Origin of the sequence: Candidatus Accumulibacter aalborgensis (assembly GCF_900089955.1) — a bacterium.
Taxonomy (GTDB): domain Bacteria; phylum Pseudomonadota; class Gammaproteobacteria; order Burkholderiales; family Rhodocyclaceae; genus Accumulibacter; species Accumulibacter aalborgensis.
Genome location: NZ_FLQX01000111.1, coordinates 113,993 through 156,105 on the forward strand (window position 1 = coordinate 113,993; position 42,113 = coordinate 156,105).

Sequence of the window (42,113 nt, forward strand, 5' to 3'; positions counted from 1 at the left end):
CACCCAGTGCGAGGCGCAGGGCTTCCGCAGGATCACCTGGTTCCCCGATCGCCCGGACATCATGGCGCGCTATCGAGTGACGCTGCATGCCGACAAGGCCAGCCTGCCGGTGCTGCTGGCGAACGGGAATCCGGTCGGCAGCGGTGACGAAGGGCCAGACCGTCACTGGGCATGCTGGGAGGACCCTTTTCCCAAGCCCTGCTACCTGTTTGCTCTGGTCGCCGCCCGCCTCGAAGTGTTGCGTGACGAGTTCAGCACCGGCAGGGGGCGCAGCGTCCAACTGGCCGTCTTCGTCGAACCCGGCAAGCTCGATCAGTGTGCGCACGCGATGGATGCTCTCAAGCGCGCCATGCGCTGGGATGAGGAGGTATTCGGCCTCGAGTGCGACCTCGATCACTACATGATCGTCGCCGTCGGTGACTTCAACATGGGAGCGATGGAGAACAAGGGGCTGAACATCTTCAATACCAAGTATGTTCTCGCCCGCGCCGACACGGCCACCGATGGCGATTACCAGAACATCGACCGGGTGGTCGCTCACGAGTACTTTCACAACTGGACCGGCAACCGCGTCACCTGCCGCGACTGGTTCCAGTTGTCGCTCAAGGAAGGGCTGACCGTCTTCCGTGATCAGGAATTCGGCGCCGACACGCACAGTCGCGCGGTGACCCGGATACGCGACGTTCGCGCGCTGCGCGCAGCGCAGTTCCCGGAAGACGCCGGCCCGATGGCGCACCCGGTGCGCCCCGACTCGTACATCGAGATCAACAACTTCTACACCAGCACGGTCTATGAAAAAGGCGCCGAGGTCGTGCGCATGATCCAGACGCTGATCGGCAGGAAAGCCTTCCGCTGCGGCATGGACCTCTACTTCGCGCGCCATGACGGCCAGGCGGTGACCTGCGACGACTTCGTCGCCGCGATGGCCGATGCCTCCGGGACCGACCTGACACAGTTCAAGCGCTGGTACGATCACGCCGGCACCCCGCGCCTCCTGGCCAGCGGCAGCTACGACCCAGTCGCACGACGCTACGTCCTGACCGTATCGCAATCGCGACCGACCGCCGTCGAAGACTCGCCCAGCCAACCCAGCCAACCATTCCATATTCCGATCGCCATCGGCCTGCTTGGACCTGATGGCGACGATCTGCCGCTCGTATTGACCGGGGAGAGCGAGCATGCCAGAACCGACCGAACGACGTGCGTGCTCTCACTGACGAAAAGCAAACAGCAGTTCGTCTTCGAAGGCCTGGCAGCCGCTCCCGTACCCTCTCTGTTGCGCAATTTCTCGGCGCCGGTGATTCTCGATTACGCCTGGAGCGACGACGACCTCAGCCACCTCCTGGCCCACGACAGCGACCCCTTCAATCGCTGGGAAGCCGGACAGCGCCTGGCCAGCCGCCTGATCCTGACGGCCGCCGCCGAGCTTTCCGCCGGGCGGCCGGCGAGCTGGCCGCAGAGCTTCGTCGACGCGACAGCGCAGGTCCTGGCGCGTGCCGACGAAGATCCTGCCTTCGCCGCCGAAGCCCTGACCCTTCCCGGCGAAGCGACGCTGGCCGAAGAGATGACCGTCGTCGACCCCGATGCCCTCCATGCAGCCCGCAATGGACTGCGCCTTCTTGTCGCCGAGCGACTGACCAACGCCCTGCGGCAACGCTACGAGGCACTGGCACCCAGAGTGCCCTACCAGCCAACTCCGGCCGCGGCCGGCCGGCGCGCTCTACGCAACCTGTGCCTCGGCACCCTCGGCGAACTGAAGACCAGCGAAGTACGCACCCTGGCGATGGCGCAGTTCGCCTCGGCCGACAACATGAGCGACCAGTTCGCCGCGCTGTCGATCCTCGCGCAGGACGATTGCCGCCAGCGCCCAGCGGCGCTCGCTGCCTTTTTCGAGCGCTGGCAAGGCGAAGCACTGGTCATGGACAAGTGGCTTGCGGTACAGGCAGCGAGCCGCCTGCCCGACACGCTGGCCGTCGTGCAAGGTCTGCTCGCGCACCCGGCGTTCGATCTGCGCAACCCGAACAAGGTTTACGCCCTGCTCAACACCTTCGGCAACAACCACGTTCGTTTTCACGCCGCCGACGGCAGCGGCTACCATTTTCTCGCCGAGCAGATCGGCCAGATCGACCGCATCAATCCGCAGGTCGCCGCGCGCCTGGCACGCCGCTTCGATCGCTGGCGGAAGTTCGATGCCGGCCGCCAGCAACACGCCCGCTCGGCGCTGGCAAAGCTGCACGCGAGCAAGGACGTGTCGTCGGATCTCCTGGAGATCGTCGGGCGAGCGCTCGCTTGAGTTTGGGCAGCCCATGCAGCCGTCAGGCAGGCGTGGGAAGCAACGGCAGATCTGCCGGAATCCTCAATTCCTCAACATAGGACTTGAGGGGCGCAAGTCAAATCTGTATAATCGTCGGCTTCAACACGGCAATGCGCCCGTAGCTCAGTTGGATAGAGTACTTGGCTACGAACCAAGGGGTCGGGCGTTCGAATCGCTCCGGGCGTGCCAATAGAATCAAGCACTTAGGTCAATCTTCGGATTGGCCTTTTTGCTTTCTAGCTCCATTGGTGACACATTTGGTGACACATCCGGCAAGGTGACCCTTGTACCCTGCCCCGTTAGCTGGGTTGACCAAGCGAGCATCAAGACGGTTACGCTGTAACCGATCAGGCCCACGAACAAGCCAACGACACAAGGAGGGGCTGCCCGCTAGCCTTCACGGTGCCCCCACAAGCCCCGATCTACGGCCAGCCCGTACTAGAACTACCACCACCCCACGAACCGCGCCACAGGCCCCCAGGCGACACTTGCCGCCAGCATGGTGCAGCGCACCCCCGCAAGTTCTACGCCAGAAACCAAGCGGTAAACCTGGACGTCAAGCGCTGCATGGCCTAGCTTGATTCTCGCTTGCTGTAGCCATTGGCATTGAGCAGCGCAGCATCTCTTATGTCATGGCCAAGACTGTTGAGCAACCCAGTGCCCCGCCGCTGGCCTCGATTGACGCACTAGCTTTTATTTTGGGCTTCGCCGAGACTTGGCCCCCAACACCCCTAAGAATCCCCATGGCATTTGCAAACTTTTGCATGTTATTTCCATCACTTGATGTGATATAAGCGCACAACAGATGTAGGAAACTAACCCAACCAAAGGAGACGAAGATGACACAAGCAAGAAGCTACGTACTCGGCCTGAAGCTGCCCACAACAGACTTCGAGATCATCGAGGCCATAGCCAAAGAGGAGAGACGCAGACCGTCGGACGTGATCAGGAACGTGATCGAGGACGTGGTCGAGGGCAAGATTCACATCGAACCAAAAGAGGAACCTGACAACAAGAGAACAAACGTCAGGGTGGACGGCTACACCATCAAAAAGGTAAACGCCTTCAAGAAAGCCACAGGGATGACACTGGACCAAATCCTGCACCTAGCCTTGATGAATCTCAGAAGCGAAGACAACCCCGCGCCACCTACAACGTGACCCGGTAGCCACTTTTGGGCAGCTTTTAGCAGTGCACGCCCTTCAAGATGCCGCTGGCAGTTTTGAACTTTTTGAAGAAATTAACGCAGTCAGCCATCGACCAAAGTAACAGAATCAGCGTCAACCAACTTGTTCAGCGCCGCCGCTGTAGCGAATGCCTGCGCCGCTTGTCGCTGAGCCTGCATTGCCAGCTTGAAGAACATTGCTGCCTTGTCTGCCTTTTCTTCACCATCGGCACGCGCCGCAAGTTTGACCGCAAGCAGGCTTGACCATTGCCCTTGGCCTACCAGACTTTCCCGAACGAATCCTAGATCGCCGACAGCCATACGAGCACAAGCGTAGCGCACGGCAAGCGCTACCCCCTCGCTACTCCTGGGCCAACCCCCCCTATTACCTGAATGCCGATCGTTGAACGTATACCCGTTTAACGCGGCTTTTAACGCTGGTTGCGTTAGATTGGTAGGGCGGGGCCGGAATCATTCCGCTTCACCCCGATGGTCGGACCAAGATGTCGAGGTTTCTGCCTCGCGCCAGCGGGATGCAGAAATCGTAGGGTGCAATAAGGCGCAGCGCATTGCACCACCTTCGTCCGCCCGGCAGTGATTTTCAAACAGAATCTAACGCTCGATCATTGACGCGGAAGCTGGTTGTGATAACGTGGCGGCAAAGTAAAGCCGCCTTTCACGCGGCTTTTTGCACGCCCGCCACGGTCCAACGCATCCGTTGCGGGGTGGATGGAGGGCCTCAGTCATGAAACACCGATTGGAACAAAATGGTGCGCAGAGGGAGACGACCGCCGCCCTGCCGGTGGCAACGGTCGCCGGCCGAATGGTGCGCGTCTTGACGCCAGACCAGCGCCGTGCAGACATCAAGGCCTTTGGTCGGGAGATTCGCGACTCGAAACAAAGCGCCGCCGACTTTCTCCGCCGGGCGGGGCTGATCGACGAGTGTGGGCAACTCACCGAACCGTACCGCCGGTAATGCCGGGCATCTGGTCGGAGTACGAGTTTCAGCCCAGTTTCGTGCTGGGCTTTCACGGCTGCGACAAGAGCACCGGGGAGCGCCTCCTTCGCGGCGAGGAGCCTCATCTCAAGTGGTCAGAAAAGAAGTATGACTGGCTCGGGCACGGCATCTACTTCTGGGAGGGAAACCCGGGCCGAGCGTTGCAATGGGCCAATCACCGAAAACAAGAAGGAAAGATCGACGATCCATTCGTCCTTGGGGCGATCATCGACCTGAAGCATTGCCTGGACCTTTTCGATGGCGATGGGCTGCAACAGGTCGCCGACGTCCACCGAGAGCTGATCGAGACGTTCAAGAAGGTCGGTACGCCCCCGCCCCGGAACGTGGGGCCGACGCCGGACAAGGCGGGTCGCTTCCTGGACTGCGCCGTGATCAACTACTTGCATACCTACCGGGAACTGCGTGGTGAACCTTCTTACGACACCATCCGTGCGCCATTCCTGGAAGGCCGTCCTCTGTACCTACGGGCGGGGTTTCGGAAACACAACCACATTCAGATATGCGTTCGCGAGACCGAATGCCTCAAGGGCTATTTTCGACCGATCGCCGGCGCCTGTGCCGGCGCGTAGGGTGCAATAAGCGCAGCACATTGCACCACCCTCGTCAGTCGCGCAGGTTGGGCTGACGAAGGAAGCCCAACGCAAGCCGGCGCCAGGAAACCGGCCGTTCCGAAATGTTGGGGTTCGTGCCTCACCCCAACCTACGAGCTGTTGTTGATTAATTGGGTATCTCAGGCTGGACTAACCGCGCCGCGCCGCTTCGATGGCGACGATGTCGATCTTCGTCATCTGCATCATCGCTTCGAAGGCGCGTTTGGCCGCTGCGCGGTCGGGATCGGCAATCGCGGCCGTCAGGGCGCGTGGCGTGATTTGCCACGACAGGCCCCACTTGTCCTTGCACCAGCCGCACGCGCTTTCCTGGCCGCCGTTGCTGATGATCGCGTTCCACAGGCGGTCGGTTTCGGCTTGGTCGTCGGTCGCAACCTGGAACGAGAAAGCCTCGTTGTGCTTGAAACCCGGACCGCCGTTCAGCCCGATGCACGGGATGCCCATAACGGTGAACTCGACTACCAGGACATCGCCCTGCTTGCCAGAGGGATAGTCGGCGGGCGCGCGATGGACCTTGCCAAGCGCACTGTCCGGGAACGTCTCGGCATAGAACCGCGCGGCATCCAAGGCAGTGCCGTCGTACCAGAGGCAAATCGTGTTCTTGCTGACCGTCGTAGTCATGGTTTTTCCTTTCGTTTGGTGTTTCGAGGTTGAGTGAAATCGTAGGGTGCAATAAGCGAAGCGCATTGCACCACCGTCCGGCGCAATGCCCGTTGGTTATTGCGCCCTACGCACTAAAGCGGCCAGCCCGCCGACGCCGACTTTCCCGCCCCAAGCGCCGCTTCCTGCTATCCCTCATTCCACCTTTCCGCCGCCAGCGGCAACTCATTCAGTTCCGCCCGAGCCTCCCGCCAACGCGGGTAGTGCCGCTCCAGAAGGGCCACGAAGCGCTCGCTATGCGTCGGCTCAAGGAGATGAAGCAGTTCATGCACGACGACGTACTCAAGCAGGTCCCGAGGTTTCTTGACCAACTCGGTATTCAGGCGAATGTTCCCGGTCCGGTGGCTGCATCCGCCCCACTTCGTCTTCATGCGCTGGAGGAAGTAGCCGGTGACCGTCACGCCCAGCTTTCCCTCCCACTGCCTGATGAGTTCGGGAACGGCCGCATGCAGCAGCTCGCGATGCCATTCGGACAGGATTTCTTCCCGCTTCACCAACGAGCTGCCAGGGCGGACGCTCAGCGTGATCCGGCGATGATCGAGCTTCACGGCAGGCTTCGCGTCCACTTCGACCACGGACAGCAGATAGCGCCGCCCCCAAAGATAATGGCTCTCCCGCTCGATATACTGGCGCGGAGTCTCGCGTGCCTGCGCCTGCAGTTTCGCCTGCTGGCTGCGAATCCACTCCAACCTGGTCACCGCATAGGCGCGCGCAACCTCCAGCCGAGTGCCCGCAGGCGCGACCAGCGTGACGTGCCCCGCCGGCGGATGCACCGACAGGTAGACGTGCTTGACCGCCTTGCGCGTTACGGCGATGACCACATCGCCGAGCTGAATCGTCTCGGTCACTGATACCCCGGCTGGTGCTTGATGATCTCGAAGATCGCCCGCGTCGCCTCGCGGTCACGGCCCATGAGCGGGAACAAGGCATTCAGGATCTGCGCCTCGCGCGCCTGGTCCCCATACCAGCCCGCAGGTGCGCGCTCGCGCATGGCCCGGTCGATCTTCAGCGCCAGAGCGGCCTGGTCTTCGGCGGCGCTTGGGTAGCGAAAACTCGTCGCCGGCAGCGAAGCCAGATTGTTGAACAGGACGACCGCCTCGGGCTTGCCATGCAGCACGGCCGGTACTCCGTCGTCCGGCTGCCTGGCGGCCAGCCGCTTCACCAAGGCTTCGGCCTGGCGCAGAAATTCCTCATAGGCCGCCGTGTCCGCCCGGCTCTGCTTGATCAGGTCGTCGAGCAGCTTCGACATCTGCTCATAAAACCTCGGGTCGGTGAGCTGGTCGCGGATGATCGTCTTGCGGACGTTGTTGATGATTCCTTCGGCGATGGCGTTCTTCGAGAGCTTGCCCTTCTCGTTGAGTTTCCTGGCGATGGCGTCGTGGATGCCGGTCTCGATGATCAGCTCGGTCAGCGACAATTCGCCCAGTTGACCCAGCTCCTGCGCCGGCTCGGCCTGGATGTAGGTATTGATCAGGTGGCGCATGTCCGCCTCGTAGGGCTTGATGTCCAACTCCTCGCCCGAGTGCCGCTTGATAGCGGCGCGAATGTCGACATGGAACTCCACTTCCTTCCGCAAGGCGTCCGCGTCGGCATCGGAGTAGCGCGCGTCGCTCAGCTCCTGGGCGATGGCGGCAAAGGCACGGGCGAAGAGGGCCACCGCCTTGTAGAACGACACGCGCAACGCCTCGGTTTCGTTCAACGCATTGGCGTCGGCGGCATCGCCACAGAAATAATGCAGGAATTGCTCGATCTCGCGCGGCAGCGCCACCGGCTCGCACAGGTAGCGCAGCGCCTCGCGGGCCGCGTCGAGCTGCGTCCTGCCCTCTTCCAGCCAGTTCTTCAGGTGCACATTGTTGTCGCCACCCTGGCCTTCGTCGATGTCCAGTTCGTCGGAGCTGTACACGGCGATGGCCTGCTGCACGTCGCCGAACAGCTCCTTGAAGTCCACGATGTAACCGTAGTCCTTGTCGTCGCCATCGAGCCGGTTGGTGCGGCAGATGGCCTGGAACAGGTTGTGGTCGCGCAGCTCATTGTCGAGGTAGATATAGGTGCAGCTCGGCGCGTCGAAGCCGGTGAGCAGCTTGCTCACCACGATCAGCAGTTTCAGGTTCGCCGGCTCCTTGATGAAGCGGCGCCTGGCCTCGTCCTCGTACTGCCTGGTGGTCTGTCCATTCTTCAGGACATGCCGGGTGTAGGTGTCGAACTTGTAGCGCTCGTCGCTGTGGGCCGGCTCGCGCGAAATCGCGTTGGCGTTTGGTTCAAAGGAAGTGATGATCCCGCAGCAGGGGCCGAAGCTCGTGTTCTGGAACAGCCGGAAGTAATGGCAGGCATCGTAGATCGAGGCCACCACCAGCAGCGCCGTACCCCGGTCGTTGTTGAGGCGCGGCTTCAGGCTGAAGTCCTCGATGATGTTGGCGATGATGCGCTGCTTGCGCTCGCTGGCGCTCATCAGCTCCTCCATCGTCGCCCAGCGGCGGCGCAGGATCGCCTTCTGGAAGTTGTTGAGGTTCTTCGTCTTCTGCTCGAACCAGCGGTCGATGGCGGCCTGCGAAGTAAGCCGCTCCGGCACGTCGCGGGCCTCGTATTTCAGGTCGAGCACCACCTTGTCGGCGACCGCCTGGTGGAACTTGTAGGTGTCGATATAGGTGCCGAAGACGTCGCGCGTCATCTGCCTGTCCGGGCGCAACAGCGGCGTGCCGGTGAAGCCGATGAAGATGGCGCCCGCCAGCCAGCGTTTCATCTGCCTGTTCATGTCGCCGCCCTGGGTGCGGTGGCACTCGTCCACGAAGACGTAGAAGCGCCCATGCACCGGCGGCGCCGGGCCTTTCAGGTCGGCCACGTCGAACTTGTGGATCAGCGCGCAGAGCAGGCGGGGTGCGGGCGCGGCGAGCTTGTGGACAAAGGCCGCTCGCGAGGTGATGCGCGGTGAGGGTGAGTCGGCACCGATCACCCCGGCGTTCTTCATCACCTCGACGATCTGCTTGTCCAGTTCGTCGCGGTCGGTGATGACCAGGATGCGGGCCTGCGGGTCGTACTCAAGCAGCCACTTGGCGATCAGGACCATCAGGATGCTCTTGCCACTGCCCTGAGTGTGCCAGATGACGCCGCCCTCGCGCCGGGCGATGCGCGCCTGCGCCGCCTTGACACCGAAGAACTGATGCGGCCGCGGCACCTTCTTGTGGCCGGCGTCGAAGATGATGAAGTTGCGGATCAGGTCGAGCAGCCGCGCTTTGTGGCAAAGCTGCGCCAAGGGCCGGTCGAGCAGCGCCCCGGCGGCGGCATTCGCGCTCGCTTCGACCGGAGCCTCGTCCTTCCATTCCACGAAAAACTGCTCGGGTGTGCCGGTCGTGCCGTAGCGCAGCCCCTGCGAGTCGCTGCCCGCCAGCACGAGCTGCACCGTACTGAAGAAACCCTTGTTGAAGATCTCTTCCTGATTGGTGATGAGCTGCCGCACGCCGTCGGCGACCTCCACCGAGCTGCGCTTCAGCTCGATCAGCGCGATGGCAATGCCATTGAGGTAAAGCACGATGTCCGGCCGTCGTTGATGTGACGCCAACTCGCCACCCTTGAGCGTCACCTCCTCGGCGAGAGCAAAGTCGTTCTGCTCGGGGTTGGCCCAGTCGATCAGGTGCACGCTCTCGTGCGCCTGCCCCGCCGCGACCTGCACCGGCACGCCGTAGCGCAGCAGTTGGTACGTGCGCAGGTTGGCCTGGTAGAGCGTGATGCCGGTCGCGTCGGCAGCGGTCTCCAGCCTATGCAAGGCGGCGGCGATGTGGGCGGCGGAATAGCCACGGGCTGTGAGGTTGTCGCGCAGCAGCGCTGTTTCGATGGGGCGGTTGTTCTCCCGCTTGTTCCACTCGCCGAGGTAGCGGTAGCCGAGGCAGTCGGGCCGCACCTGGTCGGTGAACAGGTCGATGACGCGGTTCTGCGTCTTGCGTTCGGAGCGGGATTGTTCAGGCATGGGCACGTCTCATGGGCGTATTTTTCCCTTCCGCAGAACGGTCAACAAGACGTTTCCCTTATCGGTCAGGCGATACTTTTGCAAACGGCTGTTCGGTTTTTCGGGAATCGTCATCTCGATGAGCCCAGCTTCCAGCGCCGGCAACAAATACAAGCGGCGGAAATTGTCATCCCCCTTGAGCAATAAAGCTTCCCTCAACTCGCGACGGCTCATCGGGCGTCGGCAGGCCAATAAAAGTTTTGCGACTTCACCCGCGACTTCACCCGCGACTTCACCTGTGACTTCACCTGTGACTTCACCTGTGACTTCACCTGGCGAGTTCAACAACGCACTCGCCGATTTTTCTCCCAAGGCCGCTGCCAGATGCACCCGATTGGCCTTGAAGGTCAGCATCAGTCCCGACATACCGGTGTCAAAAATCGGCGCGGGTGCATCGTGGTTCGCGCATTCCCGGCGCATTTTCTCGATGCCGCGTCCCCAGGACTCCACATACCCCGCTCGAAAAAACGCCGACGCCAGCAAGGGGTTGAACGGATGGGACGGATGCTTGCCCATCAACTTTTCCAGCGTCCAGCGTTCGGGCAACTGGCCCGTGTTCCAAAGCACAATTTGATGCGCATAGACGCTGATCTGAATGGGAATGCCGCTGCTGTAGTCCTTGTGCATCACCGCATTGAGCAAGGCCTCGCGCAAGGCGGGCATGGGGAACAAGAAAGTTTCCACCCGCTGCAAACCATCGTAGCTGATATAGGCTTTAAGGTACTTGGCGCGCAGGGTGTCCAGCGTCTTTTCTACCTGCGAAAACAAATCGCCGTGAATTTCGTCCTGATAGCGCAAATCATCGTCGGTGATGAAGAAACCCAACTTGATAAACGCCCCTGGGACAAACCGTTCCGGATCCTTGCCAAACAGCAAGGTAGTGGCTCGCTTCAGGAGCTCACCGTCTTCCAGTTGCAGGCTGGTCAACAGCGCGGCGTCGCTATCGGCCAGCACCTGCTCATCCACACGTCCGCTCTTCGCGGCCTTGTCCCTGAACCATTGCAGGGCAGATGGATTGCAGTCGCCCAACGTCAGACGCGGAATCGGCACTCCGTCCCAGTGAAGCCCCTGCTTGCGCAGCAAAAATCGGCTCAGCGCCGCACCTTTCAATTCCTGTTTGGTGCTGCCGCTACGGTAGTGGTACTCGCCCTTGTAGCTCACCGGACTGGGGTAGGGATCGACGCGAATTTCGACCAACTCCTTGCCGTCTTCGGACACGAGATTCACGGCCACCATGATGCCCAGCACATCGCGCACCTTGTTGGGGATTTCTTCCAGCTTTAGTGGAGAGTTGAGAGTGGACAGTGGAGAGTTATTTGGCATGTAGTGATTCTCTTGACGTTTTGACGATCGCGACCAGGAGTTTCAGCAGCTCTTGCATGTCGGGGTGAATTGAGTGGTAACTTTCCTGTGTCAAATAGCCGGATTGATGGAGTAGGTCCAGCCAGTAGTCGGTTTCATTCGCCTCTTTGAGGGCAATGCTCATTTTGCTGATGAAATCGGCCTTGCTTTGGGCATGTTCGGCCTCGCGTACCAAGGCCCCGATGGCTGTTCCGCTGCGCAGAACCTGTTTGGACAGAACAAACTCCCGTTTTTCCTCTTGGAGATACTTCGCCAACTTCACCACCCGCAATGCAAAGGCGAACGATTTTGTCCACAGGGGACCTTTGTTCAGTTGAGAGTGGACAGTTGAAAGTTGAGAGTTGGTCTTAATCACTCTCCACTCTCCACTTTCAACTCTCCACTAATTAACCGGACTCGTCCGGTTAATAACTCCTGCATCATCGCCTGCTTGAGGGCGCGGGTCTTGTCGCGACGGGCTTCGAGGGCGGAAAGTTCGGCGTCCATGTCGGAGAGGACGGTGGCGATGGCGGTTTGCTCTTCACGCTCAACCGGCACAGCGACACAAATGTGCAGAGCCGTGTTGGGGCTGATTCTTTGATGACTACCCGTCGTTCCGGTGGCTGCCAGCTCCATCTGTTGGCAAAAGCCAGGTGAGGAACAAAGCACGAAGAGGAATGCGCGATCTGTTCCTTCTCGCGGCGTAAGTATCAACCATTCTGTTGATGCACATGCGTTCTTTGGAATGACTTCAGGCGCCCAAATTCGGGGAATGCGCGGATTCAACTTCGATACCAAGACAGCACTGGGAGGAATCCCAAACTTGTTGCTGCCAATAGCAGAGCCAAGCTCAACTTGTGCGCTCTTGCCATCATCGTAGGCAGGCAAGCTGAAATGTACGAACGGCTGATCCGGTTGGCTTGCTGGTACGACGTTCAGGCGATTCAGTGTTGCCACATCCCCCAACCGCTTCACCTCCCACTCCCCGCTGAAGCCGGGGAGGCGGGTTTGGCCGGTAAGGAGTTGCTGCATGGCGGCCTGTTTGAGGTCGCGCTTCTTGGCGATGAGCCGCTCCAGCCCGCCCAGTAGCGCATCCACGTCGCTCAATGCCGCAGCGATTGCGTGTTGTTCTACGAGGGGCGGTGCCGGAAAACGATACGCGCGGAGGATTCCGAGATTTGTATGCGGCACGCCAGTCTGTATCGCACTGAGAGCAATCTGCTTCTGCCCTGAGCAGCTCGCGAAATACTGATGAACGAACCATGGGTCGTGGCGCGTGCGATTCAGCGTGACCTTCATCTGACTCTGGGACACTAGGTAGCACTCGTGCCTGTCGTCCGGAACGATTGCGACCTGCCCAAGAGTCCCCCGTTGCGTGAAGACAAGATCACCAGGGTACGCCAAATTGGCACTCAGTGATTTAGCCTTCTGTGGCGATACAAAAACAAACTCGCCAGACACAACAGATGCCGCCATGTTCTGACCACGAATGACCGGAATGCCTGAAGCAACGTAGTCCGCAGATACGAGGTCCGACCCGAAGGGGCCCCCGACAATCGCATTGGCACTGTTTCCAGCGGCATCGCTGATGCGTTCGGCCGTCCACGCTTGCGGAATGGCGCCCAGTTCCGTCTGCTTGTTGGACCGGATCACTTCCACGACGCCCCCATCTTCGCGAGGTGTTCTTCCACACAGGCGGCAAGCCTCGCCACCTCGTCGGTAAGCCCAGGTAGCGGAGTCGCGTAGCGTTCTGCCAGTTCTCGTATGCGGCCGGTGAGGGTCTGCGAGACTCGATCGAGTTCGCCCTGCACGGCGGTGCACAGGCGTGCCATCCACTTGTCGTCCACCACCAGCGTCTTGATCTCGGTCTCGCTGAGCGTGGGGTATTTCTCGTAGGCGAGCCGGTCGAGGGCGGTTTCGAAGTCCCTGACCTTCCTTTTCAGGGCGGCGATCGACTCGTTGATTGCCAGCCACTGCCTGAGCACCCGCAGTTCTTCGGCACCGTCCGGGTCCCTGGCGACTTCGCGCATACGCTCCTTGACCGCTGCCGCGCTGATGCTGTCGAAGCCCGAAAACGCCGCCTCGTCGCCGCTGTGCTCCTCTTCCACCTCGGCGAGGCTGGCGATGGCGGCTTCGAGTTCGGCCTGTTTCGCCTCAATGGCGGCCTGCTCGCTGGCGAAGTAGCGGGCGACGAGGTACGGCTTGGGGATCAGGTCGCAGGTCCAGCCCTTGTCCCTGGTCTTGCCATTCTTGCCGCCGTCCACGATGCGGGTGGTCCTGGCCACCCAGCCGTCGGCGGCGATCAGGTAGGCGTCGTCCTGCATCGCCTCGGCCCAGTAGTCCATCAGGTGCTGGTAGATGTCGTAGGCGTCGAGCAGCGGGACCTCCTGGAAGTTGGCGAGCAGTGCCTCGGCGATGGCCTCGATCAGCGCCTTGGGGTGACCGTCCTGGGCGAAGCCGGTGAGCTGCGGCGTGACGGCGGCTCGCCAGTCGGCAAAGCGCCGGGTCGCCGCCCGGTTGAAGGCGGTGAATTCGGCATGACCGAAGATCGCTGGCTTGACCTCGGGCAGCGGCAGCTTGAGGCCGGCGTAACCGGGGCGCAGCGATTCAAACAGGGCGGCACGCACGCCGGGCAGCACCTGCCAGTAGGCGGCGAGTTCATCGAGGTCGCGCTCGGGGATGCCGCCGCGCAGGTGGCCGTCGATGTCCTGCAGGTCCTCCGGTTCGCTGCTGTCGATGTAGCGCGGCAGGTTGAGGTTGAAGTCGTTCTTCGCGTCGGCGATCTCGTCGAACGGCACCAGGCGTGCGTAGCGCGGGGTGTCGGCCTGCCGGGTAAAGGTATCGACGATGCGGTGAATGTCCTGCTCGCGCAGACGGTTCTTGTTGCCGTCCTTGAGATAGCCCTTGCTGGCGTCGATCATGAACACCCCCTTGCGCGCAGTGGCATTCTCCTTGTCGAGCACCAGGATGCAGGCGGGGATGCCGGTGCCGAAGAAGAGGTTGGCCGGCAGGCCAATGATTCCCTTGAGGGTGCCCGAGCGGACGAGCTGCTGGCGGATGACGGCCTCGGCATTGCCGCGAAAGAGAACGCCGTGCGGCAGGATGCAGGCACCTTTGCCGGCGCCCTTCAGCGAACGGATGATGTGCAGCAGGTAGGCGTAGTCGCCCTGCCGGGTCGGTGGCTCGCCCCAGGCGAAGCGCTGGTACGGGTCAGCGGATGGCGTCAGGCCGGTGCTCCAGGTCTTGTCGGAAAACGGTGGATTGGCGACGACGTAGTCATAGGTGCGCAGACTCTCGCCGTCCTTGAACTTGGGCGCTGCCAGGGTGTTGCCCGAGAGGATGCTGGCGGTCGGGAAGTCGTGCAGGATCATGTTCATGCGCGCGAGACCGGCGGTGGTCACGTCCTTCTCCTGCCCTTCGAGAGTGATGTGCTTGCCGGCCTGCGCCGCCACTTTCAGCAGCAGCGAACCCGAGCCGCAGGTGGGGTCGTAGGCGGTGGTCGCTGCGCGGGTGTTGGCGGGCGAAATGCCGATCACCCTGGCGATGACGCGGCTGACTTCGGACGGCGTGTAGAACTGCCCCTTGCTCTTGCCGCTCTCGGTGGCGAAGTGCCGCATCAGGTATTCGTAGGCGTCGCCTAGAATGTCGTCGTGCTCGGCGCGGTTCTGCGAGAAATCGAGTTCGGGCTTCTGGAAGATGCCGATCAGGTTGGTCAGGCGATCGACCATGGCCTGACCCTCGCCGAGCTTGTTCGGGTCGTTGAAGTCGGGGAAGTCGGTGCGCGCGAGCCGGCTGTTGGCGTCGATCAACGGCTGGATGATCTGGGTGTTGATCCTGTCGCCGATGTCGCTCTTGCCCTTGAGCGCGATCATGTCCTTGAAGCTGGCGCCTTTGGGGATGTTGACCGGCGGCGCGAAGTCGTCGCTGTCGCCGTACTTGTCGGTGATGTACTTGATGAACAGCATGAACAGGACGTAGTCCTTGTACTGGCTGGCATCCATGCCGCCGCGCAGCTCGTCGCACGAGGCCCAGAGGGAGGAGTAGAGGTCGGATTTCTTGATGGCCATGAACGGGCTTCTTGGTGTTGTGACGCCAAACGGCAGAAGCCTGCTACTTTACAACAGCGACCTTGGCGAAAACCGGGGGACTCCACCATTCCACCGGGTGGTGAGACGAAGCCTGCGATTTGGCGAAACCGATTCAGTCATTTACACGCCTTGCCGAATCAACTAAAGTACATCCACCGTACATCCATAAGCAGAGTTGGCAATGCACACCACCAGAGCTTTCAAGAACGGCAATTCGCAAGCAGTGCGAATCCCGGCGGAGTTGGCCTATGACCGTACCGACATTGACCTGGAGATCGAGCGCGATGGTGATGAAATCCGCATTCGGCCGGCTCGCCGGTCGCTGTCCGGCGTGCTGAGCAAGTTCGCAAGGTTCTCGCCGGACTTCATGAGTGAAGGCCGTGGCGATCATGAACAAAGCGAGCGGGATGCTCTGTGATGCCGCGCTACATGCTCGACACCCACATGTGCATCTACCTGATGAAGAATCAGCCGGAGGAAGTCGCCCGGCGCTTCGCGCAGTGCTACGTCGGCGACGTGGTGATGTCGGCGATCACCTTCGCCGAACTCGAATATGGCGTTGCCGTATCGGCTGATCCTGAACAGGAGCGCATCCACCTGGCAAGCCTGATTGAAGACATCTCGGTGCTTCCATTCGATACCGCAGCCGGCCTGGCCTATGGCCCGATCCGGCTGGCAACTCGGGACAGCAAGAAGGATCACCTCGACAAGCTGATCGCCGCTCACGGCGTCTCGCTCAAGGTCACGGTGGTGACCAATAACACGAAGGACTTTGCCAGGTATCCCGGTGTGGTCACCGAGAACTGGTTGCCCACCGCCGGGGGATGAATCCCGCAGGGTCCCAACGGACGCCTTCATCGTCCAACTCGGCCAACACATCCCTGCCAACGCCGGCACCTTGCCAATTGCTCGCTCCGTGACAGGTCATGAAGATCACCCCATTCCAGGCGCTGGCCTGCCCCCTGGAGGGCGGCCCTCTGTACGGCAACGGTTCCACCTGGCGGTGCGCCGCCGGCCATGTTTTCGACATTGCCAGTCAGGGCTATACCCACTTGCTTCCGGTACAGAAGAAGCGCTCGCGCGACCCGGGCGACAGCAAGGAGATGGTCGCTGCCCGCCGGCGCTTCCTCAATGCCGGCTTTTACCAGACCATTGCCGCTGCGGTGAGCCAGGCAGCACTGGCGGATCTGCCGGACACGGCAACTGCCAGTTGCCTTGACGCCGGCTGCGGCGAGGGTTACTACCTGCGTCAACTGGCGGCTGCAACGGGTGAAGGACAAACACTTGCGCTGCTTGGCCTGGACATCTCGAAGTGGGCGGTCGTGTCCGCAGCGAAGCAGGACAAGCAGCCCAACTGGGTGGTGGGCAGCAACGCCAACCTGCCGGTGCAGCGGGGTACGCTCGATCGGGTGCTGTGCATTTTCGGCTTCCCCGTCTATGGCGAGTTTGCCCGTGTGCTCAAGCCGCATGGCCAACTGCTGCAGGTGGATGCCGGGCCGGATCACCTGCGCGAGCTGCGCGAGATCATCTACCCCGCGCTGAAGCCGGAACGTATTGCCGACGTGCAGGCACCGAAAGGCTTCACCAGCCTGTCCACCGCAACCGTCCGCTACCGCCTGGACCTCTCAGGCTCGGAGACGATTGCCGATCTGCTGGCCATGACACCGCATGTCTACCGCGCCAGCGCCGAACGCCGTGCGACGGCCGCGAAACTGACGGATCTGTCGGTCACGGTGGACGTGCGCCTGACGCGTTTTGAGCGCAGCGCCCTTCGCTGATTGTTCCAGGGCCAATACAAAAAAAGGAGTCGAGCATGAACGCACGCAAGTATCGCAGCACTGCCGCAGTCATCCTGATCGCCGCTCTGTTGCCTGTGTCGGCCGCCCAGGCGCAGCTTGGCGACCTGCTCAAACAGGCGGGAAGTAGCGGCTCGTCCGGCGGACTCGGTAACCTGGGAGGCTTGGGCGGTGCCCTGGCCGGGCAGTCTGTCGCCTCGGGCAGCGCCAGCAACGTCGCCGGCCTGCTGGAGTTCTGCTTCAAGAACAACTATCTCAGCGGCAAGAGCGCGGCGTCGGTCAAGGACTCGCTGATGAGCAAGCTCCCGGGCGGATCATCCTCATCCGACAGTGGCTATAGCAGCGGCGCCAAGGGCATTCTGAGCGGCAGCGACGGCAGCCAGCTCGACTTGAGCGGCATGAAGAAACAGCTCACCAAGCAGGTCTGCGACAAGATTCTCGCCCAGGGAAAATCCATGTTGTGAGCAGAGGGTACCCTGGGATTCGTCAGTCGCTCACGCGACTTTCATCGTAACGGCGCGCGAGGACGGCGCACTTGCCGGCTAGCGCGGCAGCTCGTTGGCTAACGCCCCAAGCCCAGCGCCAGCGCGACGTTCCCCAACCACTCATGGCTGATGTACCATCCCGCGTAGGCGGCATTGGCGCTGGGAAGCAAGCCGAGCTCGGAATCATCGCCGGCACCAAGGGAGAAAAAGCCCGTGGGAGCGGCCAGGCAGTTCAGCCCCGCCGCCGAGAACTCGGCGAGCGAACGGCGCATGTGAGCGGCGTGGGTCACGAGAACGATCCGTGTGACGCCGGCGGCCTTGAGAATATCAGCCGAGTAGACCGCGTTCTCGTGGGTGTCTCGCGATGCCGATTCAGTCCATTTCACCTTGATGCCAAACTCCCGTTCCAGCACTTCCCGCATCAACTGCGCTTCCGACGTTTTGCCGGCATTCAAGCCACCGCTCACCAATATTGGCAGCCCGGTCCGCCGCGCCAGCAAAGCGCCATAGCGGATACGCTCCAGCGTCAAGCGGTTGACGGTTTCGCCGTGATACTCCGGTGCATGCCGCCGCTTGCCTCCTGCCAGGATGACGATGGCCTGGGCGCTGCGCGCCGATGCGAGATCGACAGGTGGAAAGTCTTCCAGGGGTCTGGCGAGCGCATAGACGATGATTGGCACGGATGACGCGAACAGCAAAACAATCCCCAGCGACACCAGGAAACGACCCACTCGCGGTCGCCAGCGCAAAAGAAAGACGCCGATCATGGCAACGATCAACGGGCCAAGAGGCGGCAAGATCAGTTGAGACAATATCTTCTTGAGCAGAAACATGAGGAATGGTGGACCAGTGGGCGCTGGTCAGCAGCAGCGGAGCCGGAAGTGTAACGAAATCCGACCAGCCAGTTGGCAAGAACGTGCTTGTCCTTGCCATCGCGGCCCCACTCTGCGCCGGCGGCCGTGGGATACTTCCCCTTTTCTCAGGATGCCCCATGGCCATCAAGTCCACCATCTTCAAGGTCGAGCTACAGCTTGCCGACCTCGATCGAGGGCATTTTTCAGAATACGGCCTGACCATCGCCCGCCATCCGTCGGAAACCGACGAGCGAATGATGATCCGCCTGCTGGCCTTCATGCTCCATGCTTCTGCCACGCTGGTCTTCGGGCGCGGCCTGTCAACGGAGGATGAAGCGGACCTCTGGGATCTCGATGCCACCGGCAACATCGAGTGCTGGATCGATGTCGGTTTGCCGGCCGAAAAGGCCATTCGACGCGCCTGCAACAGTTCGCGGCAAGTGGTGGTCATCAGCTACGGAGGCCGGGCTGCCGACATCTGGTGGCGACAGAACTCCGGGAAGTTGGCAACGCAGGGCAATCTGCGCGTACTTTCGCTCAGTCAAGCCGAGGGGCAATCCCTGGCCAGCCTCGTGGAACGTACAATGCGCCTCCAGTGCACTGTTCAGGACGGCGTGATCTGGTTGGGCAACGCCAGCCAACATATTGAACTGGCGCCGAAAGTCTTGTTCTCGGCGCCAGTCCAATAACCGGCTGAGCGATGACCCAGGATCAGCGAGGCCGACCTTGATGCGCATCCCTGCCTGGAGCGCATCATGAGTGTGCAGCCGCCGGAGCACGATACAGCGAGCCTCTTTTCCCCAGCCGCGCGACAGCGTGAACTCGCCGAGTTGCAGCGTACGATCGGCGCGGAGTTCGGCCTGACGTTCATGGCGATGGACCTCAATGATCCCGACAGCGTCGCAGCGGTGTCCGAACACTTCGGGTGCGCGCAGGTAAACGGCAGCGCTTTCGAGGGCAAAGCCTTCGCACGCGGTGTGGCCAATAACCCGCTGCTGGTTGGCGAGGACATGGCGCCGGCGGCCGCTCTGACAGCCACCGGCATCAACCCGGATACCGGCAAGAAGGAGCGTTTCGCGCTCATCGCCTTCAACGCCAGGAACAACCACGTGCTGACCAATGCCTTCGGCGACCTTGGCCCGCTATTCGGCGCTGACGAGATCAGGCAAATCGAGCGCATGACGCTCCTGCACGAGGCCGGCCATGCGGTGGTGCAGCACGTCGAACTGTCTGGCGTTGACGCCTGGGGTAACGCGGTCGCCGCGCTCGATGACCGCACGGGCCAGGCCGGCGACGCCATTCGAAAATGGGCCGTGAGTGACGAAGGCGCGCTTGCCCACCGCGACGTGCGCAAGTTGATGCTCGGCGAGGCCGACAAGCTCGATGCGCTTCAGGCGCGCGCACGCGCAGGCGAGGACGGCCTTGGCTACGACGCGGATACGGTGCAGAAGTCCTTCCAGGCGATAAGATCCCGCCCCGATTATCGAAACTTCCAGGAGCAGATGGCCGATGCCTTCATGGCCATCATGCTCAAGCAGGAGGGCGTCGACGTGACCAGGGCGGTCGGCGACGCCCGCGCCAAAGGAGACGCAGAGCACAATACCGAGCTCAGCCTCGCCGCGGTCGGCGCGCTCACCAGTTCGTCCCTCATCGGCATGAACACGCGGCAACTCTTGGCGCTCGCCGCGCAGCTCGTGCAAGGCGCAGTCGGTGCGCGCAGCCAGCCAGGAGGTGCTGGTACTGGCGTAATTGGCCAATGAACTGCGCCAATCGGCGACCCGCTTTTCCGTCTGAGATCAAGATGTGCCTTGCACCACCTCACGGCTGGCGATGAGGGTCCGGCAGTAGCTCATGTCGCTGCTCATGACATGGCCAATGGTAAAGCCGAGGATGAACTGCATGATCGGCCAACCGGGAGCCAGCAGCGAGCCGCCGGACGACTCATGGCTATCGCTGAAGGCATTGAAATGTTGCTGGATGATTTCCAGTTCGCCAAGCATGCTGCGGTGTTCGGCCGCATGCTGGGCCAACCCATCGTAGCCGATATCTGCGAGCAGCCGCTCTTCATAGGCAAAATGAGCCTGGAGGAGATTGGCAAGTTTGTCCACTGCCGGCCGCAGCGTCTCGACACGGCCGCCGCCGCGCCAGTGTTCGTAGACCTTGGTACCCAGATCAAATATCGCCTTGTGCTGGGCGTCGATGCCGGGATGCTCGACAGACAGGTGGTCTCCCCACTGGATGAGGTTGCTGATGGCGAGATGCTGCAACTGGGTGCGGCCAAACAATGCGTGATCGATGCTCATGGTGTTCTCCCGGCGAGGAGCGATACACATTCAGGAGGTGGCAAGGGAAACTGCGAGAGTGTCCGTGACCCCGCGCATCACAGTCTAGCGCAGATTTTGTCCTGCTGCTCTTTCGTGGCTTGCATCGTGCGGCAGCATCTTCCTGACTAGGTGTATGGGAGCGTCGCTACGGCTTCCCGCAGCCTGGCTGGTGAAAGCGAATGACGTGCCAGTGTTGCGTCAGGCACCCAAGCAGGCGATGAGGCGCATGGGATTGCAGGGTTTCGTCATCGACATGGTCGCGCCGCTCAATCAGGCGGTGGGTGAAGAATGTGGCACCATGGGTCGGCGGTACGGGCGAGTCTTCAGGCGGCACTCGACGCGCTCACCGTCTGGTGACTGGAAAGACCAGGCGCCCTCTGACCGTTCGGTCAAAGTCTGTCGACCTGCGGCTGCGTGCTGCCGCTCCAGGTCAGGCGGTACGAGGCGGCGCGGCGCGGATTGCCGACCAGCGCCGGCCGGAAGCAGGCGAGGTTCGTTCCCCCGGCGCGCCGCACGCTGGGATAGACGATGCCCAGCGAACCGGCGTCGAGCAGGCGCGCCGCCAGTTCCTGCCCAGCGAAGTAACTGCCGGGGTCGAGACAGGCGGCAAACGCCGGCGCGTCGCGCAGATCGTGGAACTCGCTGCTGAAATCGGCGAGCAGTTCCTGGTAGGTGACGCAGTCGTCGAAGCGCTCGATTTCCTGGTACTCGACGGTCTTGTGGAAAATGATCTCGGCCAGTGAGGTGGCCGGCTCGAAAGCGCAATACCAGGCGCCACGCTCACCGTCGTTGAAGCGGCTGCCCTCCGGGCGAGGGTAGGTAAAAGCGGCGTTTACGATGCGAAAATTCGGCACGCCAAAAACGAGCTCATCGACGCTGATTCCCGGCAGCCCACCGCGCTCGCCGATCAGCCGCTCGTTGGTCGCGTTGTCGAGATCGAACAGATCGCGCAGATGATCGGTGTTCTCGGCGATCGCCGTCAGCACCGAGTCCTCGCGCTCGGCAAAACGCGAGGGAATCAGCCGCACCGTATCGACCCGGCGCAGACGCGACAGGCGCGGCAGCAGCCGGCTCATATTCCACCGCGCCGCGCTTCGAGCAGCTTGCGCACGGTCTGCATCGCGAGCAGCCCGCCGCCAAGAATGCAGGCCAGCGGCGAACGGCCGGCGAAGATGCGGTTGCTGTTCGGCAGGCTGATCCATTCGTCGGCCAACTTGTCGCCGTAGAGGATGTGCAAGGCCTTGTAGATACCGATCAGGTACGCGATCCGCGTTATCCGGTCGACCTCGAGCAGCCGGTCCGGGTTCTTCTTCCATTCGTAGAATGCGCTGCTCGACAGCCCACCGAGCAGTTCGCGCGCATCCTCGTCGCGCAGCCGCCACGCATTCGCCAGATTGAAGAACCCCTGCAGGGCCGACTTCGACAGCCGCTCGCGCTCTGCGCGTGCGCTCAGGTCGACGAGAGCCGCCGGCTCGAAGCGGCTGGCGGGATAGGCGTAGGCAAGATTCATCTGGAAACTCCTTTTATGGATAGTCTACACTCCGTTTCAGGAAATGCAAGGTGCTTGTACAGCGTCCGACCCACGCTTCGTGAATTGCCGATGCCAAGGGTTGTTGGGGTTCGCAAGCTCACCCCAACCTACGATACTCACCCCCAACGCCGCTGATGCGACGAGATATACTCGAACATCCGGCAAGACTCTCGCTGCAGTGCGTTTGGCTTCTTTTTCTTTCTCCTCAATGACCGCCGATGCCTTAGTCTCCCAGCACTCCTCGGCAGCCGCCAAGATCGCCCTCTTCCGGTCTCTCTTCCGCGGCAGGGACGACGTCTATCCACGCCGTTTCGAAAGCCGCAGGACCGGCAAATCAGGTTACAGCCCCGCCTGCGCCAACGAGTGGGTCCGCGGGCTGTGCGCCAAGCCGGCGGTCCGGTGCTCGGACTGCCCGAACCGGCGATTCCTGGTGCTGACCGACGAAACCATACGCCAGCATCTTGCCGGCCAGGACGAAACCGGCAGCGATTTCGTCATCGGCGTCTATCCGATGCTGCTCGACGAGACCTGCTTCTTTCTCGCCGTGGACTTCGACAAGCAAAGCTGGCACGACGACGTCAAGGCCGTTCGCGAAACCTGCCGGCAAATGGGGCTGCCGGCGGCGGTCGAACGATCCCGATCGGGCAACGGCGGCCACCTCTGGCTGTTCTTCGCCGAGGCCCTGCCGGCCATCCTGGCGCGGAAACTGGGCGCGCACATGCTCACCGAAACGATGGACCGGCGGCCGGACATCGGGCTGGATTCCTACGACCGCTTCTTTCCGAACCAGAATACCTTGCCCAGGGGCGGTTTCGGCAACCTGATCGCCTTGCCGCTGCAAAAGCGCGCGCGGGAACGCGACGCCAGCGTGTTCATCGACGATGGTTTGCTCGCCTTCCCGGATCAGTGGGCGTTTCTCTCGGCGATGCAGAAGATCGGCCGCGCCGAAGTGGAGCGAATTGTCTGCGCCGCGGAGCTGCGAGGTCGCATCGTCGGCGTTCGCTTTCCCTTGCTGGGCGAGGACGAAGGAGCAGAGGAACCATGGGCTGTGCCACCTTCTCGCCGCCGGGTCGAATCTCCCATCGTCGGACCCCTTCCCCAGCGTCTGGAACTGATCGTCGCCAACGAGATTTACCTTGCCAGGGAGGCGCTGCCCGCGGCGCTGCGCAATCGCCTGCTACGATTGGCGGCGTTCCAGAATCCCGAGTTCTACCAGGCACAGGCAATGCGCTTGCCAACCTTCGGCAAGCCACGGATCATCTCCTGCGCCGAGGACCATCCGCTGCACATCGGTCTGCCGCGCGGCTGCCTGGACGAGATCCTGGGCCTGCTCACCGGCCTCGGCATCGAGTGCGTGCTGCGCGACGAGCGCCACACCGGCGCACCGCTGAACGTCTCGTTCCACGGCACCTTGCGCCCCGAACAGCAGGTCGCCATCGACGCGCTGGTCAAACACGATCAGGGCGTTCTCGCGGCGACCACCGCTTTCGGCAAGACCGTCGTCGCGGCGTGGCTGATCGCCAGGCGCGGCGTCAGCACGCTGGTCCTCGTGCACCGCCAGCAACTGATGGAGCAGTGGGTCGAAAGATTGTCGACCTTCCTGGAATTGCCGGCCAGCGCGATCGGCCGCATCGGCGGCGGCCGAAAAAAGCCCAACGGGACGCTGGACGTGGCGCTGATCCAGAGTCTCGTCCGCCGGGGCGTGGTCGATGACCGCGTCGGCGAGTACGGCCATCTCGTCGTGGACGAGTGCCATCACCTGCCAGCAGCGAGCTTCGCAGAACTCGCCCGGCGGGCGAAGGCCCGCTATGTCCTCGGCCTGTCGGCGACCGTGACCCGGAAAGACGGCCACCAGCCGATCATCTTCATGCAGTGCGGACCGGTTCGCCATCGCGTCAGTGCGCGCCAACAGGCCGCCGAGAGGCCTTTCACGCACAGCGTCTGGGTGCGCCCGACGGCGTTTCGGCAAACGGCTGCCGCCGACCCCGACCTGCGACTCCAGTTCCACGATCTTTATCAGGAGCTGATCGCCGACGAGAGCCGTAATCGCCGGATCGCCGACGATGTGATCGAGGCCGTGCGCCAGGGACGTTCGCCGGTCGTGCTGACCGAGCGAACCGACCATCTTGAAAAACTGGCGCAACGACTGTCGCCGTTGGCACGCCACCTTGTCGTTCTGCGCGGCGGCATGGGCCGGAGGCCACTGAAAGAGGCGCTCGCGCAACTGGCAAGCATCCCGGAGAGCGAAGAACGCGTCGTGCTGGCGACGGGCAGCTACCTCGGCGAGGGATTCGACGACGCCCGGCTGGACACCCTGTTCCTGACCCTGCCGGTTTCCTGGCGTGGGACCATTGCCCAGTATGCCGGCCGCCTGCATCGCCTGCATGACGGCAAGCGGGACGTGCGCATCTACGATTATGCCGACTTGAATGCGCCCATGCTGGCGCGCATGTTCGACCGGCGCTGCGCCGGCTACCAGGCGATGGGTTACACGATTCTGCTGCCGGCCAGCGCGCTGCCGGGCTGGCCGCCCGAAGTGCCGCTGCCGGTCGAACCGGAATGGAAGCGCGATTATGCCGCCAGCGTTCAGCGCCTGCTTCGTGACGGCGTCGACCTACCCTTGGGCCAGTTGTTCTTTCACGCCACGGGCGCTCCCGAGGCCGGGGCGCAAGGTGCGGATCGGGCGCGCAGCGCAAGCGAAGCCTTCCTCTACCGTCGGCTGGAAACGCTTCCCGCCACCGCCGGAAAGTTCCAGCTCAACGCCGAGTTGCCGATTCCGTTCGACGGGCGTGGTGGCATGGAGGTCGATCTACTCTCGGTGCACGCGAGGGTGGCGGTCGAACTGGACGGTGGGCAACACCTGACCGACCCCGCAGCCTATCGCCGCGACCGGCGCAAGGATGCGCTATTGCAGGAGAACGGCTATTTCGTATTGCGCTTTCTCGCCGAGGATGTCGGCAAGCATCTCGACGAGATCCTCGACACCCTCCTTCGCACGCTGGCCCATCGGCAACGGGAGATGCTCGGCGAAGCCGATCGTGCGGGAAAAGCGATAGTTCCGTAGGTTGAGGTGATGAAGGAACCCCAAGGCCATCGCACGGTGGAATGTTGGGGTTCGTTCCTCACCCCAACGATGCTGTTGGTCGAGATCGGCGACAACATGGACGCTTACGACGAGGCCACACTTGGACGCCACGCGACGGACGTAGAAAAACCGCCTTCGGCGGTGTCCGCCCTATCTCCGGGATGCCAATCCCGTATCGCTGATGTGCAGCGCCGGTCGGGAATTACCGGAAGCTCAGTCGGTTGTCAAGAAGCGATCAGAAGAACTGCTTGGCGAAGTTGGCCAGGGCGATGGCGATCAAGATGCCCAGCATCCAGGTAAGCTTGTCGAACTTGGCGTCCACCAAGGCAAACCTGTTCTCCATTCGCAATTCCAAGCGCTCGATGTCGTGCTTGGTCGCCAGCTCGGTATGTGACTTGACAATGGTCCGTACGACAGCATCGGCTTGCTCGGCGGGCATGCCGGCGGCCCGCAGTTCCTGGACAAGCTCTTGGGTGTCGAAGGTGATCGTGCTCATGGCCGAAAGTATGGTCCACCGCCGCGCAAAGGGTCAAGTCGTGCCCCGATTCCGGCGCGAAAAGCGGTTACCCGCTCCATGGATTTGTCATTTTCCAGGCGGAATATATTCCATTTGTCTGTGTGGTATGCGCTTGCAACTCATTGATTCATAATGCGCAGAACGGTGAATTTTATACCCCCTCAGGCGTCTGAATTGCGGTTTATGGCATTGCTTTTCAATGAGCAATCGGCGGCATATGGAGTTCTCGCAGCGACCACCGTTTTCGGCAAGACTGTCATCGCCGCGTGGCTGATCGCCAGGCGAGGCGTCAGCACGCTGGTCCTCGTGCACCGCCCGCAACTGATGGAGCAGTTCCGTTGGGGTGACGAAGGAACCCCAACGTCAATCCCGGCGCTGAAATGTTGGGGTTCGTTCCTCACCCCAACCTACGACGGTTGTAGCCGTTTGTTTTTCAGATTCAGCCGATGACCTGCGCGATGGTCTCTCGCAACGTGTGCAATTACGGCGGGCCGCTTCTTCGCGCCCGACTGGTCGGTGAACGGGAACGGCACCAACACCACATTTCCGAAGGAATGGGCCATCGTCACATCCTCCAACGTCGTGGATCGTAACAACTCACCAGCGGGTGTCGAGCCCCTGTTCGGCAAGTTCGGCGGCGCGCAGGACGGCGCGGGCCTTGTTCTCGGTTTCCTGCCATTCGGAAGACGGGTCAGAATCGGCGACGATGCCGGCGCCGGCCTGCACGTGCAGCAGCCCGTCCTTGACGATCGCCGTACGAATGGCAATGGCCAGATCCATGTCGCCATTGAAACCGAGGTAGCCAACGGCACCGGCGTAAATTCCGCGCTTGACGGGTTCGAGTTCGTCGATGATTTCCATCGCCCTGACCTTTGCCGCGCCGGAGACGGTGCCTGCCGGGAAAGTGGCCCTGAGCACGTCGAGCGCCGCCAACTCGGGACGCAGTCTGGCCTCGACGTTCGAGACGATGTGCATCACGTGCGAGTAGCGTTCGACGATCATGTTTTCGGTCAGCTTGATGCTGCCGACGCGGGCGACGCGGCCGGCGTCGTTGCGACCGAGGTCGAGGAGTTGCACATGTTCGGCGCGCTCCTTTTCGTCGGCCAGCAACTCGGCGGCGAGCGCCTGATCCTCTTCGAATGAAACGCCGCGCCGGCGGGTGCCGGCGATCGGCCGGACGGTCACGATGTCGCCTTCGAGACGGACGAGGATTTCCGGCGAAGCGCCGACGACGTGGAAGTCCTCGAAGTCGAAGTAGAACATGTACGGCGACGGATTGAGCGAGCGCAGCGATCGGTACAGGGCCATCGGGCTGGCGCCGAGCGGTTTGCTCATGCGCTGCGAGAGGACGACCTGCATGATGTCGCCCTCGGTGATGTAGCGCTTGGCCCTGATCACCGCCTGCTTGAATTGCGCCTCACCAAACATCGAGACCGCCGGCTGCGACGATTGCGGTATCTCGGGGGGGATGCGGACCGGCTCGCGCAAGCGGGAGAGCAGATCCTTGAGCCTCGCCTGTGCTTTCTGGTAGGCACCGGGAACCCCTGGCTCGGCGTAGACGACCAGTATCAGCTTGCCCGACAGGTTGTCTACGACGGCGATCTCCTCCGAAAGCAGCAGAACGATGTCGGGAATTCCCAGGTCGTCGGGTTTCTGTGAGCGCGTCAGCCGGGTTTCGATGTAGCGGACGGTGTCGTAGCCGAAGCAGCCGACCAGACCGCCGCAGAAGCGCGGCAGGCCGGTGGTCGGAGCGGCGCGAAAGCGCTTCATGTACTTGCCGATGAAGTCGAGCGGGTTGGTGTCGTCTTCACGTTCGGCAATGCGATTGCCGTTGAGCACCAGCACCTGATGCGCATTGACGACGATCCGCGTCGGGCTGGCCAGACCGATGATCGAGTAACGGCCAAAGCGCTCGCCGCCGTGTACCGATTCGAGCAGGTAGGTATACGGGCCGTTGGCCAGTTTGAGGTAGATCGATAGCGGCGTGTCTAGGTCGGCGAAGGTTTCCAGCGTCACCGGAATGCGGTTGTAGCCTTCGGCGGCCAGGCGATTGAAATAGGCTTCGCTCATCGAGTGCAGTCTGCTGTGGTGGGGCGCGTGGAGGCGTGAACCACGTGCCGAGCGGCTTCGGCGAGGGTCGGAACGACGCCGTCGCAGGCCAGTTCGCGAACGTCGCGCCCTTCGTTGTAGCCGTAGGGCACCAGAAAAACGTGGCAGCCGGCCGACCGCCCGGCATGGAAGTCGTGCACCGAATCGCCGATCATCAGGACGTCGGCAGGCGAGACGGCGAGGCGGCCGCTGGCCCACAGCAGCGGCATCGGGTCAGGCTTGGGACGCGGCAGCACGTCGCCACTGACGATGACGTCGAAAAAGGGCGTCAGACCAGTACGCTGCAGCAGCGGCAAGGTGAACACCTCGGCCTTGTTGGTAATCACGCCGAGTGGCAAGTCGAGACCCTTGAAGGCTTCCAGCCCTTCGAGGACGCCGGGAAAAAGGGCGGCATGGCGACCGTTCTCACGGGTGTAATGATGCCTGAAGCTGGCCAGCGCGTCCGCCGGCGGTGGCGTACCATCATCGGCCGCGGCCATCGCCCCGGCGAGCACGCGCTTGACCAGATTAGCGATACCGCGCCCGACATAGCTGCGAATCGCTTCCACGCTGACCTCGCTGCGACCGAGGTCACACAGCATGGCATTCGCCGCCGCATGCAGGTCGAGAACGGTGTCGAGCAGGGTGCCGTCCAGATCGATCAGGACGGCGCGCACGGCGAGCGACTGGGGAGTCACGCTGATCCCGGCAGACATCAGGCGGCCCCCCGCAGACGTCCGGCTGCCGCCAACTCGGCGCGCAGCGCAGCGATCACCGTGTCGTAGCGATGGGCGTCACTCTGGCTGCCGGCGCTGAAGACGGCTGATCCGGCGACAAAAGCGTCGGCACCGGCACTCGCGATTTCAGCGATGTTGGCGACCTTGACGCCGCCGTCGACCTCCAGCCGGATACGGCGCCCGCTTTCGCGCTCGTAGAAGTCGATTCTGGCCCTGGCCGCCTTCAGCTTGGCCAGGGTCGAGGGAATGAACTTCTGCCCGCCAAAGCCCGGGTTGACGCTCATCAGGAGGACGATGTCCAGCTTGTCCATGACGTGGTCCATGTAGTCGAGCGGCGTCGCCGGGTTGAAGACCAGCCCCGCCTGGCAACCGTTCTCACGGATCAGCGCGAGCGTGCGGTCAACGTGCTCCGAGGCTTCAGGGTGAAAGGTAATGATGTTGGCCCCTGCCCGGGCAAAGTCGGGAACGATGCGATCGACGGGCTTGACCATCAGATGCACGTCGATCGGCGCCTCGGTCAGTGGGCGGATGGCCTCGCAGACCAGCGGGCCGATGGTCAGATTGGGAACGTAATGGTTATCCATCACGTCGAAGTGAATCCAGTCCGCACCGGCGGCGATGACATTCACGACTTCGTCGCCGAGCCTGGCGAAATCGGCGGACAGGATGCTGGGAGCAATGACATGCATGGCAGGAACCACTGAAGAGGTGAGGGTTCATTCTACCGCGAAACGGCTTGCCGCCCTGGCGTGGCGCCTCGGTTTTTGAGCGGGCTTGCCGAGCGCATGCGGCGTCACCGGCGTCCCCGTGCCAACTCTTGCATGGCTCAGGCTTGCCAGTCTCTGCAGTTTAGTGTGCAATGCCGGTTCCGATAGTCCAGACATTGAGCAAACATGGCCGACAGCAAGAGGTACGAGATCGCAGTCACCGCAGATCCGCAATACATCGCCGACCAGTCGGACCCCGTGACTGACCACTACGTTTTCGCGTACACGATGACCATCGAGAACGTGGGTACCGTCGCGGCGCAGTTGATCTCGCGCCATTGGGTCATTACCGACGCCAGCGGCGAGGTGCAGGAGGTCCGTGGCCTGGGAGTCGTCGGCCGACAGCCGCTGCTGCAACCGGGCGAAAAGTTCAACTACACCAGCGGCTGCCAGCTTGACACGCCGGTCGGCACGATGCGCGGCAGTTACCAGATGACGGCCGTCGATGGCAAACAGTTCGACGCGGAAATCCCCGAGTTCGCCCTCGCCGTGCCGCACGTCCTGCATTGATGCCACGTTCCTAGCTGCGGTAATCGGCGTTGATCCTGACGTAATCGTAGGACAGGTCGCAGGTGTACACGGTCGCCTGAGCATCGCCTCGCCCGAGGCCGACGCGAACGCAGATCTCGGCTTCCTGCATGATGCTTGCGCCATCCTCCTCACGGTACGACGCTGCCCGGCCCCCGTTTTCGGCGACCAGGATCTCGCGGCCGGCGCTGGCCAGCCAGACGCTGACTCGATCAACATCGAGGTCGTCGACGTCGGCGTAGCCGATGGCGGCCAGGATGCGGCCGAGGTTGGGGTCCGATGCGAAGAAAGCGGTTTTCACCAGCGGCGAGTGCGCGATGGCGTAGCTGACGCGCCGGCATTCCTCGCGTTCGCGGCCGCCTTCGACGGTCAGGGTGATGAACTTGCTGGCCCCTTCGCCGTCGCGAACGATCGCCTGCGCCAGTTCCACGGCGACGGCGATCACTGCCTGGCGCAGCGTTTCGTAGCCGGCCGCGCTGGCGTCGCCCACTTCGACACCGGCCTGACCGGTAGCGATCAGGATGAAGGAATCGTTGGTCGAGGTATCGCCGTCGACGGTGATACCGTTGAACGATTCGTCAGCCGCCTCACGCAGCAATTGTTGCAGGATGGGCGTACTGACGCCGGCGTCGGTGGCGATGAAGGCGAGCATCGTCGCCATGTTCGGCCGGATCATTCCGGCACCCTTGCTGATGCCGGTAACGGTGACCATTGTGCCGGCGATCTCGACGCGCCGCGAGGCGGCTTTGGCAACCGTGTCGGTGGTCATGATCGCGTGCGCAGCGCTGTGCCAGTGGTCGGCGCCAAGGTCGGCGACGCAGGACGGCAGGCCGGCGATCAGCCGCTCGACCGGCAAGGGCTCGAGGATCACGCCGGTCGAGAACGGCAGCACCTGGCGGTCAGCGATGCCCAGCAAGCGCCCGACCGCGGCACAGGTCTCGGTCGCCGCCAGCCACCCTTGCTCACCCGTTCCGGCATTGGCGACTCCGGTGTTGATCACCAGCGCCCGCATGTCGCTGCCTGATTCCAGGTGACGCCGGCAGACCTGCACGGGTGCCGCGCAGAAACGATTGGCAGTGAATACGCCCGCGACGCGAGAACCCGGTGCCAGGGCCAGCAGCGTCAGGTCGTTCCGATCCAGCTTGCGGATCGCCGCCTGGGCAACACCGAGGCGAACGCCGGCAACTGGCAACAGCAATTCGGCGGCGGGAGTACGGTAGTTAACGGGCATCGCCGGCTACGACAGCTTGCCATGACACTGCTTGTATTTCTTGCCCGAGCCGCAGGGGCACGGTTCATTGCGGCCAACTTTCGGCCCCACGGGTATCGCTTGCCGGTCTTGCGTCGCCGTCGCCTCGTCATTCTGCAGCAGGGCATCGTCGTAGTCGGCGTGGTGGTAGCGAACATTCTGCACTTCGGCGTGCGGAGCGGTTTCCTCGACATCCTGAGCGCGCACCTGGACAGTCACCAGTAGACGCGTCACGTCGACGCGAACGCTGTCGAGCAGTCGCTCGAAAAGCTCGAAAGCTTCGCGCTTGTACTCCTGCTTCGGATTCTTCTGCGCGTAGCCGCGCAAGTGGATTCCCTGCCGCAGATGGTCGAGCGCCGCCAGGTGTTCGCGCCAGTGCGTGTCGAGGCTCTGCAGCATGACGTTGCGTTCGAACTGGTGGAAGTTCTCGGCGCCGACCAATTCAACCTTCGCGGTGTAGGAATCAGCGGCTGCATCGACAATCCGCCTGAGCATCTCCTGGTCGCCCAGATTCGGTTCGTTTTTCGACCAATCGACGATTGGCAGGTGCACCTGGAGGTCGGCGGCAAGCGTCTTTTCCAGCCCGGACAGGTCCCATTGTTCCTCGACGCTATCGGCCGGAACGTAGAGCCGGAACGTGTCACGCAACACGCCTTCGCGCATCGCGGTGATCGTTTCGGAGATATCGTCGCTCTCCAGCAGTTCGTTCCTTTGCGCGTAGATCACCTTGCGCTGGTCGTTGGCCACGTCGTCGTATTCGAGAAGCTGCTTGCGGATGTCGAAGTTGCGGGCTTCGACCTTGCGCTGCGCCGATTCAAGCGAGCGCGAGACCAGCGGATGCTCGATCGGTTCGCCCTCGGGCATCTTCAGGCGCTCCATGATCGACTTGAGACGATCACCGGCAAAGATACGCAGCAGCGAATCGTCGAGCGCGAGGTAGAAACGCGACGATCCCGGGTCACCCTGGCGACCCGAGCGGCCGCGTAGCTGATTGTCGATCCGGCGCGACTCATGGCGTTCCGAACCGATGATGTGCAGGCCACCGGAGGCAACGACCTGATCGTGCAGCTTCTGCCATTGCAGACGGACTTCGGCGATGCGCGCATCGATCTCGGCAGCGGTCAGCGTCTGGTCATCGCGGATTTGCGAGAGCTGCTTCTCGATGCTGCCGCCGAGAACGATGTCCGTACCGCGACCGGCCATGTTGGTGGCGATGGTGATCACTCCGGGGCTGCCGGCATCACGGACGATCTCCGCTTCGCGCGCGTGCTGCTTGGCGTTGAGCACCTGATGCGGTAGCTTTTCGTGGTCGAGCAGCGCCGAAAGCAGCTCGGAGTTCTCGATCGACGTCGTGCCGACCAGTACCGGCTGCCGACGCTCGCGGCAGGCGCGGATGTCGGCGACGATCGCTTCGTGCTTTTCCTTGGCGGTGCGGAAGACCTGGTCGTTGTTGTCTGTCCGCCGCATCGCCTGGTTGGTCGGGATGACCACCGTTTCCAGGCCATAAATCTGCTGGAATTCGTAGGCTTCGGTATCGGCCGTGCCAGTCATGCCGGACAGTTTGCCGTACATGCGGAAGTAGTTCTGGAAGGTGATCGAGGCCAGCGTCTGGTTCTCGTTCTGAATTCTGACCCCTTCCTTGGCTTCGACGGCCTGATGCAGACCGTCGGACCAGCGACGCCCGGACATCAGGCGACCGGTGAACTCGTCGACGATGATCACTTCGCCCTTCTGCACGACGTACTGCTGGTCCTTCAGGAAGAGGTTGTGGGCGCGCAAGGCGGCGTAAAGGTGATGGATCATCAGGATGTTGCTGGCGTCGTACAGACTGCCGCCGTCGGGAAGTAGACCCGCGCTCGCCAGATGTTCTTCGGCATGCTCGTGACCTTCTTCGGTCATCAGAATCTGATGGCCCTTCTCGTCCACCCAGTAGTCGCCCGGACCGTTCTCTTCCGCGCAGCGCTTGAGCAGCGGAGCGACGTCGTTCATGCGCACGTAGAGCTCAGTGTGGTCCTCGGCCTGACCCGAGATGATCAGCGGCGTGCGGGCTTCGTCGATCAGGATCGAGTCGACCTCGTCGACGATCGCGAAGCTCAGCTTGCGCTGTACCCGCTCGCTGCCCGAGTAGACCATGTTGTCGCGCAGATAATCGAAGCCGAACTCGTTGTTGGTACCGTAAGTGATGTCGGCGGCGTACGCTGCCTGCTTCTCGTCGTGCGCCATCTGCGACAGGTTAACGCCGACCGAGAGGCCAAGAAAGCGGTGCAGGCGTCCCATCCATTCAGCGTCGCGGTTGGCCAGATAATCGTTGACGGTGACCACATGGACGCCATTGCCGGACAAGGCGTTGAGGTAGGAAGCCAGCGTGGCGACCAGCGTCTTGCCTTCGCCGGTACGCATTTCGGCGATCTTCCCGTCGTGCAGGACCATGCCGCCGATCAACTGAACGTCGAAATGACGCATGCCGAGGCTGCGCTTGCTCGCCTCGCGAACGACGGCGAAGGCCTCCGGTAGCAAAGCATCGAGCGTCTCGCCATTGGCTACCCGCGCCTTGAACTCGGCCGTTTTGTCGCGCAGACCCTCGTCGGACAAAGCGCTGGTCGCCGCTTCCAGAGCGTTCACCTTGCGTACAACCTGCAGGTACTGCTTGATCAGCCGGTCGTTGCGGCTGCCGAAAATCTTTTTGAGTAGGCCGGAAATCATTCTGGGAACGGTAGAGGAAGTGGCAAAGTGAGCACATTGCGAAGTTGATGGTGCGACTCGAACGAACAAGCCGAGTCGAATCCTTTCCGCCGTGACCCGGTAGACTGAGATGGCGCTCCGGAGCGGAACGCCGAGGCGGTAAAATGCCAGGATCGACACTACCATGCGACGCGCGGCATGGATACTACCTTCAAGACTCGATTGACGCAATTCTGGCGTTACCGTGAGAGCCGCGCAAGCGCTTGTCAGTGAGGAAGCATCGGTGTTCTAATTCCCGCATTGCCACAGACAGGAGGAATCATAAAATGCCGGACAATCGCTACAAGCCGCTGCCGTGGACCAGGCTCAAGAGAGGCGTTCCGTGTTACCTCCCGACAGGCGCAGCGCACTCTCCCGTTGACGCGAATTCACCGGCGCTGGAGGTGATGACGGATTATCGTCGCCTGATGCCGGTCACCATTTCGCGCCATGCCTCGCTAGACGACGCTAACCGGGCGATGACGCTGTGCAAGGTGCAATACCTGCTGGTGACCGATGAGCAGCGGCACTTGTTGGGCATCATCACCGAGGCCGGCACACGCGGCAACCAGCCACTGGCCACGGCCCACAGAATGGGTATCCGCCCCGGCGAACTGGTGGTCGGTCATGTCATGATCGACAAGCACGATGATGCTGACGTAATGCACCTCAGAGACGTCATGGCGGCCAAGGTCGGCAACGTCGTGGCCACGCTAAAGGAGTTGGGGACGCCGTTTTGCCTGGTCGTCGACCACGATCAGGAAGACCACCACGTGCTGTGCGGGGTATTCTCACTGGCGCGGATCCAGCGGCAGATGGGCCTTGAGCCGCAAAACGAGGAAATCGCGCAGACCTTCTCGCAGGTGGTCAGCACGCTGGGGCACTGACTGCCGCCGGCTCGCCCTCCGTTCACTCGGCGGCCCGCAGCGGGTCGAACAGGAAATAGCGGTTACACCCTTCCCGCTTGGCCAGGTACATTGCCTGGTCGGCATGGCGCAGCAACACTTCGGGGTCGGCACCGTCATCGGGGAAAACCGTAATCCCGGCACTGCCCGAAACGCCGACCAGTTCGCCATCGAGTTCATAGCTCCGCCTGGCGGCGTCGAGCACGCGCTCGACGACCTCAAGCCCTTGTTCGATGTCGATGAGGTCGTTCAACAGGATGACGAATTCGTCACCCCCCAGGCGTGCGATGGTGTCGGATTCGCGCAGGATAGCCACCGCGCGCTGGGCAAACTCGACCAGCAGCCGGTCACCACAGGCGTGCCCAAAGCGGTCGTTGACCGCCTTGAAACCATCCAGATCGAGCAGACAGATGGCCAACCGGGTCTCCTTGCGCCTGGCTGCGGCGATCGACATGTGCAGTCGGTCGTTGAGCAGCGCCCGGTTGGGCAAATCGGTCAGCAGATCGAAGTGTGCCAGTTTCTCCAGGCGCTTCTCGTGCTCCTTGTGCAGGGTGATGTCGGAAAAAATGCCGAGGTAATGGCCCGTGCGGTCATCCTCGCCAGGCACCGCTGAAAAGGTCAGCAGCTCGGCGTACAGTTCGCCATTCTTCTTGCGGTTCCAGATGTCGCCCTGCCAGTCCCCGTTCTGTTTGACCGTCGCCCACATGGCGTCGTAGCACTCCTGGCTCTGGTGCCCGGCCATGAGGATCGCCGGCGTCTGGCCGAGTGCATCCGCGCGGCTGTACCCGGTGATGGTAGTGAAGGCGGCGTTCACATCGACGATGATCCCCTCCGCATCGGTGATCAGGATTCCCTCGCGGGCGTGCGAGAAGACGCTGGCGGTCAGGCTGAGCTGTTCCGCCGCGTCGTGGCGTTCGCTGACGTCGAAGCACGCGCCCAGGTAGCCGGCGAACTGGCCATCAAGGTCGAAAAATGGTCGGCCGACGTCAAGAATCCAGCGGTATTGGCCATCGCGGCGCTGCAGTCGGTACTCCATGGAAAAGGCTCGCCGCGCCTCGAAGTCCCGCAGATAGTCGCTGACACAGCGCTCGCGATCGTCAGGGTGCACACCTTCCACCCAGCCTTCGCCGACTTCCTGAGCCAGGCTGCGGCCCCTGAACTCGAGCCAGGTGGCGTTGAAATAGTCACAGCGTGCATCGAGGCCGGAGCGCCAGATCATGGCCGGGAAATGCTCCAGCACCGTCAGGTAGAAATCGTTCGACTGGCGCAACTTTTCCTGGCTCTCCGTGAGATCGGCCGTGCGCTCGGCTACGCGCTTTTCGAGACCATCGCGGGCGGCCAGCAATTCCTGATCGGCGGCCTCCCAGCGGCGGGTCACGCGGATCGCAATGATCAATCCGATGCTCCCGGTCAGGAGCAGGATGACGGCGACCAGCGCGGTGATCTGCCGGGTGGCCGTTGCATATTCGGCCATCACTTCATCGAGCCGGCGCGACAGGATCAGCGTCCATCCCGAATCGAGCCGGTGGGCAAAACCAAGCCACTCGCTGCCCGACGCCTCGGACCAGACGGCAAACTCGGTGCGTTGTCCGCTGATCCGCATTTTCTCCAGCAGCGGGTGCGCCACTTTCCTACGTTCCACGGCGTCGCCGGCCGCTTCGCCGAGACTGTGGCCGATGAGCAAGCCCTGCCCATCGACCAGCATGGCATGGTCGAAGGGGGCAATCTGCGCCTGGCCGACCATCTTCGAGAGATGGCCGAGCGGTACGACACCCGCCAGGTGGGCGAAGAGTTCCCCCTCGCGATTGATCAGCGGGATGTCGATGACCACCGCAGGAATCCCATCGGCCCCGATGATGCTGTCGGAGACCGTCCTGCTGCGGGTCCGTGTCGCTTCCCGAAAGTAGGCACGATCGGCGAGGTTGTACTTGCGCAGCGACCGCTGCACCTTGTAGGGGTGGGCGAGATAGTGGTCGCCATTCGGCAGCAGGACGGCGGCGACAGCAATGTGATGGTTCGCGCCTGCCAGCAACGCATCGAGCACACGGCGCTTGCCCACGTCGACGTCGCCGGGAATGCCGTTGATGGCGGGGCGAACGCGATCGACCGCCGACAGCGACGAGAATTCGGGCAGCCGTGCGGTAAACGCGAGCAGTTCGTCGTCGTTGGCAAGCTCCTGTTCGATCACTCGCGCGATGCTTTCAACCAGTGCACGGTGGTCGGACGACCAGCGCTCGATGGCCAGTTGCTCGTGCCAGCGGCCAACCAGCAGCCAGACCGCCGCCACGGCGACCAGTGCGGGCATCGCGAAGGCGAACATGATTTTCTGCTTGCGGGTCATCAGTACACCGGCTCTCCCAAGTGGCACGCTCATGGCATGGCTATGATTAAAGCACAGAAATGGGTAAGCTAAGCCGCGCTGGTGGCGCTTCGACCTGGGCGGGTGGTTCTGGGTCGATCCGGAAAGCCAACCTAGATCAAGGAATGGCCATGCACACCAGCGTAAATTCGACGGACTTAGCGACTTGTTAACTGCGTGACCAAAACGAGGAGGGATCTGGAAGATGAAGAAGTACCGCGGATGGGGTAAGGCCGGCTGGTTGATGGCGGTGACGCTGCCCTTGGCATTGACCAACGTTTTCGCAGAGGACGCTGCCAAGCCAGGAATGGGCAAGGTTGAGCAGAGTTATCAGGCGGGCGACTCGTCGCCTGTCGGGCAGGCGGACATGCATCAGAACATGAACCCGAAAGCGCCTCCGATGACCAAGGAGGAGTTTGAAAAGGCCAAGAATATCTACTTCCAGCGCTGCGCCGGGTGTCACGGCGTGTTGCGCAAGGGGGCGACCGGCAAGCCGCTGACCACCGACAAGACGCTGGCCAGTGGTACCGAGTATCTGAAGGTTTTCATCACCTACGGCTCAGCCGGCGGCATGCCGAACTGGGGGACTTCCGGGGATCTGACCGAAGCCGAAGTCGACATGATGGCGCGCTACGTCCAGCAGGAACCGCCGGTGCCGCCGGAATGGGGCATGAAGGAGATGATGGCGTCGCTGAAGATCAACGTGCCGCCCGAGCAGCGCCCGACCAAGAAGATGAACGACCTCGATCTGGACAACCTCTTCTCGGTGACGCTGCGCGATGCCGGCAAGATCGCCCTGATCGACGGCAAGACGAAGAAGATCGTCAAGATTCTGCCGACCGGCTACGCCGTACACATTTCGCGGATGTCACAGTCGGGGCGCTACCTGTACGTGATCGGTCGCGATGCGCGCATCAACCTGATCGATCTGTGGATGCCTGAGCCGACCAACGTCGCCGAGATCAAGGTCGGTCTCGAAGCGCGTTCGGTCGAAACGTCAAAGTACAAGGGTTACGAGGACAAGTACGCGATCGCCGGCACCTATTGGCCGCCGCAGTTCGTGATCATGGACGGTGACACGCTGAAGCCACTGAAGATCGAATCGACGCGCGGTTCAACGGTCGATACGCAGGAATACCATCCGGAACCACGCGTGGCGTCGATCGTCGCTTCGCACTACAACCCCGAGTTCATCGTCAATGCCAAGGAAACCGGCAAGATCATGGCCGTTAACTACTCGGACCTCAACAACCTGAAGATGACGATCATCGATGCCGCGCGTTTCCTTCATGACGGGGGCTTTGACTCAACGGGCCGCTATTTCATGGTTGCCGCCAACGCCTCGAACAAGATCGCCGTGGTCGATACCAAGGAAGACAAACTGGCGGCCTTGATCGACGTCGGCAAGATCCCGCATCCTGGACGCGGCGCCAATTTCGTCCATCCAAAGTTTGGTCCGGTATGGGCGACCAGCGACCTCGGCGACGAGGGAATCAGCGTCATCGGCACCGACCCGGTCAAGCACAAGGCGCAGGCATGGAAAGTCGTGCAAACGCTCAAGGGCCAGGGGAGCGGCTCGTTGTTCATCAAGACGCATCCGAAATCGACCAATCTTTGGGTCGATACACCGCTCAATCCCGAAGCAAAGATCAGTCAGTCGGTTGCCGTCTTCGACATCAAGAACCTCGACAAGGGTTACGAGGTACTGCCGATCGGCGATTGGGCCGACCTCGGTGACGATGGCGCCAGGCGCATCGTCCAGCCCGAGTACAACCGGGCCGGAGACGAGGTCTGGTTCTCGGTGTGGAGCGCCAAGGACAAGAAGTCTGCGCTGGTCGTCGTAGACGACAAGACTCGCAAGCTGAAAGCGGTGATCAAGGACCCGGAGCTGATCACACCAACCGGCAAGTTCAACGTCTATAACACCCAGCACGACGTGTATTGAGCCAGAGGAAAAGTCGCGCGAACCACTCGCGCGACTTTGACTTTGATGGCAATAAAAAAACGGAGGCTTAGCCTCCGTTTTTTTATTGCCTGGCAGACCGGCTGACCCCGGCCGCCGCCATCCGGCATGCGGCAAAATCCCCATGTCTTGTTACTGCGTCTTGGTGCCTGGCGGCCGATGCCGTGCCAACCAATCGACCAGCAAACCGATGCCTGGCGACGATAAACAGGCAAGCATGAAAATAACGGTAAAACCGGCTCCCAATACCGGGATGCTCGTGCCCACTTTGCTTCTCCTTCTGCTCGTGAATGGCCTCGTAACGGTCAAGACCAGTTTTTCGTTTCGGTGCAGATCGGTGATCTTCCGTACCCGACTTTGATCTGACTATATTTCGTCGACAGACCGGCAGCAAACGATAAAAACTCATGCTACGGCTGAGGATTTTTCAGCCATGCGACCTGCCCCGGCTCGACTACGTCGCCGTGCTTGCCTGTAATCGGGCTTGCCTGTGGCCGAAAAAAATCAAACCGCGTTGCTCTGCTGACCGCCGCCCGAGCAACGCGAACCAACTTGCCAAAGGCATGAAACGGAAGGGCTGGCCCAGCCCTTGATCGGCTATGTGCGTCAGCAAACAGACGGTGCGCAGGCGCTTCTCGATAATTCGAGCCATCCGAGCCAACTTAGGTGCACTCATTGCACCGTGATCTTGCGCCATGCCTGAGCGAGGCGCGCTCTTGGCGGAGAAAAAAGTGTATGTCCGGCAGTGCTTGCCAGGGCATCCCTCCCAAGCTCATCCCATGAAAGAACGATGATGAACAAACTCAACATAAAAGCGATCGCCCTGGCGGTCAGTCTCGGTTTCAGTGCCGGCGCAATGGCACAAACGATGTCGAAGACCGATTACACGGCCAGCCAGAACAAGATTTCCTCCGACTACAAGGCGGCCAAGGCCGCCTGTGCTTCCTTGTCCGCCAACGCCAAGGATATCTGCGTAGCCGAGGCCAAGGGCGGCCAGAAGGTCGCGAACGCCGAACTCGAAGCCAGCTACAAGCCCACCACGAAAACCCGTTATCAGGCGCGCGTCGCCAAGGCGGAAGCCGACTATGGCGTGGCGAACGAGAAATGCGACGACCTGGCCGGCAACGCGAAGGATGTTTGCGTGAAGGAAGCCAAGGCAGCGCAAACGACCGCCAAAGCAGACGCCAAGGCGCAGATGAAGACCACGGCTGCGAACAGCACGGCCAGCGAGAAAACCACCGATGCGCGCAGCAAGGCGAATACTCAGGCAGCCGACGCCCGCAAGGACGCTACGGCAGACAAGGTTGACGCTCAGTACGCGGTGGCGAAAGAAAAGTGCGACCCCAAGGCGGGCGCTGCCAAGGATGATTGCTTGGCGCAGGCAAAGGCGCACGCTGGCAAATAGTCAGTCGCCAGTCGAGCAGGCACGGAACACCGACAGCACCCTTCCTGAACCGAGGTCAAGCCTTCTGTTTTCGTGCCGAGCGATCTTCATCATTCAATCAAGTAGTCGTCAAGAGGAATTCTCATGAAATATTCGATCCTGTTTTCTGCGGTAGTACTGGCCCTGGGTGTGAGCGCGTGCGAGAAAGCGACTGTCGTGACACCCGCAGTGGTTACTGTTCCCGGACCTGCTGGCCCGACGGGCGCCACGGGATCAACCGGCTCGGTTGGCTCGACTGGTTCGACCGGCGCCACGGGTAGCACAGGTGGTACCGGCGCTACCGGTGATCGCGGCAAGACCGGCGGTGACACCGTCGTCGTCGTACCCGCTGCCGCGCCCGCACGCTGATCTCCTGGTCGCACGGGAGCTCTGGCCTGCACAGAGCGGCGGTACAATCGTCGCATTGGCTGCCAGGGATGAGGTGCCGACGTCGGTTGCCGGGAAAGCGACATCGCCGGTAACGCGATTCCCGGCCCGGCTTGAACGCGCCGGTTTCTTTGTCTCGACTTGCGGACGCAGTTTAGAATCACCTGGCTCGCGCCATTGAGCAAGTCTTCAAGCAGTCGCTCGCGAGATCGAAGCGGCGCGCGAGGCGCGTCGAGCCCGACAAGCGGGCATGGCGTCAGGCGCGGATCGTTCTTGACACCGACGTATGTTTGTCCGCGCTCCTGTGGAGCGGCACGCCGTATCGGCTCCTGAACGCAATCCGTCAGCGCAGCGATGTGCAACTCACAAGCGGCTGACAGGACCTGCTGATCGGGCGGCCACGCCGGCAGAAGGAACAGGGACTCCGCTGCGATCACGGCAATTTCCACATCTGCTGAGGATCTGCCTCAAGTCGGTTTCATCCGCGGCCAATCCTCCACCACCGCCCACATCAGGCATCGTCTGCCGTTCGACGCGGCTTCGAGCGCCCGCCAGCCCGCCAGAACGACCAACCGGGCCACTTTCCAAAAACATATTTTCTATGCGGCCCGGTCAGCCTCCCCCGGGCTCGTCCAACAAACGGTTCAGATCGTGGCTTCGCTTTTGCGCTGATCACTTCGTGAAGAAGAAGCGGATGGCAATTGACAGCCATTCGGCGAAAGTATAAAAATATTAGTTGCTAACTATTAGTTGGAGGTCAGCCATGCCAACCAGTGTCGCGCTCGGTTCCCACTTCGAGGAGTTCGTTAAATCGCAACTCTCGTCGGGGCGGTACAACAACGCCAGCGAGGTTGTCCGCGAAGGGCTGCGGATGCTCGAGGACCAGGAAAAGCTGCGAGCCCTCAAGCTTGAGGCGCTGCGGGCCGAAGTGCAGAGAGGCATCGAAGGCGGGCCGGGCATTCCTGCCGGGCAGGTGTTTCAGAACCTGCGGCGGCGGATCGACGAAATTGCGACAGGGGAGGCGGAGTGAGGCGTCTGGAGTTCTCGCCCGAAAGCCAGACCGACCTGATGGAAATCGCCACTTTCATTGCACGGGACAATCCGGCCCGTGCAAGGTCGTTCGCGGATGAGCTTGAAGCCATACCCTTACACATAACTTATTTAGCATATATTTTTTGCATATGTTCGACGCCCCTGACG

General features: G+C 61.9%; 37 protein-coding genes and 1 tRNA gene (1 of these 38 cut by a window edge). 19 read left to right on the forward strand and 19 right to left on the reverse strand.

Annotation, left to right across the window (positions count from 1 at the left end):
- The 3 genes from pepN to ACCAA_RS11165 all read left to right on the forward strand — a co-directional run.
- A protein-coding gene (pepN, locus tag ACCAA_RS11155; RefSeq protein ID WP_186407316.1) for an aminopeptidase N crosses the window boundary here: on the forward strand, positions 1 to 2,293 show its 3' portion. The gene continues 365 nt to the left of window position 1, outside the view; only the last 2,293 of its 2,658 coding nucleotides appear in the window; the start codon falls outside the window, past its left edge; the stop codon is at positions 2,291 to 2,293.
- Between the two features lie 133 nt (positions 2,294 to 2,426).
- Positions 2,427 to 2,503: transfer RNA gene (locus tag ACCAA_RS11160), tRNA-Arg, on the forward strand.
- A 650-nt stretch (positions 2,504 to 3,153) separates the two neighbouring features.
- The gene (locus tag ACCAA_RS11165; protein ID WP_186407317.1) at positions 3,154 to 3,474 is read left to right on the forward strand and encodes a hypothetical protein; all 321 of its coding nucleotides are present in this window, start codon (positions 3,154 to 3,156) and stop codon (positions 3,472 to 3,474) included.
- Between the two features lie 89 nt (positions 3,475 to 3,563).
- Here the strand turns inward: ACCAA_RS11165 and ACCAA_RS11170 are convergent, their stop codons facing one another.
- Positions 3,564 to 3,800, reverse strand: coding sequence for a hypothetical protein (locus tag ACCAA_RS11170; protein ID WP_186407318.1), 237 nt, complete (start codon positions 3,798 to 3,800; stop codon positions 3,564 to 3,566).
- A 424-nt stretch (positions 3,801 to 4,224) separates the two neighbouring features.
- Between ACCAA_RS11170 and ACCAA_RS11175 the strand changes: the two genes are divergently transcribed.
- Positions 4,225 to 4,455, forward strand: a complete 231-nt coding sequence (locus tag ACCAA_RS11175) for a hypothetical protein (RefSeq protein WP_186407319.1) — start codon at positions 4,225 to 4,227, stop codon at positions 4,453 to 4,455.
- Positions 4,455 to 5,066 (forward strand): hypothetical protein, encoded by a 612-nt coding sequence (locus tag ACCAA_RS11180; protein WP_186407320.1) that lies wholly within the window; start codon positions 4,455 to 4,457, stop codon positions 5,064 to 5,066. Before ACCAA_RS11175 ends, ACCAA_RS11180 begins: the two co-directional genes overlap by 1 nt.
- 171 nt (positions 5,067 to 5,237) lie before the next feature.
- Here ACCAA_RS11180 and ACCAA_RS11185 read toward each other — a convergent pair whose 3' ends face one another.
- The 7 genes from ACCAA_RS11185 to ACCAA_RS11215 form a co-directional block, all read right to left on the reverse strand.
- Entirely contained in the window at positions 5,238 to 5,726 is a 489-nt protein-coding gene (locus ACCAA_RS11185) for a VOC family protein (protein ID WP_186407321.1), read from the reverse strand.
- A gap of 167 nt (positions 5,727 to 5,893) precedes the next feature.
- Positions 5,894 to 6,613 carry a M48 family metallopeptidase gene (locus tag ACCAA_RS11190; RefSeq protein ID WP_186407322.1) on the reverse strand — a complete coding sequence of 240 codons (720 nt, stop codon included), beginning with the start codon at positions 6,611 to 6,613 and terminating at the stop codon, positions 5,894 to 5,896.
- The gene (locus tag ACCAA_RS11195) at positions 6,610 to 9,726 is read right to left on the reverse strand and encodes a type I restriction endonuclease subunit R (RefSeq protein ID WP_186407323.1); all 3,117 of its coding nucleotides are present in this window, start codon (positions 9,724 to 9,726) and stop codon (positions 6,610 to 6,612) included. The genes ACCAA_RS11190 and ACCAA_RS11195 overlap by 4 nt, the downstream gene beginning before the upstream one ends.
- Before the next feature lie 9 nt (positions 9,727 to 9,735).
- Entirely contained in the window at positions 9,736 to 11,088 is a 1,353-nt protein-coding gene (locus ACCAA_RS11200; RefSeq protein ID WP_186407324.1) for a Fic family protein, read from the reverse strand.
- Positions 11,078 to 11,440, reverse strand: coding sequence for a four helix bundle protein (locus ACCAA_RS11205; RefSeq protein ID WP_186407362.1), 363 nt, complete (start codon positions 11,438 to 11,440; stop codon positions 11,078 to 11,080). Before ACCAA_RS11205 ends, ACCAA_RS11200 begins: the two co-directional genes overlap by 11 nt.
- A 38-nt stretch (positions 11,441 to 11,478) precedes the next feature.
- Positions 11,479 to 12,765, reverse strand: coding sequence for a restriction endonuclease subunit S (locus ACCAA_RS11210; RefSeq protein WP_186407325.1), 1,287 nt, complete (start codon positions 12,763 to 12,765; stop codon positions 11,479 to 11,481).
- On the reverse strand, positions 12,756 to 15,173 hold the full coding sequence (locus ACCAA_RS11215) for an N-6 DNA methylase (protein WP_186407326.1): 2,418 nt from the start codon (positions 15,171 to 15,173) through the stop codon (positions 12,756 to 12,758). Before ACCAA_RS11215 ends, ACCAA_RS11210 begins: the two co-directional genes overlap by 10 nt.
- A 202-nt stretch (positions 15,174 to 15,375) precedes the next feature.
- On the opposite strand from ACCAA_RS11215, the gene vapB reads away from it, so the two are divergent.
- From vapB to ACCAA_RS11235, 4 genes are all read left to right on the forward strand, one after another.
- Positions 15,376 to 15,612 (forward strand): type II toxin-antitoxin system VapB family antitoxin, encoded by a 237-nt coding sequence (gene vapB, locus ACCAA_RS11220; RefSeq protein ID WP_186407327.1) that lies wholly within the window; start codon positions 15,376 to 15,378, stop codon positions 15,610 to 15,612.
- Entirely contained in the window at positions 15,612 to 16,022 is a 411-nt protein-coding gene (locus tag ACCAA_RS11225; RefSeq protein ID WP_186407328.1) for a type II toxin-antitoxin system VapC family toxin, read from the forward strand. Before vapB ends, ACCAA_RS11225 begins: the two co-directional genes overlap by 1 nt.
- A gap of 98 nt (positions 16,023 to 16,120) precedes the next feature.
- The gene (locus ACCAA_RS11230; RefSeq protein WP_186407329.1) at positions 16,121 to 16,972 is read left to right on the forward strand and encodes a putative RNA methyltransferase; all 852 of its coding nucleotides are present in this window, start codon (positions 16,121 to 16,123) and stop codon (positions 16,970 to 16,972) included.
- Between the two features lie 35 nt (positions 16,973 to 17,007).
- A complete protein-coding gene (locus ACCAA_RS11235) occupies positions 17,008 to 17,454 on the forward strand; it encodes a DUF2501 domain-containing protein (RefSeq protein WP_186407330.1) in 447 nt (148 codons plus the stop codon).
- Between the two features lie 98 nt (positions 17,455 to 17,552).
- On the opposite strand, the gene ACCAA_RS11240 is transcribed toward ACCAA_RS11235, so the two are convergent.
- Positions 17,553 to 18,206, reverse strand: a complete 654-nt coding sequence (locus ACCAA_RS11240; RefSeq protein WP_245754543.1) for a YdcF family protein — start codon at positions 18,204 to 18,206, stop codon at positions 17,553 to 17,555.
- Between the two features lie 260 nt (positions 18,207 to 18,466).
- Here ACCAA_RS11240 and ACCAA_RS11245 point away from each other — a divergent pair, with 260 nt between their 5' ends.
- A complete protein-coding gene (locus ACCAA_RS11245; RefSeq protein WP_186407332.1) occupies positions 18,467 to 19,018 on the forward strand; it encodes a YaeQ family protein in 552 nt (183 codons plus the stop codon).
- 66 nt (positions 19,019 to 19,084) lie between these two features.
- Positions 19,085 to 20,089 (forward strand): hypothetical protein, encoded by a 1,005-nt coding sequence (locus tag ACCAA_RS11250; protein WP_186407333.1) that lies wholly within the window; start codon positions 19,085 to 19,087, stop codon positions 20,087 to 20,089.
- A gap of 36 nt (positions 20,090 to 20,125) precedes the next feature.
- Here the strand turns inward: ACCAA_RS11250 and ACCAA_RS11255 are convergent, their stop codons facing one another.
- From ACCAA_RS11255 to ACCAA_RS11265, 3 genes are all read right to left on the reverse strand, one after another.
- Positions 20,126 to 20,632 (reverse strand): bacteriohemerythrin, encoded by a 507-nt coding sequence (locus ACCAA_RS11255; protein WP_186407334.1) that lies wholly within the window; start codon positions 20,630 to 20,632, stop codon positions 20,126 to 20,128.
- 410 nt (positions 20,633 to 21,042) lie between these two features.
- Positions 21,043 to 21,729 carry an RES family NAD+ phosphorylase gene (locus tag ACCAA_RS11260; RefSeq protein ID WP_186407335.1) on the reverse strand — a complete coding sequence of 229 codons (687 nt, stop codon included), beginning with the start codon at positions 21,727 to 21,729 and terminating at the stop codon, positions 21,043 to 21,045.
- Entirely contained in the window at positions 21,726 to 22,163 is a 438-nt protein-coding gene (locus ACCAA_RS11265) for an antitoxin Xre-like helix-turn-helix domain-containing protein (RefSeq protein WP_186407336.1), read from the reverse strand. Before ACCAA_RS11265 ends, ACCAA_RS11260 begins: the two co-directional genes overlap by 4 nt.
- A gap of 229 nt (positions 22,164 to 22,392) precedes the next feature.
- Between ACCAA_RS11265 and ACCAA_RS11270 the strand changes: the two genes are divergently transcribed.
- Positions 22,393 to 25,248: a TOTE conflict system archaeo-eukaryotic primase domain-containing protein gene (locus ACCAA_RS11270; RefSeq protein WP_186407337.1), complete on the forward strand. Its 2,856-nt coding sequence runs from the start codon at positions 22,393 to 22,395 to the stop codon at positions 25,246 to 25,248.
- 256 nt (positions 25,249 to 25,504) lie between these two features.
- Here ACCAA_RS11270 and ACCAA_RS11275 read toward each other — a convergent pair whose 3' ends face one another.
- Positions 25,505 to 25,765, reverse strand: coding sequence for a CCDC90 family protein (locus ACCAA_RS11275; protein ID WP_186407338.1), 261 nt, complete (start codon positions 25,763 to 25,765; stop codon positions 25,505 to 25,507).
- 153 nt (positions 25,766 to 25,918) lie between these two features.
- Here ACCAA_RS11275 and ACCAA_RS11280 point away from each other — a divergent pair, with 153 nt between their 5' ends.
- The gene (locus tag ACCAA_RS11280; RefSeq protein ID WP_186407339.1) at positions 25,919 to 26,236 is read left to right on the forward strand and encodes a hypothetical protein; all 318 of its coding nucleotides are present in this window, start codon (positions 25,919 to 25,921) and stop codon (positions 26,234 to 26,236) included.
- Between the two features lie 147 nt (positions 26,237 to 26,383).
- On the opposite strand, the gene trpE is transcribed toward ACCAA_RS11280, so the two are convergent.
- The 3 genes from trpE to rpe are packed head-to-tail and all read right to left on the reverse strand — an operon-like array spanning position 26,384 to position 29,300.
- The gene (gene trpE, locus ACCAA_RS11285) at positions 26,384 to 27,856 is read right to left on the reverse strand and encodes an anthranilate synthase component I (protein ID WP_186407340.1); all 1,473 of its coding nucleotides are present in this window, start codon (positions 27,854 to 27,856) and stop codon (positions 26,384 to 26,386) included.
- The gene (locus ACCAA_RS11290; protein WP_186407341.1) at positions 27,853 to 28,590 is read right to left on the reverse strand and encodes a phosphoglycolate phosphatase; all 738 of its coding nucleotides are present in this window, start codon (positions 28,588 to 28,590) and stop codon (positions 27,853 to 27,855) included. The genes trpE and ACCAA_RS11290 overlap by 4 nt, the downstream gene beginning before the upstream one ends.
- Positions 28,590 to 29,300 (reverse strand): ribulose-phosphate 3-epimerase, encoded by a 711-nt coding sequence (gene rpe, locus ACCAA_RS11295; RefSeq protein ID WP_186407342.1) that lies wholly within the window; start codon positions 29,298 to 29,300, stop codon positions 28,590 to 28,592. The genes ACCAA_RS11290 and rpe overlap by 1 nt, the downstream gene beginning before the upstream one ends.
- Before the next feature lie 204 nt (positions 29,301 to 29,504).
- Here rpe and apaG point away from each other — a divergent pair, with 204 nt between their 5' ends.
- Positions 29,505 to 29,888, forward strand: coding sequence for a Co2+/Mg2+ efflux protein ApaG (gene apaG, locus ACCAA_RS11300; protein WP_186407343.1), 384 nt, complete (start codon positions 29,505 to 29,507; stop codon positions 29,886 to 29,888).
- A 10-nt stretch (positions 29,889 to 29,898) separates the two neighbouring features.
- Here apaG and argJ read toward each other — a convergent pair whose 3' ends face one another.
- Positions 29,899 to 31,137, reverse strand: coding sequence for a bifunctional glutamate N-acetyltransferase/amino-acid acetyltransferase ArgJ (argJ, locus tag ACCAA_RS11305; RefSeq protein WP_186407344.1), 1,239 nt, complete (start codon positions 31,135 to 31,137; stop codon positions 29,899 to 29,901).
- 6 nt (positions 31,138 to 31,143) lie between these two features.
- A complete protein-coding gene (gene secA / locus ACCAA_RS11310) occupies positions 31,144 to 33,858 on the reverse strand; it encodes a preprotein translocase subunit SecA (protein ID WP_186407345.1) in 2,715 nt (904 codons plus the stop codon).
- A gap of 305 nt (positions 33,859 to 34,163) precedes the next feature.
- Here secA and ACCAA_RS11315 point away from each other — a divergent pair, with 305 nt between their 5' ends.
- Entirely contained in the window at positions 34,164 to 34,763 is a 600-nt protein-coding gene (locus ACCAA_RS11315) for a CBS domain-containing protein (RefSeq protein ID WP_186407346.1), read from the forward strand.
- Positions 34,764 to 34,785: 22 nt separating this feature from the next.
- On the opposite strand, the gene ACCAA_RS11320 is transcribed toward ACCAA_RS11315, so the two are convergent.
- Positions 34,786 to 37,122: a diguanylate cyclase domain-containing protein gene (locus ACCAA_RS11320; RefSeq protein ID WP_186407347.1), complete on the reverse strand. Its 2,337-nt coding sequence runs from the start codon at positions 37,120 to 37,122 to the stop codon at positions 34,786 to 34,788.
- 223 nt (positions 37,123 to 37,345) lie between these two features.
- On the opposite strand from ACCAA_RS11320, the gene ACCAA_RS11325 reads away from it, so the two are divergent.
- The 4 genes from ACCAA_RS11325 to ACCAA_RS11340 all read left to right on the forward strand — a co-directional run bounded on the left by ACCAA_RS11325 (position 37,346) and on the right by ACCAA_RS11340 (position 41,943).
- The gene (locus ACCAA_RS11325) at positions 37,346 to 39,085 is read left to right on the forward strand and encodes a nitrite reductase (protein WP_186407348.1); all 1,740 of its coding nucleotides are present in this window, start codon (positions 37,346 to 37,348) and stop codon (positions 39,083 to 39,085) included.
- A gap of 808 nt (positions 39,086 to 39,893) precedes the next feature.
- Entirely contained in the window at positions 39,894 to 40,508 is a 615-nt protein-coding gene (locus tag ACCAA_RS11330) for a hypothetical protein (protein WP_342674053.1), read from the forward strand.
- Between the two features lie 123 nt (positions 40,509 to 40,631).
- On the forward strand, positions 40,632 to 40,895 hold the full coding sequence (locus tag ACCAA_RS11335; RefSeq protein WP_186407349.1) for a hypothetical protein: 264 nt from the start codon (positions 40,632 to 40,634) through the stop codon (positions 40,893 to 40,895).
- 781 nt (positions 40,896 to 41,676) lie between these two features.
- Positions 41,677 to 41,943, forward strand: coding sequence for a type II toxin-antitoxin system ParD family antitoxin (locus ACCAA_RS11340; protein ID WP_186407350.1), 267 nt, complete (start codon positions 41,677 to 41,679; stop codon positions 41,941 to 41,943).
- Positions 41,944 to 42,113: the final 170 nt, after the last annotated feature.

What these genes read in the sequence shown, in the direction of transcription:
- ACCAA_RS11330 (WP_342674053.1), top strand. Translation starts at nt 39,894, where the DNA reads ATGATGAACAAACTCAACATAAAAGCGATCGCCCTGGCGGTCAGTCTC.
- ACCAA_RS11215 (WP_186407326.1), bottom strand. Translation starts at nt 15,173, where the DNA reads ATGGCCATCAAGAAATCCGACCTCTACTCCTCCCTCTGGGCCTCGTGC.
- ACCAA_RS11225 (WP_186407328.1), top strand. Translation starts at nt 15,612, where the DNA reads ATGCCGCGCTACATGCTCGACACCCACATGTGCATCTACCTGATGAAG.
- apaG (WP_186407343.1), top strand. Translation starts at nt 29,505, where the DNA reads ATGGCCGACAGCAAGAGGTACGAGATCGCAGTCACCGCAGATCCGCAA.
- secA (WP_186407345.1), bottom strand. Translation starts at nt 33,858, where the DNA reads ATGATTTCCGGCCTACTCAAAAAGATTTTCGGCAGCCGCAACGACCGG.
- ACCAA_RS11230 (WP_186407329.1), top strand. Translation starts at nt 16,121, where the DNA reads ATGAAGATCACCCCATTCCAGGCGCTGGCCTGCCCCCTGGAGGGCGGC.
- ACCAA_RS11280 (WP_186407339.1), top strand. Translation starts at nt 25,919, where the DNA reads ATGCGCAGAACGGTGAATTTTATACCCCCTCAGGCGTCTGAATTGCGG.
- rpe (WP_186407342.1), bottom strand. Translation starts at nt 29,300, where the DNA reads ATGCATGTCATTGCTCCCAGCATCCTGTCCGCCGATTTCGCCAGGCTC.
- ACCAA_RS11320 (WP_186407347.1), bottom strand. Translation starts at nt 37,122, where the DNA reads ATGACCCGCAAGCAGAAAATCATGTTCGCCTTCGCGATGCCCGCACTG.
- ACCAA_RS11175 (WP_186407319.1), top strand. Translation starts at nt 4,225, where the DNA reads ATGAAACACCGATTGGAACAAAATGGTGCGCAGAGGGAGACGACCGCC.
- ACCAA_RS11195 (WP_186407323.1), bottom strand. Translation starts at nt 9,726, where the DNA reads ATGCCTGAACAATCCCGCTCCGAACGCAAGACGCAGAACCGCGTCATC.
- ACCAA_RS11170 (WP_186407318.1), bottom strand. Translation starts at nt 3,800, where the DNA reads ATGGCTGTCGGCGATCTAGGATTCGTTCGGGAAAGTCTGGTAGGCCAA.
- ACCAA_RS11270 (WP_186407337.1), top strand. Translation starts at nt 22,393, where the DNA reads ATGACCGCCGATGCCTTAGTCTCCCAGCACTCCTCGGCAGCCGCCAAG.
- ACCAA_RS11290 (WP_186407341.1), bottom strand. Translation starts at nt 28,590, where the DNA reads ATGTCTGCCGGGATCAGCGTGACTCCCCAGTCGCTCGCCGTGCGCGCC.
- vapB (WP_186407327.1), top strand. Translation starts at nt 15,376, where the DNA reads ATGCACACCACCAGAGCTTTCAAGAACGGCAATTCGCAAGCAGTGCGA.
- ACCAA_RS11185 (WP_186407321.1), bottom strand. Translation starts at nt 5,726, where the DNA reads ATGACTACGACGGTCAGCAAGAACACGATTTGCCTCTGGTACGACGGC.
- trpE (WP_186407340.1), bottom strand. Translation starts at nt 27,856, where the DNA reads ATGAGCGAAGCCTATTTCAATCGCCTGGCCGCCGAAGGCTACAACCGC.
- ACCAA_RS11325 (WP_186407348.1), top strand. Translation starts at nt 37,346, where the DNA reads ATGAAGAAGTACCGCGGATGGGGTAAGGCCGGCTGGTTGATGGCGGTG.
- ACCAA_RS11260 (WP_186407335.1), bottom strand. Translation starts at nt 21,729, where the DNA reads ATGAGCCGGCTGCTGCCGCGCCTGTCGCGTCTGCGCCGGGTCGATACG.
- ACCAA_RS11335 (WP_186407349.1), top strand. Translation starts at nt 40,632, where the DNA reads ATGAAATATTCGATCCTGTTTTCTGCGGTAGTACTGGCCCTGGGTGTG.
- ACCAA_RS11235 (WP_186407330.1), top strand. Translation starts at nt 17,008, where the DNA reads ATGAACGCACGCAAGTATCGCAGCACTGCCGCAGTCATCCTGATCGCC.
- ACCAA_RS11180 (WP_186407320.1), top strand. Translation starts at nt 4,455, where the DNA reads ATGCCGGGCATCTGGTCGGAGTACGAGTTTCAGCCCAGTTTCGTGCTG.
- argJ (WP_186407344.1), bottom strand. Translation starts at nt 31,137, where the DNA reads ATGCCCGTTAACTACCGTACTCCCGCCGCCGAATTGCTGTTGCCAGTT.
- ACCAA_RS11275 (WP_186407338.1), bottom strand. Translation starts at nt 25,765, where the DNA reads ATGAGCACGATCACCTTCGACACCCAAGAGCTTGTCCAGGAACTGCGG.
- ACCAA_RS11255 (WP_186407334.1), bottom strand. Translation starts at nt 20,632, where the DNA reads ATGAGCATCGATCACGCATTGTTTGGCCGCACCCAGTTGCAGCATCTC.
- ACCAA_RS11165 (WP_186407317.1), top strand. Translation starts at nt 3,154, where the DNA reads ATGACACAAGCAAGAAGCTACGTACTCGGCCTGAAGCTGCCCACAACA.
- ACCAA_RS11340 (WP_186407350.1), top strand. Translation starts at nt 41,677, where the DNA reads ATGCCAACCAGTGTCGCGCTCGGTTCCCACTTCGAGGAGTTCGTTAAA.
- ACCAA_RS11265 (WP_186407336.1), bottom strand. Translation starts at nt 22,163, where the DNA reads ATGAATCTTGCCTACGCCTATCCCGCCAGCCGCTTCGAGCCGGCGGCT.
- ACCAA_RS11250 (WP_186407333.1), top strand. Translation starts at nt 19,085, where the DNA reads ATGAGTGTGCAGCCGCCGGAGCACGATACAGCGAGCCTCTTTTCCCCA.
- ACCAA_RS11245 (WP_186407332.1), top strand. Translation starts at nt 18,467, where the DNA reads ATGGCCATCAAGTCCACCATCTTCAAGGTCGAGCTACAGCTTGCCGAC.
- ACCAA_RS11200 (WP_186407324.1), bottom strand. Translation starts at nt 11,088, where the DNA reads ATGCCAAATAACTCTCCACTGTCCACTCTCAACTCTCCACTAAAGCTG.
- ACCAA_RS11315 (WP_186407346.1), top strand. Translation starts at nt 34,164, where the DNA reads ATGCCGGACAATCGCTACAAGCCGCTGCCGTGGACCAGGCTCAAGAGA.